52 protein-coding genes, 5 tRNA genes and 1 pseudogene (2 of these 58 running past the window's edge) are annotated in these 56,325 nt (G+C 69.8%); 13 read left to right on the top strand and 45 right to left on the bottom strand.

Translation table 11 applies throughout. The annotated features are described in order from the left end of the window. From rimM to proS, 5 genes are all read right to left on the bottom strand, one after another. On the bottom strand, window positions 1-60 hold the start of the coding sequence (rimM, locus tag ACZ3H8_RS30645; protein WP_467407425.1) for a ribosome maturation factor RimM. It extends 495 nt beyond the left edge of the window; the window shows 60 of its 555 coding nt (coding positions 1-60); the start codon lies at window positions 58-60; its stop codon lies beyond the left edge, outside the window. 79 nt (window positions 61-139) lie between these two features. Continuing rightward, window positions 140-379, bottom strand: a complete 240-nt coding sequence (locus ACZ3H8_RS30650; protein WP_046087411.1) for an RNA-binding protein — start codon at window positions 377-379, stop codon at window positions 140-142. Between the two features lie 2 nt (window positions 380-381). Then, a complete protein-coding gene (gene rpsP / locus ACZ3H8_RS30655; RefSeq protein WP_467407427.1) occupies window positions 382-822 on the bottom strand; it encodes a 30S ribosomal protein S16 in 441 nt (146 codons plus the stop codon). Between the two features lie 219 nt (window positions 823-1,041). Beyond that, entirely contained in the window at window positions 1,042-1,671 is a 630-nt protein-coding gene (locus ACZ3H8_RS30660; protein ID WP_398984733.1) for a hypothetical protein, read from the bottom strand. Between the two features lie 203 nt (window positions 1,672-1,874). After that, the gene (proS, locus tag ACZ3H8_RS30665; RefSeq protein ID WP_467407428.1) at window positions 1,875-3,287 is read right to left on the bottom strand and encodes a proline--tRNA ligase; all 1,413 of its coding nucleotides are present in this window, start codon (window positions 3,285-3,287) and stop codon (window positions 1,875-1,877) included. Window positions 3,288-3,496: 209 nt separating this feature from the next. Between proS and ACZ3H8_RS30670 the strand changes: the two genes are divergently transcribed. Continuing rightward, window positions 3,497-4,345, top strand: coding sequence for an SAM-dependent methyltransferase (locus ACZ3H8_RS30670; RefSeq protein ID WP_467407430.1), 849 nt, complete (start codon window positions 3,497-3,499; stop codon window positions 4,343-4,345). A 433-nt stretch (window positions 4,346-4,778) separates the two neighbouring features. On the opposite strand, the gene ftsH is transcribed toward ACZ3H8_RS30670, so the two are convergent. From ftsH to nsdA, 6 genes are all read right to left on the bottom strand, one after another. Beyond that, the gene (ftsH, locus tag ACZ3H8_RS30675) at window positions 4,779-6,677 is read right to left on the bottom strand and encodes an ATP-dependent zinc metalloprotease FtsH (protein WP_467407431.1); all 1,899 of its coding nucleotides are present in this window, start codon (window positions 6,675-6,677) and stop codon (window positions 4,779-4,781) included. Between the two features lie 188 nt (window positions 6,678-6,865). Continuing rightward, entirely contained in the window at window positions 6,866-8,416 is a 1,551-nt protein-coding gene (ffh, locus tag ACZ3H8_RS30680; protein WP_467407432.1) for a signal recognition particle protein, read from the bottom strand. A 97-nt stretch (window positions 8,417-8,513) separates the two neighbouring features. Further along, window positions 8,514-10,967: a [protein-PII] uridylyltransferase gene (locus ACZ3H8_RS30685; RefSeq protein ID WP_467407434.1), complete on the bottom strand. Its 2,454-nt coding sequence runs from the start codon at window positions 10,965-10,967 to the stop codon at window positions 8,514-8,516. A gap of 26 nt (window positions 10,968-10,993) precedes the next feature. Continuing rightward, on the bottom strand, window positions 10,994-11,332 hold the full coding sequence (locus ACZ3H8_RS30690; protein ID WP_398984721.1) for a P-II family nitrogen regulator: 339 nt from the start codon (window positions 11,330-11,332) through the stop codon (window positions 10,994-10,996). Next, window positions 11,329-12,687: an ammonium transporter gene (locus tag ACZ3H8_RS30695; protein ID WP_467407435.1), complete on the bottom strand. Its 1,359-nt coding sequence runs from the start codon at window positions 12,685-12,687 to the stop codon at window positions 11,329-11,331. Before ACZ3H8_RS30695 ends, ACZ3H8_RS30690 begins: the two co-directional genes overlap by 4 nt. Window positions 12,688-12,993: 306 nt before the next feature. Further along, window positions 12,994-14,469: a transcriptional repressor NsdA gene (nsdA, locus tag ACZ3H8_RS30700; RefSeq protein ID WP_467407437.1), complete on the bottom strand. Its 1,476-nt coding sequence runs from the start codon at window positions 14,467-14,469 to the stop codon at window positions 12,994-12,996. A 429-nt stretch (window positions 14,470-14,898) separates the two neighbouring features. Between nsdA and ACZ3H8_RS30705 the strand changes: the two genes are divergently transcribed. Further along, on the top strand, window positions 14,899-15,546 hold the full coding sequence (locus tag ACZ3H8_RS30705; protein ID WP_467407438.1) for a bifunctional DNA primase/polymerase: 648 nt from the start codon (window positions 14,899-14,901) through the stop codon (window positions 15,544-15,546). A 364-nt stretch (window positions 15,547-15,910) separates the two neighbouring features. Here ACZ3H8_RS30705 and ftsY read toward each other — a convergent pair whose 3' ends face one another. Then, window positions 15,911-17,134 (bottom strand): signal recognition particle-docking protein FtsY, encoded by a 1,224-nt coding sequence (gene ftsY / locus ACZ3H8_RS30710; RefSeq protein ID WP_467407439.1) that lies wholly within the window; start codon window positions 17,132-17,134, stop codon window positions 15,911-15,913. 157 nt (window positions 17,135-17,291) lie between these two features. Between ftsY and ACZ3H8_RS30715 the strand changes: the two genes are divergently transcribed. Together ACZ3H8_RS30715 and ACZ3H8_RS30720 are read left to right on the top strand one after the other, a co-directional pair. After that, window positions 17,292-18,749, top strand: coding sequence for a cytosine permease (locus tag ACZ3H8_RS30715; protein ID WP_467407441.1), 1,458 nt, complete (start codon window positions 17,292-17,294; stop codon window positions 18,747-18,749). Between the two features lie 59 nt (window positions 18,750-18,808). Beyond that, entirely contained in the window at window positions 18,809-19,780 is a 972-nt protein-coding gene (locus ACZ3H8_RS30720; protein WP_467407442.1) for an LLM class flavin-dependent oxidoreductase, read from the top strand. A gap of 92 nt (window positions 19,781-19,872) precedes the next feature. Here ACZ3H8_RS30720 and ACZ3H8_RS30725 read toward each other — a convergent pair whose 3' ends face one another. The 4 genes from ACZ3H8_RS30725 to ACZ3H8_RS30740 all read right to left on the bottom strand — a co-directional run bounded on the left by ACZ3H8_RS30725 (window position 19,873) and on the right by ACZ3H8_RS30740 (window position 26,113). Further along, window positions 19,873-21,294 (bottom strand): sugar porter family MFS transporter, encoded by a 1,422-nt coding sequence (locus tag ACZ3H8_RS30725; RefSeq protein ID WP_467407443.1) that lies wholly within the window; start codon window positions 21,292-21,294, stop codon window positions 19,873-19,875. Between the two features lie 213 nt (window positions 21,295-21,507). Further along, window positions 21,508-25,062, bottom strand: coding sequence for a chromosome segregation protein SMC (gene smc, locus ACZ3H8_RS30730; RefSeq protein WP_467407445.1), 3,555 nt, complete (start codon window positions 25,060-25,062; stop codon window positions 21,508-21,510). A 159-nt stretch (window positions 25,063-25,221) separates the two neighbouring features. After that, window positions 25,222-25,440, bottom strand: coding sequence for a hypothetical protein (locus tag ACZ3H8_RS30735; protein WP_215097132.1), 219 nt, complete (start codon window positions 25,438-25,440; stop codon window positions 25,222-25,224). A gap of 391 nt (window positions 25,441-25,831) precedes the next feature. Beyond that, window positions 25,832-26,113 (bottom strand): acylphosphatase, encoded by a 282-nt coding sequence (locus tag ACZ3H8_RS30740; RefSeq protein WP_467407446.1) that lies wholly within the window; start codon window positions 26,111-26,113, stop codon window positions 25,832-25,834. Window positions 26,114-26,264: 151 nt separating this feature from the next. Here ACZ3H8_RS30740 and ACZ3H8_RS30745 point away from each other — a divergent pair, with 151 nt between their 5' ends. Both ACZ3H8_RS30745 and ACZ3H8_RS30750 read left to right on the top strand, forming a co-directional pair. After that, entirely contained in the window at window positions 26,265-27,074 is an 810-nt protein-coding gene (locus ACZ3H8_RS30745) for a CAP domain-containing protein (RefSeq protein ID WP_467407448.1), read from the top strand. Window positions 27,075-27,129: 55 nt separating this feature from the next. Further along, window positions 27,130-27,516 carry a winged helix-turn-helix transcriptional regulator gene (locus ACZ3H8_RS30750; protein ID WP_467407449.1) on the top strand — a complete coding sequence of 129 codons (387 nt, stop codon included), beginning with the start codon at window positions 27,130-27,132 and terminating at the stop codon, window positions 27,514-27,516. Here ACZ3H8_RS30750 and mutM read toward each other — a convergent pair. The 9 genes from mutM to ACZ3H8_RS30795 all read right to left on the bottom strand — a co-directional run bounded on the left by mutM (window position 27,480) and on the right by ACZ3H8_RS30795 (window position 36,556). Next, window positions 27,480-28,349 (bottom strand): bifunctional DNA-formamidopyrimidine glycosylase/DNA-(apurinic or apyrimidinic site) lyase, encoded by an 870-nt coding sequence (gene mutM, locus ACZ3H8_RS30755; protein ID WP_467407450.1) that lies wholly within the window; start codon window positions 28,347-28,349, stop codon window positions 27,480-27,482. The genes ACZ3H8_RS30750 and mutM overlap by 37 nt on opposite strands. A gap of 124 nt (window positions 28,350-28,473) precedes the next feature. Further along, on the bottom strand, window positions 28,474-29,346 hold the full coding sequence (rnc, locus tag ACZ3H8_RS30760; protein ID WP_467407452.1) for a ribonuclease III: 873 nt from the start codon (window positions 29,344-29,346) through the stop codon (window positions 28,474-28,476). A gap of 19 nt (window positions 29,347-29,365) precedes the next feature. Then, window positions 29,366-29,539, bottom strand: coding sequence for a 50S ribosomal protein L32 (gene rpmF / locus ACZ3H8_RS30765; RefSeq protein WP_026165248.1), 174 nt, complete (start codon window positions 29,537-29,539; stop codon window positions 29,366-29,368). Window positions 29,540-29,541: 2 nt separating this feature from the next. Continuing rightward, the gene (locus tag ACZ3H8_RS30770) at window positions 29,542-30,147 is read right to left on the bottom strand and encodes a YceD family protein (protein ID WP_467407453.1); all 606 of its coding nucleotides are present in this window, start codon (window positions 30,145-30,147) and stop codon (window positions 29,542-29,544) included. Window positions 30,148-30,328: 181 nt separating this feature from the next. Continuing rightward, a complete protein-coding gene (locus ACZ3H8_RS30775; protein ID WP_467407455.1) occupies window positions 30,329-31,387 on the bottom strand; it encodes an ATP synthase F0 subunit B in 1,059 nt (352 codons plus the stop codon). A 98-nt stretch (window positions 31,388-31,485) separates the two neighbouring features. Next, a complete protein-coding gene (gene coaD / locus ACZ3H8_RS30780) occupies window positions 31,486-31,965 on the bottom strand; it encodes a pantetheine-phosphate adenylyltransferase (protein WP_307665797.1) in 480 nt (159 codons plus the stop codon). A gap of 26 nt (window positions 31,966-31,991) precedes the next feature. Then, entirely contained in the window at window positions 31,992-32,576 is a 585-nt protein-coding gene (gene rsmD, locus ACZ3H8_RS30785; RefSeq protein ID WP_467407456.1) for a 16S rRNA (guanine(966)-N(2))-methyltransferase RsmD, read from the bottom strand. 109 nt (window positions 32,577-32,685) lie between these two features. After that, window positions 32,686-34,869, bottom strand: a complete 2,184-nt coding sequence (gene recG / locus ACZ3H8_RS30790) for an ATP-dependent DNA helicase RecG (protein WP_467407458.1) — start codon at window positions 34,867-34,869, stop codon at window positions 32,686-32,688. 94 nt (window positions 34,870-34,963) lie between these two features. Continuing rightward, a complete protein-coding gene (locus ACZ3H8_RS30795; RefSeq protein ID WP_467407459.1) occupies window positions 34,964-36,556 on the bottom strand; it encodes a DAK2 domain-containing protein in 1,593 nt (530 codons plus the stop codon). Window positions 36,557-36,816: 260 nt separating this feature from the next. Here ACZ3H8_RS30795 and rpmB point away from each other — a divergent pair. Further along, window positions 36,817-36,927 (top strand): annotated as a pseudogene (gene rpmB / locus ACZ3H8_RS30800) (50S ribosomal protein L28); the annotation flags it as partial. A gap of 232 nt (window positions 36,928-37,159) precedes the next feature. On the opposite strand, the gene thiD reads toward rpmB, so the two are convergent. Together thiD and ACZ3H8_RS30810 are read right to left on the bottom strand one after the other, a co-directional pair. After that, window positions 37,160-37,960, bottom strand: a complete 801-nt coding sequence (gene thiD / locus ACZ3H8_RS30805) for a bifunctional hydroxymethylpyrimidine kinase/phosphomethylpyrimidine kinase (RefSeq protein WP_467407461.1) — start codon at window positions 37,958-37,960, stop codon at window positions 37,160-37,162. Window positions 37,961-37,970: 10 nt separating this feature from the next. Continuing rightward, window positions 37,971-38,942, bottom strand: a complete 972-nt coding sequence (locus tag ACZ3H8_RS30810; RefSeq protein ID WP_307660873.1) for a thiamine-phosphate kinase — start codon at window positions 38,940-38,942, stop codon at window positions 37,971-37,973. 227 nt (window positions 38,943-39,169) lie between these two features. Here ACZ3H8_RS30810 and ACZ3H8_RS30815 point away from each other — a divergent pair, with 227 nt between their 5' ends. Both ACZ3H8_RS30815 and ACZ3H8_RS30820 read left to right on the top strand, forming a co-directional pair. After that, window positions 39,170-39,403, top strand: coding sequence for an Lrp/AsnC family transcriptional regulator (locus tag ACZ3H8_RS30815; RefSeq protein WP_108152814.1), 234 nt, complete (start codon window positions 39,170-39,172; stop codon window positions 39,401-39,403). 65 nt (window positions 39,404-39,468) lie between these two features. Then, on the top strand, window positions 39,469-39,903 hold the full coding sequence (locus ACZ3H8_RS30820; RefSeq protein ID WP_467407644.1) for a DUF3515 domain-containing protein: 435 nt from the start codon (window positions 39,469-39,471) through the stop codon (window positions 39,901-39,903). Window positions 39,904-39,915: 12 nt separating this feature from the next. On the opposite strand, the gene ACZ3H8_RS30825 is transcribed toward ACZ3H8_RS30820, so the two are convergent. The 3 genes from ACZ3H8_RS30825 to ACZ3H8_RS30835 form a co-directional block, all read right to left on the bottom strand. Beyond that, window positions 39,916-41,073, bottom strand: a complete 1,158-nt coding sequence (locus tag ACZ3H8_RS30825; RefSeq protein ID WP_467407463.1) for a D-alanine--D-alanine ligase family protein — start codon at window positions 41,071-41,073, stop codon at window positions 39,916-39,918. 66 nt (window positions 41,074-41,139) lie between these two features. After that, window positions 41,140-42,153, bottom strand: coding sequence for an NAD(P)H-dependent glycerol-3-phosphate dehydrogenase (locus ACZ3H8_RS30830; RefSeq protein ID WP_467407464.1), 1,014 nt, complete (start codon window positions 42,151-42,153; stop codon window positions 41,140-41,142). After that, window positions 42,150-42,902, bottom strand: a complete 753-nt coding sequence (locus tag ACZ3H8_RS30835; protein WP_467407466.1) for a lysophospholipid acyltransferase family protein — start codon at window positions 42,900-42,902, stop codon at window positions 42,150-42,152. Before ACZ3H8_RS30835 ends, ACZ3H8_RS30830 begins: the two co-directional genes overlap by 4 nt. A 148-nt stretch (window positions 42,903-43,050) precedes the next feature. Here ACZ3H8_RS30835 and cofC point away from each other — a divergent pair, with 148 nt between their 5' ends. Then, window positions 43,051-43,734, top strand: coding sequence for a 2-phospho-L-lactate guanylyltransferase (gene cofC / locus ACZ3H8_RS30840; RefSeq protein ID WP_467407467.1), 684 nt, complete (start codon window positions 43,051-43,053; stop codon window positions 43,732-43,734). Between the two features lie 22 nt (window positions 43,735-43,756). Beyond that, a complete protein-coding gene (locus ACZ3H8_RS30845; RefSeq protein ID WP_307660878.1) occupies window positions 43,757-43,960 on the top strand; it encodes a hypothetical protein in 204 nt (67 codons plus the stop codon). Between the two features lie 95 nt (window positions 43,961-44,055). Here ACZ3H8_RS30845 and ACZ3H8_RS30850 read toward each other — a convergent pair whose 3' ends face one another. The 4 genes from ACZ3H8_RS30850 to leuC all read right to left on the bottom strand — a co-directional run bounded on the left by ACZ3H8_RS30850 (window position 44,056) and on the right by leuC (window position 47,196). After that, window positions 44,056-44,697 (bottom strand): HU family DNA-binding protein, encoded by a 642-nt coding sequence (locus ACZ3H8_RS30850; RefSeq protein WP_467407469.1) that lies wholly within the window; start codon window positions 44,695-44,697, stop codon window positions 44,056-44,058. A gap of 142 nt (window positions 44,698-44,839) precedes the next feature. Next, window positions 44,840-45,067, bottom strand: coding sequence for an SCO5555 family protein (locus tag ACZ3H8_RS30855; protein WP_307660880.1), 228 nt, complete (start codon window positions 45,065-45,067; stop codon window positions 44,840-44,842). A gap of 104 nt (window positions 45,068-45,171) precedes the next feature. Beyond that, the gene (gene leuD, locus ACZ3H8_RS30860; RefSeq protein WP_467407470.1) at window positions 45,172-45,765 is read right to left on the bottom strand and encodes a 3-isopropylmalate dehydratase small subunit; all 594 of its coding nucleotides are present in this window, start codon (window positions 45,763-45,765) and stop codon (window positions 45,172-45,174) included. A gap of 6 nt (window positions 45,766-45,771) precedes the next feature. Further along, window positions 45,772-47,196, bottom strand: coding sequence for a 3-isopropylmalate dehydratase large subunit (gene leuC, locus ACZ3H8_RS30865; protein WP_467407472.1), 1,425 nt, complete (start codon window positions 47,194-47,196; stop codon window positions 45,772-45,774). A 144-nt stretch (window positions 47,197-47,340) separates the two neighbouring features. Here leuC and ndgR point away from each other — a divergent pair, with 144 nt between their 5' ends. Next, on the top strand, window positions 47,341-48,057 hold the full coding sequence (gene ndgR / locus ACZ3H8_RS30870; protein ID WP_026278050.1) for an IclR family transcriptional regulator NdgR: 717 nt from the start codon (window positions 47,341-47,343) through the stop codon (window positions 48,055-48,057). Window positions 48,058-48,147: 90 nt separating this feature from the next. Here ndgR and ACZ3H8_RS30875 read toward each other — a convergent pair whose 3' ends face one another. From ACZ3H8_RS30875 to ACZ3H8_RS30925, 11 genes are all read right to left on the bottom strand, one after another. Beyond that, a complete protein-coding gene (locus ACZ3H8_RS30875; RefSeq protein ID WP_467407474.1) occupies window positions 48,148-49,116 on the bottom strand; it encodes an anti-sigma factor RsbA family regulatory protein in 969 nt (322 codons plus the stop codon). Then, window positions 49,106-49,459 carry an STAS domain-containing protein gene (locus ACZ3H8_RS30880; protein WP_467407475.1) on the bottom strand — a complete coding sequence of 118 codons (354 nt, stop codon included), beginning with the start codon at window positions 49,457-49,459 and terminating at the stop codon, window positions 49,106-49,108. The genes ACZ3H8_RS30875 and ACZ3H8_RS30880 overlap by 11 nt, the downstream gene beginning before the upstream one ends. 108 nt (window positions 49,460-49,567) lie before the next feature. After that, window positions 49,568-49,640: transfer RNA gene (locus ACZ3H8_RS30885), tRNA-Glu, on the bottom strand. Between the two features lie 21 nt (window positions 49,641-49,661). Next, window positions 49,662-49,733, bottom strand: a tRNA-Gln gene (locus ACZ3H8_RS30890). A gap of 16 nt (window positions 49,734-49,749) precedes the next feature. Further along, window positions 49,750-49,822, bottom strand: a tRNA-Glu gene (locus ACZ3H8_RS30895). Window positions 49,823-49,905: 83 nt separating this feature from the next. Continuing rightward, window positions 49,906-49,978: transfer RNA gene (locus ACZ3H8_RS30900), tRNA-Glu, on the bottom strand. A gap of 24 nt (window positions 49,979-50,002) precedes the next feature. Further along, window positions 50,003-50,074 (bottom strand) — tRNA-Gln (locus ACZ3H8_RS30905). Window positions 50,075-50,161: 87 nt separating this feature from the next. Then, window positions 50,162-50,881, bottom strand: a complete 720-nt coding sequence (locus tag ACZ3H8_RS30910) for an HAD family hydrolase (RefSeq protein ID WP_467407477.1) — start codon at window positions 50,879-50,881, stop codon at window positions 50,162-50,164. Window positions 50,882-50,890: 9 nt separating this feature from the next. After that, window positions 50,891-52,366, bottom strand: coding sequence for a glutamate--tRNA ligase (gltX, locus tag ACZ3H8_RS30915; RefSeq protein ID WP_467407478.1), 1,476 nt, complete (start codon window positions 52,364-52,366; stop codon window positions 50,891-50,893). After that, window positions 52,359-53,144: a fumarylacetoacetate hydrolase family protein gene (locus tag ACZ3H8_RS30920; protein ID WP_467407479.1), complete on the bottom strand. Its 786-nt coding sequence runs from the start codon at window positions 53,142-53,144 to the stop codon at window positions 52,359-52,361. Before ACZ3H8_RS30920 ends, gltX begins: the two co-directional genes overlap by 8 nt. Before the next feature lie 80 nt (window positions 53,145-53,224). Continuing rightward, a complete protein-coding gene (locus ACZ3H8_RS30925; RefSeq protein ID WP_467407481.1) occupies window positions 53,225-53,395 on the bottom strand; it encodes a hypothetical protein in 171 nt (56 codons plus the stop codon). A gap of 580 nt (window positions 53,396-53,975) precedes the next feature. Between ACZ3H8_RS30925 and ACZ3H8_RS30930 the strand changes: the two genes are divergently transcribed. After that, window positions 53,976-56,325: the 5' portion of a sensor histidine kinase gene (locus ACZ3H8_RS30930; RefSeq protein WP_467407482.1), read on the top strand. 1,199 nt of this gene lie beyond the right edge of the window; the window shows 2,350 of its 3,549 coding nt (coding positions 1-2,350); the start codon lies at window positions 53,976-53,978; its stop codon lies beyond the right edge, outside the window.

The raw sequence follows: 56,325 nt of genomic DNA on the forward strand, positions 1-56,325 counted from the left end.
GACGGTGACCTCGCCCTTGATGCCGTGGGCGCGGCCGATCCGCGCGACTACCAACTGCACTTAACACTCTCTCCTGTCGACGACTACGGGCCGGGGACGGCCATAAGGCCCTCCCCGGCCCGTGCCGGTGCTGCGTATGTCAGTGAACCTGGTCCACGTCGACGAGGTCGACGCGGATGCCACGGCCACCAATGGCGCCCACGACGGTGCGCAGGGCGCGCGCGGTGCGGCCATTGCGGCCGATCACCTTACCGAGATCGTCGGGGTGAACCCGGACCTCGAGCACGCGACCGCGGCGCAGATTGCGCGAAGCCACTTGCACTTCGTCCGGGTTGTCGACGATGCCCTTCACGAGGTGCTCGAGAGCCTCCTCGAGCATGCTCAGGCCTCGGTCGACTCGGTGGACGGGGCCTCAGCAGCCTCGTCCGCCTTCTTGTCGGCCTTCTTCGCCTTCGGGGTGATGGCCTCACCCTTCGGCTCGTCACCCTCGAAGCCCTTGGTGAAGGCCTCGAACGCGGCGCGCTTGTCCTTCGGCTCCGCGACGAGCAGCGGCGCCGGGGCCGGCAGGCCCTTGTGCGCCTGCCAGTCACCGGTGAGCTTCAGGATCGCGAGAACCGGCTCGGTCGGCTGGGCGCCGACGGACAGCCAGTACTGCGCACGCTCCGAGTTGACCTCGATGCGCGAGGGGTTCTGCACCGGGTGGTACAGGCCGATCTCCTCGATGGCCCGGCCGTCACGGCGGGTACGGGAGTCGGCGACGACGATGCGGTAGTGAGGCGAACGGATCTTGCCCAGACGCTTCAGCTTGATCTTGACTGCCACGGGAGTGGTGTCTCCTGGTCTTGACGTGGTTGGGCACAACGAGATGCCACGTGGGGTTGCGGTACTCGGGTGCCCGATGGACGCGTCAGCCGGAGGCGAGAGGGTTCCTGTGCGGCTGTCGAGTACAGCTAGCCATTGTGCCACAGACCTGCGGCGGGCTTGCACCCGGCCGGTGTCGCACCGCCCCCGTCGGCGGCCCGACCCGGCGGGCAAAGGCCATCAGCTCGCGGCGGCGACTACTTCCGGGATACGGAAAGGTTTGCCGCAGCCGCCGCAGACGATGGGAGCCTGGGCGAGAACGGACGGGACGACGCGGACATTGCGGCCGCAGTCGCACACGGCCTTGACCCGCACGCCACCGCCGGACGAGCCGTGGCGGGCGGCCGGCCCGCGGAAGGTGCGCTTGGTGTCGGAGGCCGTCGCGACGGTGTGCGCCTTGAGGGCGCGCTGCAGTCTCTCGATCGTGGGTCGGTACCGCCGCTTCGCCTCGGGGTTGAGCGCGACCAGCGAGAAGCCGCTGCTGGGGTGCGGCTCGTCGACATGGTCCAGCCCCATCTCCTCGGCGATCGCCAGGAATCGGCGGTTGTGATAGCGGCCGGCGCGGGAGGTGTCGCGGACACCTCGGGCGGCGGCGATGCCATGGACTGCCTCGTGGAGCAGTCGCTCGAAGGAGAGCTCGTGGCCGCAGGCGGACGAGGACTCTCCGATCAGGGACTCTGGCGCGGCAAGATCCGGCAGCTCGGGGTGGTGCCGCTGAATATCGGCCCACGCCTGTGCCAGCTCTGCGGCGAGAACAGGTGGTGTCGTGCTCACGTCGTGATAACGAGCCGGGGCGCTCGCGGGTTCCATTCCGGGGCATCCCAAATAATTTGCACGTACCCGTCAGTTGCCGTTGATGCGTCCGGACGAGGGCGGGTGCGCCGATCTGCGGAGAAGCTTCACAGCTCACATCAAGGTGGTACGTAGCGGCGCGTACGCCCCAGCGCGTAGACAAGGGCCGTGCGCCGGGGAGGCTGCCCGACTCCGGGCAGCGTGCGCCTCAGCGGGCCGCGTCAGTAGGCGCGGGCCACGATCGCGACAGTACCCGGCGCGTCATCGGCCTCAGGAACCGACCCGTCCTCGGCGACCAGACACCGTACGGACACGGCCTGCTCGGCGAGCTTGTCCTCGCCTTCCTGGCCCAGGGTCGACCAGAGGATACGGGCCCAGCCGCCGGCGACCGCGGCCTCTGCGGCCTCCTCGATCGTCGTCACGTCGGTCGTACGGGACTCGCGGCGGTCGCGCGACTCCTTCAGCAGCTGCGCCTGGCCCTCCTCGAGGACCTTGGGCAGCAGCTCGGCCAGCGCCTCGATCCGCACCGGTTCCTTGCCCCCGGGGATGCGGCGGGCCAGCATCGCGGTGCCCGCCTCCAGGTCGCGCGGGCCGACCTCGATGCGTACCGGAACGCCCTTGAGCTCCCAGTCGACCGCGCGGCGGCCGAAGGGGGTGTCGGTGCGGTCGTCGATCTGCACGCGCAGGCCCGCGGCCTTCAGCCGGTCGCCGATCTCGCGCACCTTGGCGACGGCCTCGTCGCCCTTGATGGCCATGACGACGACCTGGACGGCGGCGAGACGCGGCGGGACGCGCAGTCCGTTGTCGTCGCCGTGCGACATGATCAGTCCGCCGACCATCCGGGTGGACGAGCCCCAGGAGGTCTGCCAGGCAAGCTCCTGCTTGCCGTCCTTCGACAGATACGTGGTGTTGAAGGCCTTGGAGAAGTTGGTGCCGAGCTCATGGCTCGTACCCATCTGAAGGGCCTTGCCGTCGCCCATCATGGCTTCGAGCGTAAGGGTGTTGATGGCGCCGGCGAAGCGCTCCTTGGGCGTCTTGCGGCCGAGCACCACGTCGATGCCGAGGACGTTGATCATGAAGTCCGCGTAGACGTGCTTGTGGATGTAGGCGGCGTAGTCGCGGGCGTCCTCGTAGGTGGCGTGGGCGGTGTGGCCCTCCTGCCAGAGGAATTCGGTCGTACGCAGGAAGACCCGCGGGCGCATCTCCCAACGGACCACATTGGCCCACTGGTTGATCAGGAGCGGCAGATCGCGGTAGCTCTGCACCCACTTCGAGAAGTAGTCGTTGATGATCGTCTCGGACGTGGGGCGTACGACGACGGGCTCCTCGAGCTCCTTTCCGCCACCGTGCGTGACGACCGCGAGTTCGGGTGCGAAGCCCTCGACGTGCTCAGCTTCCCGAGTCAGGTAAGACTGTGGGATGAAGAGCGGGAAGTAGGCGTTCTGGGCACCCGCGTCCTTGATGCGGGCGTCCATCTCCTGCTGCATCCGCTCCCACAGGCCGTAGCCGTACGGCCGGATGACCATGGTGCCGCGCACCGGGCCGTTGTCCGCCAATTCGGCCTTGTTGATCAGGTCCTGGTACCAGCGCGGGAAGTCTTCCGCCTGGGGCGTGAGAACGGGTGCCTTTGCCATGGCGCGCATCGTACGGCGACACCGGGGCCAAGCGTGAATCGGCCGACGTCTGCGGGCGCACGCCGGGGGCACGCAAGCATTGCCACTCAACCCCTGGACTTGCGGGCGCATGCGGAGTTCTCTGGCATACGGGGGGAGCGCAGGCGTACGCACACGGGGGGCTGTCCTTCAGGGCTCTGCTGACCTCTTGGCGGATTGGGGCGCTTTCGATGACACCAACGCTCGTCCAGCACCGACCCCACGCGTCGTCTGCGTCTCCGTCACCGGCGGAGGCGTGTGCGCGGGCCCGGGACTGGGCCGAGATCCAGGAACGGATGCTGGTGCCGCTGTACGAGGCGGTGTACGAGCGGTTGGAGGTCGGCTCCGGGACGCGGCTGCTCGGCCTCGACTGCGGGTCCGGTCTCGCACTGCTGATCGCGACGTCGCGCGGTGCGCGGGTGACCGGAGTCGATACGGACCGCGAACGGCTCGCGCTTGCGCGGGAACGGATGGCTCCGGATGCGGGGGCGGCTGCGCGGGACGTCGAGCTGGCGGAAGGCAATGCGGCGGCCGCGGCGGATTCGGAGCGGGGTCCGTACAACCTGATCACCGCGTTTCAGCCGATCGGCTGTGCGGCGGGTGACTCGGAGGGCCTTGGACCGGCTGTCGCGGCGGCCGTCGAACTGGCGGAGCACGGCAGCGCGGTGGTGCTGACGGGCTGGGGCCCGCCGGAGCGGTGCGCGACGTCGGGTGTGCTGCGGGTGGCGGGCCGGCTGACCGACCGGCTGCGGAAGGGCGGCTGGCGCCCGGCGCTCCGGGACGACTTGGAGGACGTCGCGGCCCAGGCGGGCCTGAAGCCGGACGGCTCGGGCCGGGTGGCGTGCCCCTTCGGCTACGCGGACATGGAGAGCGCGGTGCGGGGGCTGCTGTCGACGGGGCTGTACGCGGCGGCGGTGCGGGCGACGGACCAGTCGCAGGTGGAGAAGGAGATCAGGGAGGCGCTGCATGCGCATCGGCGGCGGGACGGCACGGTGTGGATGCCGAATGTGTTCCGGTACCTGATCGCGCGGACGCGGTGAGGCTGGGCGGGGGTGCGGGTTCCGCTGCGCGGGGCCTTTCCCCTCCCCGTCCCTTCCCACAACCGGGGCAAGCCCCGGACCCCCGAACCGGGCCCGGCCGACGGCAGCTTCGCGCCGCACCCTGCGGGAGCAACTGCCCGCGCCGGAGGCGCGCATGATGCCTGGCGCGGGCACCTTCACGCCGCCCGGCTCGCCGGGGCGCTGCACCGGCGTTCCTCAACGGCAGGTGCGCGCCGCCGTGCCGGCGTTTCTGAACGGCAGCTTCGCGCCGCCGTACGGGCGTTCCTGAACGGCAGCTTCGCGCCGCCACCCTGCGGGCGCTCGCCCCCGGCCCGGCGGCAGCTTCGCGGCGTCGGGCTGCTGGGGCTCGGGTGGCCCCGGGATCGCCGGGGGCAGCCAACGGACCTCGTGTGGCGCGCCGCACGCCGACGCGCTACTCCGCCTTGTCCGGGCGTGAGATGCCCGCCGCGCGGTACGCCGCGGACTCCTCCAGGGTTTCGTTCTCCAGCAGCGCCCGCGCCAGCGCGTCCAAACGGTCGCGGTTGTCTCGCAGTTGGCGGCAGGCGCTCTCATAGCACTCGTCGACGATCCGGCGCATCTCGTGCTCCACCGTGTCCAGCGTCGCCGGGGCGGCGCAGAGCCCGTACGCCTGCTGGGCGTCGTTCGGGATCGCGGTCAGTCTGCCGACCCGTTCGCTCATGCCCCAGCGGCCGACCATGCCCCTGGCCAGGTGCGTGACCTGTTCCAGGTCGCTCTCCGAGCCCGTCGTGATCACGTCGAAGACCAGGTGCTCGGCCGCCATCCCGCCCAGCGCGCCGACGATGCGGCCGCGGAGATACGCCTCGGTGTACGCGTACCTGTCCGCGTCGGGGGTGGAGAGGGTGACGCCCAGCGCCCGGCCGCGCGGCACGATGGTGACCTTGCGGACCGGGTCCGCGCCGGGCTGGAGCATGCCGAGCAGCGCGTGACCGCTCTCGTGGTAGGCGGTGCGTCTGCGATCCTCCTCCGGCATGACCAGCGGGCGTTCCGCGACGAGCTGGACCTTCTCCAGGGCGGCGAAGAGGTCGGACTGGGTGACTGCCGACTGCTGGCGCTTGACCGCGAGGAGCGCGGCCTCGTTGACCAGGTTGGCGAGATCCGCGCCCGTCATCCCCGGCGTCGCACTGGCGATCTGGGCCAGGTCGACGTCCTCGGCCAGTGGGACCCGCCGGGTGTGGATCTTGAGGATGGCCTCCCGGCCGGCGCGGTCGGGCGGAGAGACCTGGACGACCCGGTCGAAGCGGCCGGGCCTGGTCAGCACGGGGTCGAGGATGTCGGCGCGGTTGGTGGCGGCGAGTACGACCACTCCCTCCGAGCCGCTGAAGCCGTCCATCTCGGTGAGGATCTGGTTGAGCGTCTGCTCACGCTCGTCGTGCCCGCCCACGCCCGCGCCGCCGCCCCGCACCCGCCCGATCGTGTCGATCTCGTCGATGAAGATGATGGCGGGGGCGACCTTGCGCGCCTCGGCGAAGAGTTCACGGACCCGGCCGGCGCCCACTCCGACGATCATCTCGATGAACTCCGAGGCGGACGCGGAGAAGAACGGCACCCCGGCCTCGCCCGCCACTGCCCGCGCCAGCAGGGTCTTCCCGGTGCCGGGCGGTCCCGAGAGCAGTACGCCGCCGGGCATCCTTGCGCCCATCTTCCGGTACGCCGGCGGGTTCTTGAGGAACTCGACGATGTCATTGAGTTCGGCCTTGGCCTCGTCGCTGCCGGCCACGTCATCGAAGGTGGTGCGCTCGCCCGGCTCGGCCTCCACCGGCTTCGGCCTACGCCCGAGCACGCCGCCGCCCAGCGGCGCGCCCGTCCGCCGGGCGATGTACAACCACAGCAGTACGAGGAACAGCATCGGCGCGAGCGAGATCAGCAGATTGGCCAGAATGCCGCGTCCCGTGGTGACGACCGGCTCGGCCGTCACGGTGACGTTCTGCTTGCTCAGTTCGTCCCAGAGATTGTCGTCGGCGAAGGCCGGCCGATAGGTCGTGAACTTGGTGTAGTCGCCCTTGCCGTCAGGAAGGGGTGCCTCCCGCTTGAGCTCGCCCTGGATCGTGTCGCCCCTGGCGTAGATCTTCGAGACGTTGCCGTTTCTGACCTGCTTGCTGAACTCCGTGTACGAGATGGCGGGCCCGCCCCCGCCGCCGAAGAAGGACAGCAGCAGATTGGCGGCCAGAAAGACGACGAGCGCGGTGAGAATCAGGCCGGCCCAGCCTCCGGGCATCTTCCTCGGCGGAGGCGCGCCCTCGGAGCGCCACGGCTGGTCGGTCCGCTCGCGTGGAGGTACGGGGTTGGCCACGCCTGCTCTCCTCTGCCGTGACTCGGCGCCTGTGCCCATGACCGCACAGATCCCCAGGCGTCGCCAGCCGAAGCCGCCGGCCCTGCGAGGGCGCCGTCACCCGGCGGGACCGAGCACGCAAAGGGCCCGCGGCCGGACCGGCCGCGGGCCCTTCGGGGCTGATGTCAGCGCGTCAGCGTGTCAGCGCGTCAGCCCATGAACTTCTTGAAGTCCTCGGGCAGTTCGAAGTCCTTGCCCGGCTCACCGGTCGGCAGACCGAACGCGTTGCCCTGCGCCGTCTGCTCGCGGCGCGCCGCAGCCGCCTGCTCCTCAGCCTTGCGCTTCATCGGGTTGCCGCTCTTGCGCTTGCCCTTGGCCTGCTTGACCTGCTTCTTCTGGCGGCCGGGGCCGCCACCCATGCCGGGCATCCCGGGCATACCCGGCATCCCGCCGCCCTGCGCCATCCTCGACATCATCTTGCGGGCCTCGAAGAACCGCTCCACCAGGCCCTTCACCGCGCTGACCTCGACACCGGAGCCCTTGGCGATCCGGGCACGGCGCGAGCCGTTGATGATCGTCGGCTCCTGACGCTCGCCGGGCGTCATCGACTTGATGATCGCAGCGGTACGGTCCACGTCCCGCTCGTCGATGTTGTTGATCTGGTCCTTGATCTGCCCCATGCCGGGCAGCATCCCGAGCAGCTTGGAGATGGAGCCCATCTTCCTGACCTGCTCCATCTGGGCCAGGAAGTCGTCGAGCGTGAAGTCCTTGCCCTTGCTGCTCGCCAGCTTGGAGGCCATTTTGGCGGCCTCTTCCTGGCTGAAGGTCTGCTCGGCCTTCTCGATCAGCGACAGCATGTCGCCCATGCCGAGGATGCGGGACGCCATGCGGTCCGGGTGGAACGCGTCGAAGTCGTCCAGCTTCTCGCCGTTGGAGGCGAACATGATCTGGCGGCCGGTGACGTGCGCGATGGAGAGCGCCGCGCCACCGCGGGCGTCACCGTCGAGCTTGGAGAGCACCACGCCGTCGAAGCCGACGCCGTCGCGGAACGCCTCCGCGGTGTTGACCGCGTCCTGACCGATCATCGCGTCGACGATGAAGAGGACTTCGTCGGGGCTGACGGCGTCGCGGATGTCCGCGGCCTGCTGCATCAGCTCCTGGTCGATGCCGAGGCGGCCGGCGGTGTCGACGATGACCACGTCGTACTGCTTGGACTTGGCGTGCTCGATGGAGCCCTTGGCGACCTTGACCGGGTCGCCGACGCCGTTGCCCGGCTCCGGCGCGTAGACCGCGACGCCCGCGCGCTCGGCGACGACGGAGAGCTGGGTGACCGCGTTGGGGCGCTGGAGGTCACAGGCGACGAGCAGCGGCGAGTGCCCCTGGCCCTTGAGCCACAGGCCCAGCTTTCCGGCCAGCGTCGTCTTACCGGCACCCTGCAGACCCGCGAGCATGATCACGGTCGGCGGCTGCTTGGCGAACCGGAGGCGGCGGGTCTCGCCACCGAGGATGCCGATGAGCTCCTCGTTGACGATCTTGATGACCTGCTGGGCCGGGTTCAGCGCCTGGGAGACCTCGGCGCCACTCGCGCGCTCCTTGACCTGCTTGATGAAGGCCCGGACGACGGGCAGCGCGACATCCGCCTCGAGCAGCGCGATACGGATCTCGCGCGCCGTGGCGTCGATGTCCGCCTCGGACAGGCGGCCCTTGCCCCGGAGGTTCTTGAATGTCGCGGCAAGGCGGTCGGAGAGGGTGTCGAACACGGTGGTCGCGGATCCTCAGGTGTCGGGAGCAGGCGGACAGTGTCCCCCAGGGTATCCGGCCGCGCGCGGTGTGGTCTGCCCCGTGGGGGGTCTCACGTCAGGCGCGCAGCACCGCCTCCAGCGCACGGGCCGTCTCGGCGGCCTCCTCGGCCGGCAGCGGCGCCCCTTCCGGGCCCGTCACATAGAAGGCGTCGACGGCGTTCGCGCCGAGCGTGGAGACGTGGGCGCTGCGCACCCGTAGCGCCGCTTCGTCCAGCGCGCGGCCGATGCGGTGCAGCAGCCCGGGGGCGTCGTGGGCGCGTACCTCGATCACGGTGGCGAGCCGGGAGCCCGCGGGCGCGACGGTCACGCGCGGGGGCGGGGCCTGGACCCCACGGCGCCGCGGATAGGCGGCCTCCCGCTCGGCGAGCCTCGCCGGGATGTCGAGCGAGCCGTCCAGGGCCCGTACGAGATCGGCGCGGAGCCTGGCGGCCTGCGGCAGTGAGCCGTACTCCGCCGCCACCCGCCAGCTCAGCAGCAGTACGCCACCGGACCCTCCGAGTTCGCTGGGCACGTCGATGGAGCGCAGGTCGGCGGCCCGGACGGTCAGCCGGTGCAGGGCCAGCACGCCGGCCGCTGCGGGCAGCACCCCCGGCTGGTCGGGCAGCGCGATCAGCAGCTCGACGCCGACGGGTTCGGGTTCGTCGCCGGCCGGCGGCTCGGTCTGGGCGTGCAGCGCGAGCACCGGTTCGCCGGTGCGCAGCGCCTCGATGGCGAGGCGTTCCTGTTCGGCGCTGGGCGCGGCGGGCTCCGGCTCGGCCGGGGCATTGCCCGCGAGGACCGCGGCGACCCGTTGCACCAGGTCACCGACGAGCGAACCGCGCCAGGAGGACCAGGCGGCGGGCCCGGTGGCGAGCGCGTCGGCCTCGGTCAGGGCGTGCAGCAGCTCGAGCGTGCCGGCCGATCCGACGACCTCGGCGACGGAGGCAACCGTGGCCGGGTCGTCCAGATCGCGCCGGGTGGCTGTCTCGATGAGCAGCAGGTGGTGGCGTACGAGCGTGGCGATGACGGCCACGTCGGCGCGGTCGAATCCGATCCGGGCGGCGACGTCCTTGGCGATGGTCTCGCCCGCCACCGAGTGGTCCCCGGGCCAGCCCTTGCCGATGTCGTGCAGCAGGGCCGCGATCAGCAGCAGATCGGGGCGGCCCACCCGGCGGGTCAGCGCGGATGCCTTGACCGCCGCCTCGACGAGATGCCGGTCGACGGTCCAGGTGTGTACGGGGTTGCGCTGTGGCCGGCACCGTACGCGCTCCCAGTCGGGCAGCAGCTGGGTGATCAGGCCCTCGGCTTCGAGCGCCTCCCAGACCGCGATCGTCGACTCCCCCGCGCCGAGCAGGGTGAGGAGCTCCTCGCGTGCTTCGGCGGGCCACGGCACCGGCAGCGGGCAGGCAGTGGCCGCGAGCCGCCGTACCGCGTGCAGGGAGATCGGCAGCCCGGACTGGGCGGCGGCCGCGGCGGCCCGCAGCGGGAGCACCGGGTCACGTTCGGGCCGCGCGGCGCGGGCGAGCACCACCTCGCCGTCCTGCTCGACGACGCCCTCGGCGAGCGGGCTGCGCTCGGGCTGGGTGCCGCGGCCGCCGCCCAGCATCGCCCGCAGCCGGGGCCGTACGGCGCGTGACCTGAGTACGCGGTTCACCTCGCGCCAAGTGACGTCCGTGGCGTACGAGACGGTGCGCGCCGCTTCGTACACCTGCCGCAGCAGCGCGTCGGCGTCCAACAGGCCGAGTTCGGCGGCGACTTGGTCCTGCTCCTGCAGGGCGAGCCGGTCGGTGGCCCGCCCTGTGGTCAGATGCAGCGCGTCCCGGGCGTCCATCAGCGCCCGGCGGGCTTCGTTGAGCCCTTCGCGAGGCGCGTCGGCGAGCCAGGAGGCGGCGACGGCGCGCAGTGCGGTGGCGTCCCGCAGCCCGCCGCGCGCCTCTTTCAGGTCCGGCTCCAGGAGGAACTGCAACTCGCCCTGGCGCTCGGCCCGTTCGCGGCAGAGCTCGTCCAGCTCGGGCAGCCGCTTGGGGGCCTGGTTGCGCCAGTCGGCCAGCACAGCGGTGCGCAGCCCGGTCAGCAGACCCAGATCGCCCGCGACATGGCGCGCGTCCAGCAGCCCGAGCTGCACCTTGAGGTCTTCGCCCGCGGTCTTGCGGGCCTCGCCGGGAGTGCGTACGGAGTGGTCGAGTGCGAGCCCCAGATCCCACACCGGATACCACATCCGGTCCGCGAGGGCGGCGATGTCACCCGCGTCCGCCCGCCCGTCGTGCAGCAGGAGCAGATCGAGGTCGCTGCGCGGGGAGAGTTCGCCGCGCCCGTAGCCGCCGACGGCGACGAGCGCCGCGCCCCGCACCCCGGCCTCCAGACAGGCCGTGGTGAACAGCGCGTTCAGCCAGTCGTCGGTCAGTCTGGCCAGGGCAGCACGGCGCGGCGGCCCGGACTGCGCCTTCTCGTTGAGAAGGCGCAGCCGGGCCGCCGCATAGCCGCTGGGTCCCGAGTCTTCCGCTTCGGTGGTCACATCCAGGCTCGTCACCCAGCAGCTCCTGTTCTGCTCTGCGTTTACAGCGCGTCCGGGCCGCGTTCGCCGGTCCGCACCCGTACCGCTGCCTCGACGGGGACGCTCCACACCTTGCCGTCACCGATCTTGCCTGTGCGGGCCGCCTTGACGACCACGTCGATGAGCTGTTCGGCGTCGTCGTCCTCGACCAGTACCTCTATGCGGATCTTCGGCACCAGGTCGACGGTGTACTCCGCACCGCGGTAGACCTCGGTGTGACCGCGCTGGCGGCCGTATCCACTGGCCTCCGTGACCGTGAGCCCCTGGACTCCGAAGGCCTGCAGGGCCTCCTTGATCTCGTCGAGCCGGTGCGGCTTCACGACGGCGGTGATGAGCTTCATGCGTCCACCTTCTTGGTCGGAGCCGCGGCTGCCACGGAGTCGCCCGGGGCGGGCACGGCCTTACGGGAACCGGCGCCGCCGCCGGCACCGCTGAAGTCGTACGCCGTCTCGGCGTGCTCGTCCTGGTCGATGCCGGAGACCTCGACGTCCTCCTCGACCCGCATGCCGATCGTCTTGTCGAGGACGAAGGCGAGCAGCGCCGATGCCACCAGAGAGTAGGCCAGTACAGCGCCGACACCGATGGCCTGCTTGCCGAGCTGGTCGAGGCCGCCGCCGTAGAAGAGGCCCTTGACGTCGTTCTGGACGCCGCCGGTGGCGAAGAGGCCGACCAGCAGCGAGCCGACGACACCGCCGACGAGGTGGACGCCGACGACGTCGAGCGAGTCGTCGTAACCGAACTTGAACTTCAGGCCGACGGCCATGGCGCAGAGCACACCGGCGATGGCGCCGACGGCGATCGCGCCGAGCGGGCTCACGGCGCCGCCGGACGGGGTGATGGCGACCAGACCCGCGACCGCGCCGGACGCGGCGCCGAGGGTGGTGAACGCGCCGTGGCGGATCTTCTCGTACGCCAGCCAGGCGAGCATCGCGGCCGCGGTGGCGACCTGGGTGTTGACGAACATCACCGCGCCGACACCGTCGTCGTTGCCCAGCCACGAGCCGGCGTTGAAGCCGAACCAGCCGAACCACAGCAGACCGGCGCCGAGCATGACCAGCGGCAGGCTGTGCGGCCGCATCGGGTCCTTCTTGAAGCCGACGCGCTTGCCGATGACGAGGATCACGCCGAGGGCCGCGGCACCTGCGTTGATGTGGACGGCGGTGCCGCCCGCGAAGTCGATGACGCCGAGCTCGAAGAGCCAGCCGCCCGCGCCCCACACCCAGTGCGCGACCGGGAAGTAGACGACGGTGACCCACAGCGCGACGAACAGCGCCCAGGCGGTGAACTTCACGCGGTCGGCGAGCGCACCGCTGATCAGCGCGGGTGTGATGATCGCGAACATCAGCTGGAAGACGGCGAAGACGTACACCGGGATGGTGTAGCCGTCCCACAGCTGGGTGAGGCCGAGGCCGCTGAGCCCGACGTAGTCGGCGCTCCAGCCGATGATGGAGCCCTTGTCGGTGCCGAAGGCGAGGCTGAAGCCGTACAGCACCCACAGGATGGTGACGATCCCGAGGCTGATGAAACTCATCATCAGCATGTTGAGGGTGCTCTTGACCCGGACCATGCCTCCATAGAAGAAGGCAAGGCCCGGCGTCATGATCATCACCAGGGCGGAACAGATGAGCATGAAGCCGGTATTGGCTGCAGACAGTGTCGGGGCGTCTGCGGCAAGCGTCGAGATGCCTTGAGGCATCGGCGTCTCCTCGTCGTCGGTGCGGCCGCGTGCGGGCGAAGCCTGTGCGGAAGGGCGGGCCGGTTATGCGCCCTAAAGTTGGCGCAAGGCGGTTTCCGTCAATGCCGCACCATGTTTCGCCGCAGTGACGAAGAGGTCCGGCGTGTTACGCGGCTATGAACAGGTGGGTCCGGCGGGAGGGCCGGGAGTATCCTCTGCGCACATCACCAGCCGACCGCGACGCCTACCCGCCTGACCTGGCACGGGGGAGCCGAGTCGGGTTGTTCGGGGTGAGCGCCGCGGCCGGGGCCTGGTGACGCCGCCCGCTCAGACCGCTTCCGCGGTCTCGGGCAGCTGGGAGGTCAGCTGGTCGGTGAAGTGGGCGACCTCGGGCACGTCGCCGAAGTCCCGGGCCGCCGTGTCGACGGTCTTGCGCAACCGGGTGTTGACCCGCTCGGAGCGCACCCGCTTGGCGATCTTGAGCGCCTGGCCGGCCAGCTCCGTGGACTGCTCGGGCTCTTTCTTGAGCAGATGAACCGTGGCCATGCCGACCAGATTGAGTGCGTACGACCGCTGGTGCTCGTCGTCCTGGCCGAAAAGCTCGACGGCGCGCCGCATGACCGGCTCGGCGAGCGAGGCGTAGGTGGGGCTGCGGCCCGCCACATATGCCAGATCGCGGTACGAGTGGGCGTTCTCCCCATTGAGCTCGGCCTCGGAGAAGAAGCGGATCCAGTCGGGCTCGGGCTCGCCGTCGAGACCGGCGTCGGCGAAGGTGTCCTCGGCCATCCGGACGGCTCGCTTGCACTTGCTGGGCTGGCCCATGTTGGCGTAAGCGCGGGCCTCCATCGCATACAGCATCGCCTGGGTGCGCGGGGTCGCGCAGTCGCGGCTGCCGTACTGCGCGAGATGGACGAGCTCCAGGGCGTCGTCGGGCCGCCCGAGGTGGATCATCTGGCGGCTCATGGAGGACAGGATGTACGAGCCGAGGGGCTTGTCGCCCGCCTCCTTGGCGGCGTGCAGGGCGAGTACGAAGTACTTCTGAGCGGTGGGCTGCAGTCCGACGTCGTAACTCATCCAGCCGGCCAGCTCGGCGAGCTCGGCTGCGCACCTGAACAGCCGCTGTGAGGTGGCCTGGGGCTGCGGCTCCTGCAGCAGATCGGTTACTTCGTGCAGTTGGCCGACGACGGCCTTGCGTCGCAGCCCGCCGCCGCACTGCGCGTCCCACTGGCGGAACATCGCGGTGGTGGACTCCAGCAGCTCCAGCTCGGGCTTGGAGAGCCGCGATGCCCTGCGCAACGCTGCGAGAGGTACCTGCTGCCCCGGCTCACCGGGCGGGGAGGGCACCAGCCAGCGCTGCATCGGCTCGACGAGTGCGGGTCCCGCGGCAAGGGCGAGCGAGGTCCCGAGGAAACCGCGCCGGGCCAGCATCAGGTCGCTGCGCGAGAACTCGCTGAGCAGGGCGACGGTCTGGGTGCCCGCCCAGGGGAGATCCACCCCGGACACTGCGGGTGACTGATGCGCCGAGCGCAGTCCGAGGTCCTCGATGGCGACGACGGTGCCGAAGCGCTCGGAGAACAGCTCGGAGAGGATGCGCGGAATCGGCTCGCGCGGCTGCTCGCCGTCGAGCCATCGGCGTACGCGTGAGGTGTCGGTGCTGATGTGGTGTGCGCCCATCTGGCGCGCCCGGCGGTTCACTTGACGCGCGAGTTCGCCCTTCGACCAACCGCTGCGCACGAACCACGAGTTCAACTGCTCGTTCGGGCGCTTGCCGGCCTCCGTACCGCTTGCGCCGCTGCCGTCCACTGGAACGCTCCCATCCGCTGAAGCTTCTGTTGCCCCGAACCCCTACCAGAATGCCGTGAGTTGAGACCGTCCGTGCGGAGGTTGCGCCCTACCGAACAGGAAACCGAGTTGCCCCCGGCATACCCGCGGGTGCGCAAAGCTCCAGGGTTCGTGTACTGAAAGTAATCCCACGATCACCCCTCTCGCGAGCGCAATTGCAGAAACGCCACCATTCGCCACCCCTTCGAATGAACTCCCTTGCCGCCGGGCGCGATTCACTTGACATACGACGATCAGAATGTGGCGGAGCGGTGCACGCACAGGCGCGCAGCCTGGTCCGCACCACCCCTTGCGCCACTGTGCGCCACCAGACCTTTACCGGTTGCGACTCAGTGTCACGAGGAGACTTCGGGTCGTAACCACCGGCGATTCAGACCCGTTGGAGGGGGCATGGGCTTCACGATCGGCGGCATCCGGGAGATGCGGTCCGGCTCACGGCGCCGCGGCCGCACCACAGAGTGCACAGTTGTGGCCGAGTACACAGGGCTGTGGGGCTGGGACGTGGCGCCGGGGGCGCGAGCGGCGTCCGGCGAATGTTCCTGCGGGGCGGCGGACTGCGCGTCCCCGGGGGCCCATCCACTGGGCTTCGCTCCCGAGGTGCCCGCGGGCGCGACGCTGGACGAGGTCACCAAGGCGTTGTCGGAGCTGCCGGGCGCGTCGCTGCTGCTGCCGGTCGGCCGCACCTTCGACATCCTCGACATTGCCGCCCCGGCCGGCCGCCGTGCGCTGGTGCGCCTGGAGCGGATGGGGCTGCCGATCGGCCCGGTGACGGCCACGCCGGACGGCCGCTGCCAGTTCTTCGTCGCCCCCGGCGCCGCCGACGAACTCCCGGACCTGCTCTACCGGATGGGCTGGGACGACGCGGACCTGGACCTGCACTGCCTGGGCCCGGGCGCCCACATCACGGCCCCGCCCTCCGACCACGCGGGCCTGGGCCCGGTCAGCTGGCTGCGCCCACCGTCTCTGGACACGGCGACGGCGCCGCCGGAGGCGCGACTGCTGTTGGGCACGCTGGCGTACGTCTGCCACCGTTCGTGACCCTGGGTCGGGCCGATACGGGAGTGCCCGGCCTCGTCTGCACGACGTGGCCGGGCATTTTCTTGGGTACGCCCCATGACGCGCCGCGAGCGGGTGCGCCTGCGGCGGGCTTGTTCCCCACCCCGCCCCTTCCCGAACTGGGGGCAAGCCCCCAGCCCCCGTACACCCTTCGGGCGTTGTCCTCAATCTCCCCCAGACTTCGTCCGGGGGGATCCCCAACGGGCTGCATTTGCAGCCCCTCCGGCGGAAACTTGAAGCCCGCCCGGGCAAATCCAGCCCCGCCGGCGATTGAGGCGCGGGGTCCGGGGCGGAGCCCCAGTTACGGTTAGGGGCGGGTCGGGGAACAGGCCCGCCCCAGCGGCAGCTAGTCGCCGATCAGCGCGTCCACGAACGCCTCCGGCTCGAACGGCGCCAAGTCGTCCGGTCCCTCGCCCAGGCCCACCAGCTTCACCGGTACGCCCAGCTCCCGCTGGACCGCGATCACGATGCCGCCCTTGGCCGTGCCGTCCAGCTTCGTCAGCACGATGCCGGTGATGTCCACGACCTCCGCGAACACCCGTGCCTGCACCAGACCGTTCTGCCCCGTCGTGGCGTCCAGGACCAGCAGGATCTCGTCCAGTGGTCCGTGCTTCTCGACGACGCGCTTGACCTTGCCGAGCTCGTCCATCAGGCCCGTCTTGGTGTGCAGCCGGCCCGCCGTGTCGATCAGTACGACGTCGGCGCCCTCGGCGATGCCCTCCTTGACCGCGTCGAACGCGATCGACGCCGGGTCGCCGCCCTCCGGGCCGCGCACCGTGCGCGCGCCGACCCGCTCGCCCCAGGTCTGGAGCTGGTCCGCGGCCGCCGCGCGGAACGTGTCCGCCGCGCCGAGCACCACGGAGCGGCCGTCCGCGACGAGCACCCGCGCCAGCTTGCCGGTCGTCGTGGTCTTTCCGGTGCCGTTGACGCCGACGACCATGACGACGCCAGGGGTGTCCAGACCGCTCTCGGTCTTCACCACGCGGTCGAAGTCGGTGCCGAGCAGATGCAGCAGTTCCTCGCGCAGCAGGCCGCGCAGTTCGTCGGGCGTACGCGTACCGAGCACCCTTACGCGCTCGCGCAGCCGCTCGACCAGCTCCTGGGTCGGCGCGACGCCGACGTCCGCGGTGAGCAGGGTGTCCTCGATCTCCTCCCAGGTCTCCTCGTCGAGGTTGTCTCGGGACAGGAGCGTGAGCAGCCCCTTGCCGAGCGTGTTCTGGGACCGGGCGAGGCGGGCGCGGAGCCGGACCAGACGGCCGGCGGTCGGCTCGGGGATCTCGATCTCGGGGAGCGGCGGCGCCGCGACGACCGGATCCTCGACGGCGGCCGGGGTCTCGACGGCCGCGGCGGCGTCGGGGAGGTCGACCTCCTCGATCGTGCGGCGTGGCTCTTCGACCGTCGGCGCCGCGTCCTCACCGACCTGAGGCTCGGCGGGCGGGGCAGTGATGGTCGGCGTGCTCGACGGCGCCGAGGGCGGCAGCTGCTTCTTCTTGCGGCTGCTGACCACGAGCCCGCTGATCGCGCCGACCGCGACCAGGGCGATGACTACAGCAAGGATGAGGATTTCCATAACCCACCCAGTATCGGCCACGACCGCTCACCCTCAGCAGCCCCGGAGGATCCCACAAGGCATCCGACTCCATTTGGACCTTTTGGGGGGTACGGGCGATGCTGGTTGTTCAGGCCTTCTGCCGGCCAGCACGCCCACCTCTGTACGGAGCACTTCCATGCCCCACGCCTCCGAATCCGAAGGCGCGATAGAGACTCGTGGCCTCGAACCCGTCCCCGACGGCGAGCGCACCGGCCACGTACGTGAACTCTTCCCCACCTGGGTCGCAGCCAACATCAGCGTGTTGTTGCTCACCATGGGCGCGGGCCTGATCGTTTTCAATGGTCTGAACTTCTGGCAGGTGCTGGTCGTCGGGGTCGCGGCACCCCTCGTCTCGTACGGAATCGTGGGCCTGATCTCCATCGCCGGCAAGCGCGGCGGCTCCCCCGGCATGGCCCTGTCCCGCGCGGTCTTCGGCCAGCGCGGAAATCTCTTCCCCGGCTCGCTCATCTGGGTCGCACGCTGGGGCTGGGAGACGATCAACGCGGTTACCGGCGCGTACGCCGTGCTGACCGTGCTGGATCTGCTCTTCGGCGTGAAGAGCAACACCGCACTGATCGTGGTCACGCTGCTGGTCTTCGTCGCCTGCACGTTCCTGGTCTCCGGACTCGGCATCAACGCGCTGCGCGTGTGCAGCAAGTGGTCGACATATCTCTTCGGCGCGTTCAGCGTGCTGGTGCTGGTCCATCTGGTCGCGAACACCGACTGGTCCGCGGTCTTCGGCAAGCCGGCCGGGTCGACGGCGATGATGGTCGCGGGTATCGGCACTATCGCGGCGGGCGGCATCAGCTGGGTCCCCTCGGGCCCGGACTTCACCCGCTACCTCCCGCGCGCCGCCTCCGGCAGGGCGATGGTCGGCTCGACGGTCGGCGGAGCCGGGATCGTCGTACTGCCGATGGTGCTGATGGGCGCGGTGATGGCGGTCTCGACACCGGATCTGGCGAGCGCCACCGACCCGGTCGCGTTCATCGGCCAGATTCTGCCGATGTGGATCGCCGTTCCGTATCTCCTCATCGCGCTGGTGGGCATGCTGCTGATCAACTCGATGTCGATGTACTCGGCGGGCTTCACCGCGCAGACCCTGGGCATCAAGGTCCCGCGTGCCTGGGCGGTCAGCGTGAACGCCGTCATCAGCCTGGTCTTCGGCTTCCTGCTGATGGTGGTGGCGACCAGCTTCATCGGCTCGTTCATCTCCTTCCTGACGCTGCTCGCGGTGGCTTTCTCGGCGTGGATCGGCGTCTTCGGTGTGGACATGCTGCGCCGGCGTACGTACGACGGTGAGGCGCTGATGGACACCACGCGCACCAGCGCCTACTGGTACCGCGGCGGCTTCGCCTGGCAGGCGATGACGGCGTGGGCGCTCGCGCTGCTGGTCGGTCTGCTCTTCACCAAGGTCGACTGGTTCGCCGGTCCGCTCGCCCCGACCTGGATCGGGAAGCACGGCCTGGGCTGGGCGGCCACGATCGTCGTCTCGGCGGCGCTGTACGCGGTGCTGCCGCGCACCCGGTCCGCGGCGCCCGAGCCGATCCCGGCCACCCCCGTCGCAGAACCCGAGTCCGCGACCCTGTCAATCTGACGCTGCGTCAGCTACCGTCCCCCTTCGCCACGTTCATACCGGCGGAGGGGGACGTTCCCGTGGCCTTCACAGTGGCCCGTTTCAATCTCGTCGATCCCGGCGCGACGCCCGAGACCCTCGCGGTTCGCTACCGCGCCGCCCTGGAGATGGCCGCGTACGCCGACGACCGCGGCCTCGACACGATCCAGACCGAGGAGCACCACGGCGCCGAGAACAGCTGGCTGCCGTCCCCCTTCGTCTTCGCCGGCGCGGTCCTCGGCTCCACGCGCCGGATCGCGGTCACCGTCTCCGCGATCATCGGTCCGCTCTACGATCCGCTGCGGCTGGCCGAGGACATCGCCGTACTCGACCTGATCGGCAAGGGCCGTCTGGTCACGGTCGCGGGCATCGGCTACCGGCCAGAGGAGTACGAGCAGTTGGGGGTGGAGTGGACCCGGCGCGGCAAGCTCCAGGACGAGCTGCTCGAGACACTGCTGACGGCGTGGACCGGTGAGCCGTTCACATACCGCGGCCGGACTGTCCGGGTGACCCCGCGTCCGTACACCCAGCCGCATCCGATGCTGCTGGTGGGCGGCTCCTCGCGAGCGGCGGCCCGGCGCGCGGCCCGGCTCGGGCTGCCGTTCTTCCCGAGCGCTCATCTGCCGGAACTGGAGGCGTACTACCACGAGCAGCGTGAGCGGTACGGGACCGAGGGCTGGACGATGATGCCGGCGGAGAAGACGCCGCTCCTGCATCTCGCGGAGGACCCGGACCGCGCGTGGGCCGAGTATGGCGGACACTTCCTGCACGAGGCGCGGATGTACGCCTCCTGGCAGTCGAAGGACATCCGCTCCGCGGTGCGCTCGAAGGCGACGACGGTCGAGGAGCTGCGCGACGAGGGCGTGTACCGGATCGTCACGCCGAACGAGTGCGTGGCGCTCGGCGGGGACAGTCTGGTGCTGCATCCGCTGTGCGGCGGCATGCCGGTGGACGAGGGCTGGCGCAGCCTTCAGCTCTTCGCCGAGAGCGTGCTCCCCCGGCTCGCCGGCTGAGCCTGCCCGGGCACACGTACTGCCCCGGCTCAAGCGCCTCTGGGAGACGCTGAGCCGGGGCAGTTCCGTGGCGAGGAGAGGGGCAGCGGGGATTAGCCCATCTCCTCCAACGCCTTGCCCTTGGTCTCCTTGACGAACAGAAGTACGAAGGGGATCGAGAGCGCGGCGAAGGCTGTGTAGATGACGTACGTGCCGGAGAGGTTCCAGTCCGCCAGGCTCGGGAAGCTCGCGGTGATGGCCCAGTTGGCGATCCACTGCGCGGACGCGGCGACGCCGAGCGCCGCTGCACGGATCCGGTTCGGGAACATCTCGCCCAGGAAGACCCAGACCACGACGCCCCACGAGAGGGCGAAGAAGAGCACGAAGACATGCGCGGCGATCAGGGCGACGGCGCCCTGGGTGCTGGGCAGCTTGCCGTCGACGAGGTCCGCGGAGAAGGCCCAGGCCTCGAAGGCGAGAGCGATCGCCATACCGGTCGAGCCGACGAGGGCGAGCGGACGTCGGCCGACCCGGTCGACCAGGACCATCGCGATCACGGTGCCGATGATGTTGATGATCGACGTGGTGAACGAGTAGAAGAACGAGCTGGCCGGGTCGATGCCGACCGACTGCCACAGCGCCGCGGAGTAGTAGAAGACGACGTTGATGCCGACGAACTGCTGGAAGAGGGAGAGTCCGATGCCGACCCAGACGATGGGCAGGAAGCTGAAGCGGCTGCCCAGCAGGTCCTTGAAGCTCGACTTGTGCTCGCGGCGCATCGCGAGGTCGATCTCGGCGACACGGGCGTCCAGGTCGATTTTGTGGCCCTCGACCTCGCCGAGGACCTCCTTCGCCTTGTCGACCTTTCCGACGGAGATCAGGTAGCGGGGCGACTCGGGGATCGCGAAGGAGAGCAGGCCGTACAGCATCGCGGGGACGACCATGACGCCGAGCATCCACTGCCAGGCCTCGATCCCGCCGATCTCGCCGCGCTGCTCACCGTCGGCGAGCTGCAGGATGCCGTAGTTGACCAGCTGGGAGACGGCGATGCCGATGACGATCGCGGCCTGCTGGAAGGAGGCGAGCCGGCCTCGGTAGGCGGCCGGGGACACCTCGGCGATGTAGGCCGGGCCGATGACCGAGGCCATGCCGATGGCGAAGCCGCCGATGACGCGCCAGAAGGCGAGGTCGTAGAGGGCGAAGGGGAGAGCGGAGCCCACCGCGCTGACGGTGAAGAGCACGGCGGCGATCTGCATACAGCGGATGCGGCCGATGCGGTCGGCGATCCGGCCGGCGGTGGCGGCGCCGATGGCGCAGCCGATCAGGGCGATGGCGATGACCTGGGCGAGCGTTCCCGAGCCGATGTCGTAGCGGTCCCGGATGGCCTCGACGGCACCGTTGATCACGGAGCTGTCGTACCCGAAGAGGAAGCCGCCCATCGCGGCGGAGGCCGTGATGAAGATGACGTGGGCGAGATGCTCAGGGTGGGCTTCACGGGCTCCCGATGCCGGTGGCGGCTGCGAGGTGCTGGTCACGTGTACTCCTGGGGCCGTCCGGCAGCGTCGCCGGGCGTGGGCGGGGCGAGCCCTTCAAGTGGCGCACAACTTCACGACGCCCACCACCTGAAGGTAAAAGCAACGCTGCAGAGACTATTCGTTCAAGTTTCGAAGTCAAGACCCGGCCTCAAAGAGACATGAACCAAAGCCAGCTCGACTTGAGTTCAACACTTGAAGATTGGTCAGCGGTTGTCAGCGAAGGCGCTGGCTGATGACCTTGGAGACGCCGTCGCCCTGCATGGAGACTCCGTACAGCGCGTCAGCGACCTCCATCGTCCGCTTCTGGTGCGTGATCACGATCAGCTGCGAGGACTCCTGGAGCTCCTGCATGATCCGGATCAGCCGCTGGAGGTTGGTGTCGTCGAGCGCAGCCTCGACCTCGTCCATCACATAGAACGGGCTCGGCCGAGCCTTGAAGATCGACACCAGCAGCGCGACGGCGGTCAGCGACCGCTCGCCGCCGGACAGGAGCGAGAGCCGCTTGACCTTCTTGCCCGGCGGCCGGGCCTCGACGTCCACGCCCGTGGTGAGCATGTTGTCGGGGTCGGTCAGAATCAGCCGGCCCTCTCCGCCCGGGAAGAGCCGCGAGAAGACACCCTCGAACTGGCGGGCCGTGTCCCGGTACGCATCAGTGAAGACCTGCTCGACGCGCTCGTCGACTTCCTTGATCACCTGGAGTAGGTCGGCCCTGGTCTTCTTCAGGTCTTCAAGCTGCTCCGAGAGGAACTTGTGGCGTTCCTCCAGCGCGGAGAACTCCTCCAGGGCAAGCGGATTCACCTTCCCGAGCTGCTGATACGCCCGTTCGGCAGACTTGAGCCGCTTCTCCTGCTCACCGCGTACGAAAGGTCTCGGCTGGTTGCGCGGGTGCTCAGGGTCATCGGGCAGGTCCTCTCCCTCGGCGGGCGGTGACGGCGGCACCAGCTGGTCGGGGCCGTACTCCGCGATCAGCCCGGCCGGTTCCACGCCGAGCTCTTCCAGAGCCTTGGTCTCCAACTGCTCGATCCGCAGCCGCTTCTCCGCCCCGAGTACCTCGCCGCGGTGAACTGAATCCGTGAGTTTGTCGAGCTCGCTCTTGAGGTCGCGCCCCTGGTTGCGGGCTGCGCTCAACTCCTGTTCGCGCTCGGCCTTGGCCGCCTCGGCCGCGACCCGCTCCGCCTCCGCCCGCACCAGCGAGACCTCGACATGTGCCAGCAGCTGGCGGGCGCCGCTCGCCACGGCGGACGCGACCTCGGCCTCGTGGCGCAGCCGGGCGCGCCGCTGTTCGGCGCGCGCCCGTGCCTCACGCTCGGCGTGCGCTCCCCGGTCGAGTGCGTCCGCGCGCCCCGCGAGCCCCTTGACGCGCTCCTCGTGCGTACGGACCTGGAGGCGGGCCTCCATCTCGGTCTGGCGTGCGTTGGCGCCGTCGGCGGCGAGCCGGTCCCGTACATGCGTGTCGGGCTCCTCCTCGATGGGAGCCTCCTCGGCGACGAGCAGCCGCTCGGCCAGTTCCTCGGCCTCCTCCCGCGCCCGCTCCAGCGCCTCCTGCGCCCTGGCGACGGCCGCGGTCGTCCGCTCGGCCTCGCCCGCGGCGCCGCGGGCCTGCCCGGCGAGCCGTCCCAGCTGCCCCGACACGGCCGACTTCTCACGGTCGGCGGCCCGGCGGCGCTCCCCCAACTCCTCCACCAGCGCGGCACATTCGCGGCGACGCCCGGTGGCCAGCTGCTGGGCGGCGGCCAGCTCCTCGCACTGGACGGCCAGCTCCTCCAGCTCGGCGGCCGCCTCGTCGACGGATGCCTGCACCTCCAGCAGGCTCGGCGCTCCGGCGGATCCGCCCTGCGCGAAGTGCGCCCCGAGGACGTCGCCTTCGGCGGTCACGGCGGTGAGTTCGGGCCGCGAGTAGACCAGATCCTCGGCGTCCTCCAGCGTCCCGACGACGACCATGCCCCGCAGCAGCCGGCGCACGGCGGGCATCAGCTCATCGGGCCCGCGCACCAGATCGGCGGCGTACGCGGGCCCGTCCGCGTGCCGCTCCGGCGGTACGGATTCGGGGGCGCCGCCCAGCAGTATTGCCGCGCGCCCCGCGTCCGTCTTGCGGAGCAGTCGCAGCGCCTCGGCGGCGGTCGCCGGGGTCGACACGGCGACGGCGTCCGCGGCCGCGCCAAGCGCCGCGGCGACCGGCACCTCGTAGCCGGGAGCGACGGTGAGGAGCTCGGACGCCGGGCCGAGCAGACCGCTCAGCCGGTCCTTCGCGGCGAGCAGCGCGCCCGTGCCGTCCTTGCGGCGCAGGCCCAGGGCGAGCGCCTCGCGGCGGGCGGCCATGGCTGCGCGCTTGCGTTCGGCGGCGGTGAGGGCCTCGCGGGCCGCGCTCAGTGCCGCCTCCGCCTCCGCCAGTTCGCGCTTGGCCGCATCGTGCTGCTCGCCGAGCGCGGAGTCGTCGGCGTCGAGCCCGTCGACCTCGGCCTTCAGCTGCTCGTACTCCTCCTGGGCGGCCACGGCCCGCTCCTGGGCCTCGTCGCGTGCGGCGGCCAGCCGGTCGATCTCGGCCTGCGCCGATCCGGCCCGCGAACGGGCGGCGTTGACCTGACCGTTGAGGCGGGCCAGTCCCTCGCGCCGGTCGGCGATCGCCCGCGCGACATCCTTGAGCCGCCGCTCCTCGACGGCCAGCTCCCGCTCCAGCTCGGCGCGGTGCGCGACGGTGTCCTCCAGCGCGCGCTCGGCCGCCTCCAGAGCGGCCTCGAGCTCCGCCTCCTGCTCGCGGATCCTGGCGGCCTCGCGCTCCATGTCCTCGGGGTCGCGGCCGCGCCGCTCGTCAGCGGGCGCCGCGGTCGCGCTCTTCACCCGCGCGTCGGCCAGCGAGATCGTGCCCCGCACCCGCTCGGCCAGCTGGGACAGCTCGTACCAGCTCTGCTGCGCCCGCTGCAGCCGCGGCGCGAGGCGCCGTACGTCGTCCTCCAGCTCCGCCTCGCGGCTCAGCGCCGCCTTGAGCTCCGCCTCGGCGGCGTCTTTGCGTTCCTTGAGCGCGGCCTCGTCGGCGATCTCGCTGCGCAGTGCCTTCCGCAGCCGTACGAGATCGTCGGCCAGCAGCCGCAGCCGGGCGTCGCGCAGATCGGCCTGGATGACGGCGGCCCGCCGCGCCACCGCGGCCTGCCGCCCCAGCGGCTTGAGCTGCCGGCGCAGCTCGTCGGTCAGGTCCTGTACGCGGGCGAGGTTGGCCTGCATCGCGTCCAGCTTCCGCAGCGCCTTCTCCTTGCGCTTGCGGTGCTTGAGGACGCCGGCGGCCTCCTCGATGAAGGCCCTGCGGCCCATCGGATCGGCATGCAGTACGGAGTCGAGCTGGCCCTGCCCGACGATGACGTGCATCTCGCGGCCGATGCCGGAGTCGGACAGCAGTTCCTGGATGTCGAGGAGCCGGCAGGTGTCGCCGTTGAGCTGGTACTCGCTGCCGCCGTTGCGGAACATGATCCGCGTGATGGTGACCTCGGCGTAGTCGATCGGGAGCGCGCCGTCGGAGTTGTCGATGGTGAGAGAGACCTCGGCGCGGCCGAGCGGGGGCCGCCCGGTCGTCCCGGCGAAGATGACGTCCTCCATCTTGCCGCCGCGCAGCGACTTGGCTCCCTGCTCACCCATGACCCAGGAGAGCGCGTCCACCACATTGGACTTGCCGGAGCCGTTGGGCCCGACGACACAGGTGATGCCCGGCTCGAACCGCAGTGTGGTGGCGGAGGCGAAGGATTTGAACCCGCGCAGGGTCATGGCCTTGAGGTGCACGCCGCCGGACTCTACCTTTCACTCGCGGTTTCACCCATGAAGGTGCAGGGCACATCAGACGTTAAGAGAAGCACCGTAGGGGGCGGGGGGCAAAGAAAGAAGGGACGCCGAAGCGTCCCTTGCATATCTTGCGCGATGTATCTCCAGAGATCGCCGTGCTCAGGTGAGCGCAGGCTCCGCCTGGGGTACGTCGATGTCGATGCCGTCAAGCAGCGACTCTCCAGGGTGCTGAGCGACGGCAGCGTTGAGCGCGTCGTTCTCGGACTGGATCCGTACAAGCTCGGATTCCAGGTCCTGGACGCGCTGCTGAAGCCGTCGCATCTCGGCGAGGAGTCGCGGGTCGGAACCGCCGACGTAACCGAGAAGCGCCTTTGCCATGATGGATGGTCCTCCACACTGAGTGACCGACCGAAGCGGTGTGGGTCGTGAGGGAATCGCACCCGCGGTGTTCGACAGTGCTTGTTACTGCTGATATTGCTGCGGTTCTTACTGCCAAACAGCTAAGGTGCGCGGGGACTTCCAGAGTCTCACCAAAAAGTTTGACGGTCAACACGATCACGCCCCGCATCAGCGGGCAAACCCGGGGGCATCCGGCCACGAAACGTGCGGCGGAGCCTCATCTGCGGGGCCCTTGGGGCGTAGAGATCATTCTTACTGGCGCAGCCTCGCACGACAAGCCCTTCTTGGCAACCACCAGGTCATTCCGCCAAAGGCAGGTGCCTGAGGCATGCGTTTTGGGCCGCCGTGGCGACGAAATCCGTGGTGATCTTCAGCGGATCGCGAAGTCCTCGTAACCGCCTCGCGGAGTGCCCCAGATCTCAGTGACACCGTCGACCCGCCCGGGTGTGTCGCCGGAGCGCAGCCACTCCAGCAAACGGTGGCAATTCTCACGTGACCCCTCTGCCACAACCTGCACTCTGCCGTCGTCGAGATTGACGGCGAATCCCGTAAGGCCGCCGATCTGCAGAGCATTTGCCCTGGTGAACCAGCGGAAGCCCACTCCCTGTACTCGGCCGCGTACCCAGGCGGTGAGCCGTGCAACATCATCCATGGGTGCAAGCTAACCGGCCAATTCCTCTCTGAGCACTTCACCCCCACCCGTCATGGCGTACAGTCCGGTCGAAATGAGACTCACCCGTATGGGTGAGTCTGCTTTGATATTCGACCGTCAAGCATCGTCGAGCATGAGGAAGGCACTGCAGATGGGACGCCATAGCCGGAAGAGGCGGGCAGCTGTGCCCGTGCGCACCGGGCTGCTCGGTGCTTCCGCAGCCATGGCGGTAGGCGCCGTGGCCGTCGCGTCCGGCTTGCTGCCGGGCGGCGACAAGTTCAACGTCAGCGGCGGCAGCGAGTCGAGCGGGCAGGTACGCACCGAGGGCTCGGCGAAGCTGCAGACGCAGGGCGACGCGAGCGCCGAGCCGACGAACGGGGCCTCGGCCTCCGCCAGCCCGAGTGTCACCCGCCCGCAGGCGCCGTCGAAGACCCCCTCCCCCACGCCGACCAAGCCGTCGGCGACGCCTTCGAAGCAGACGAAGGCCCCGGAGAAGCGGAAGGAGAGCACCGCGCCGCCGTCCCGTACCGAGACGCGCGCCTCCGACCGTGCTTCCGAGCGGGCCAAGCCCGTGGCCACGGGCGCTGCGGCCATCGAGGCCGAGGTGCTCAGCCTGGTCAACAAGGAGCGCGCGAAGGTGGGGTGCAGCCCGGTGCGGTCCGATGCCGCACTGGCGGATCTCGCCGGGGACTTCAGCGCCGACATGGCCGCGCGTGGCTTCTTCGACCACACGGACCCCGGCGGAGCGACCCCCTGGGACCGCGCCGCGAAGGCGGGCGTGCCGGGACTCGGCGGCGAGAACATCGCCCGCGGGCAGGCCGACGCGGCCGCTGTGATGAACTCCTGGATGAACAGCGACGGTCACCGCGCGAACATACTCAACTGCGAGTACAAGACGCTGGGCGTCGGTGTGTACCTGGGTGACGGCGGCCCCTGGTGGACCCAGGACTTCGGCTTCTGAGACCCTGCGTCCCACTTTCTCTTGGTCAGCGCTGCGCCGGAGTAAGGTGGCCGTCATGGACGACGGCCACCTCTTCGACGTGTTCGCGAAGCAGTGCCCCTCGCGCGGCACGCTCGAGCATGTGACGGGCCGCTGGGGCAGCTTGACCATCGGGGCCCTGTACGAAGGGACCCTGCGATTCAACGAACTGCGGCGGCGCGTCGACGGCGTGAGCGAGAAGATGCTCTCCCAGACACTGCAGGCCCTGGAGCGCGACGGCCTGGTGCACAGGGACGCACAGCCCACGAATCCGCCGCGGGTGGACTATGAGCTGACCCCGCTGGGACACGCCGTGGCCGAGCGGCTGCTCGGGCTGATCCACCTGGTGGAGGGCCGGATGCCCGAGGTGCTGGCGGCGCGCGAGCATTACGACAGCGTGCTCGTCAGCCGTGGCGGCCGCTGACAGCGCGGGCAGAAGTAGCTGGACCGGTTCATCCAGGGGCGCCGGCGCATGGGTGTGCCGCAGCGACGGCAGGGCTCGTCCTCTCGCCCGTAAGCGTCCAACGACCGGTCGAAATAGCCTGATTCGCCGTTCACGTTCACATAGAGACTGTCAAAGCTCGTGCCGCCGACGGCCAGGGCCGCGTTCATCACGTCCCGTACATGACGGAGCAGTTCGGTCGAGCGGGGGCGTGTGAGGGTCGCGGTGGGGCGCTCGTAGTGGAGCTTCGCGCGCCACAGCGCCTCGTCCGCGTAGATGTTCCCGACCCCGCTGATCAGCGACTGGTCCAGCAGCGCGCGCTTGACGGTCGTACGCCGCAGGCGCAGCGCGGTATGGAAGGCCGCGTCGTCGAAGGCCGGGTCGAGCGGATCGCGCGCGATGTGCGCGATGACGTCGGGCAGCCCCTCGGGGGTGTTGTCGTGCAGCGAAAGACCGCCGAAGGTGCGCTGGTCGACGAAGCGCAGCTCGGTGCCGAGAGCGTCGTCGAAGCGGATCCGGATCCGCAGATGCTTCTCGTCGGCGGCGTCCTCGGGCTGGACGAGCAGCTGCCCGCTCATGCCCAGATGACCGAGGATCGAGGCGTCCGTGTCCGCGAGCGGCAGCCAGAGGTACTTGCCGCGGCGGCGGGCGATGCCGACGCTGTGTCCCTTGAGACGCGCCGCGAAGTCCTCGGCCCCGGCCGGATGGCGGCGGACCGCACGCGGGTGCAGGACCTGCACCTCGGCGATCGTACGGCCGCTGACCCAGCGCTGGAGTCCGCGACGTACGACTTCGACCTCGGGCAGCTCGGGCACGGGGCTCCTTCGGGCAACTCTCACGGTGGTGCCCGCAGCGTACCGCTGTGCCTGACGGCGAAACCGGTGAGGCCCCTGCGCTCCAGGGGAGCGAGGGGCCTCACGGGAAAGCGGAAACGTCGACTCAGGCCGTGGCCCGGTCCGCGGGTTCCGAGGTCGAAAGGGTGTCGGCGGCCCCTCCGTCGGATTCCTCGGATTCGTCGGACGCCTCGGGCGTCGCGTCGGCCGCCGCTTCGGCTTCGGCCTTCGCCGCGGCCAGGCGCTCGTCCGCGGCGGCACGGATCTCCCGCCAGGCGGACTCCGCCGCCTGCTGCTCCGCTTCCTTCTTGCTGCGGCCGGTGCCGGTGCCGTACGAGACACCACCGACGCGGGCGGCAGCAGTGAAGGTCTTCTCGTGGTCCGGGCCGGTCTCGGTGACGAGATACTCCGGGACTCCGAGCCCCTCGGCTGCGGTGAGCTCCTGGAGACTGGTCTTCCAGTCCAGGCCCGCGCCAAGGTTCGAGGACTTCTCGATCAGCGGGTCGAAGAGCCGGTGCACCAGCTCCGAGGCCGCCTCGAGGCCCTGGTCGAGATAGACCGCACCGATCACCGCTTCCAGGGTGTCGGCGAGGATGGACGCCTTGTCCCGGCCACCCGTGCCCTCTTCGCCCCGGCCGAGCCGGATGAAGGAGCCGAGTTCGAGGCCGCGACCGACCTCCGCCAGCGCACGCGAATTGACCACCGCGGCCCGCAACTTGGCCAGTTGGCCTTCGGGCAGGTCGGGGTGGGTGCGGTACAGCGTGTCGGTGACCACCAGACCGAGCACCGAATCCCCGAGGAATTCGAGCCGCTCATTGGTGGGCAGACCGCCGTTCTCGTACGCGTACGAACGGTGGGTCAGCGCACGCACCAGAAGGGCGGACTCGAGGTGATACCCGAGCCGCCCTTCCAGAAGCGTGTGGGACGAGGCTGCGTTGACGTTGTCCGCCTGCTTCTTGGCATTGGACAGCTCAGACATCGGGCCTCTCACCAGCCGCTCAGACCTCGAGGACCTGGCGCTTGTTGTAGGTGCCGCAGCTCGGGCACGCGATGTGCTGCTGCTTCGGCTCCTGGCAACGCTCACACGAAACCAGGGTGGGGACCGCAGCCTTCCACTGCGACCGGCGGTGGCGCGTGTTGCTGCGCGACATCTTCCGCTTCGGAACAGCCACGGCTACTTCTCCTGCTTCTCGTCGACGCCCGCTTCGGCGCCGCCCATGTTGTCCTTCTCGCCGTCCTGAATGGTCTCGGCGAGTCCCTGCAAAGCCGCCCAACGAATGTCGACGGCATCGTGATGGTGGTCCGGGTTCTCGTCCAGCCTGACCCCGCACTGGGGGCACAGGCCGGCGCAGGTCTCCCGGCACACCGGCTGCATCGGCAGTGCGAGCACCACCGCATCACGCAGCACGGGCTCGAGGTCGAACAGGCCGTCCTCGAGAAAAAGCGTGTCCTCGTCCTCGGCGTCGTCGACCGGCTCCGCAGTGCGACTGCGGCCCCGGTCATCGGCGTCGGGGTACGTGAACATCTCCTGGAAATCCGCCGCAACCTCCTGGCGCAACGGCTCCAGACACCTTACGCACTCCCCCTCGGCCGATGCACGGGCGGTGCCTGTAACAAGCACACCTTCCATGACCGACTCCAGGCGGAGGTCGATCTCCACGGGCGAGCCCAGAGGCACGCCGATGACCCCTTCGATACCGAAGTCCTTGGGGGCCGGGACCGAGCGGGTCAGCCGCTGGAGAGCACCGGGACGCCGCCCCAGCTCGTGTGTGTCGAACACGAGGGGGTTGCGGTGGTCAAGGCGCGTGCTCAGGGCTTTTCCTGCTTTCGGATCGTGAAGAGGGGCCGTCCCGATTCGGATACGAAGCGGGCAGCCGGGATCGCGAAACTACGCGCGACCGAAGAGCCAGGATACTGGACGGGCCGCTGTAGACCCAATCCGGTGCTTCCGGGCGGCTTCTTCAGCGCCCCTGCTCATAACGGCGCAGCTGCTCGAGGTCGATCATGCTGGTGTCGAACAGGCTGGTCTCGTCGAGGGCCGCGCCCTGCTGCTGGACCTGCTGCTGGTGCTGGTCCTGCTGCTGTACCGGCTGCTGATAGGCGTACGGGTCCTGCTGGACGTACTGCTGGTCGTAGCCCTGCTGCTGGTACGCGGCGTACGGATCGGGCTGGTAGCCGGCGTACGCCTCCTGCGGCTGGTAGGCGTACGGATCCTGCTGCGGGACCTGGGCCGGGATCTGCTGCTGCGGCTCGGCCTGCGGCTGGTACTGGTGCTGCGGCTGGGCCTGCGGATCGGCCAGCTCCGCCAGACCGGCCAGATAGTCGGCGTCGCTCGCGTGCTGCTGCGGGCCCGCCGCATCCTGGGCGGCCATGTGCTCGCCGAGAGCGTCGCTGGTGGTCCGGCCGTGCAGCTTCTGGCGGCCCCGGCCGACCGCGTCACGGGTCTTGGAGAGCACCGCCTCGAAGGCGCCGAGCTTGGCGTCGACGTACTCGTCCGCGCGCTGGATAAGGGTCTGCGGGTCCGCGCTGTACTCCGGGGCGTCCTCGTCGGCGTACCCCTGCTCGTCCAGACCGGGGCCGCGGCCGAGCAGCTTCTCGCGGCCGCGGTCGACGGAGCCGATGGTCTTGGTGAGGACGACCTCGAAGTTGGCGAGCTTGGAGTCGACGTAGTCGTCGGCCTCGGCGCGGATCTCCTCGGCTTCCCTGCGGGCCTCGACGAGGATGCGGTCCGCCTCGTCCTGGGACTGGCGGGCGACCTGCGTGTCCGAGATCAGCGAGCCGCGCTCGGCGTGGGCGCTCTCGATGATGCGCTCGGCCTCCTGGCGGGCCTGCTCGACCAGCTGCTCACGGCCGCCGATCAGCTCCTGGGCCTGGGCCAGGGATCCCGGCAGGGCCTGCCTGACCTCTTCGAGCATGGCGAGCAGCTCGGCGCGGTTGACCACGCAGGAGGCCGACATGGGCATGGACCGGGCGTTCCCGACCGCCTCGACGATCTCGTCGAGCTTCTTTTGGACGTCCACCGTGTGTTCGCCACTCTCTACAGCTGATGGGAGACGGACGGGACGACTGTACGGGCAGTCGGCGCCCGTCCGACACCGGGTGACGGACTGTCAGCCCGTCACTTCTCGGCGAGGCGCCGGGTCAGTGCCTCATGGACCACGGGCGGCAGCAGGTGGGAGACGTCGCCGCCCCAGGCGGCGACCTCCTTGACCAGACTGGAGGAGAGGAAGCTGTAGGTGGGGTTGGTCGGGACGAAGAGGGTCTCGACGCCCGAGAGGCCGTTGTTCATCTGGGCCATCTGCAGCTCGTAGTCGAAGTCGCTGACCGCCCGCAGGCCCTTGACGATGGCCGGGATGTCGCGCTGCTTGCAGAAGTCGACGAGGAGGCCGTGATGGGACTCCACCTCGACGTTCCCGTACTCACTGGTGACCTGGCGGATCATGTCCATCCGCTCTTCGACGGTGAACAGTCCCTGCTTGGACTGGTTGATCATCACCGCGACATGTACGACGTCGTACAGCTTGGAGGCGCGGGCAATGATGTCGAGGTGTCCATTGGTGATGGGGTCGAATGACCCCGGACAGACTGCGCGGCGCAACTTACGTCCCTCGCTCTCCGGTCCGGTCATCGTGCGTCTTCACACGTAGAGGCGGCGCGACCGTACCAAAGCGTGCCCTCGCCGTAACGACGGGCCCGCAATGGCTCGAAGCCCTGCGGCCATATGAATTCGCCGCCTCTGGTGCTGCGCTCCACGGTGGCGAGAGCATCGTCCGCGAGCCAGCCCTGGGCGCGGAGTGTGAGCAGAATCTCGCGAAGATCGTCGTCGGTGACGGCGTACGGAGGGTCGAGGAAGACGACGTCGTACGGGGCGTCGGGAGCCGGACCTGTCACGATCTGTTCCGTTTTGCCGCTACGCACCTCGGCGCCGGGCAGGCCGAGCGCCCGGACGTTCTCCCGGACGATACGGGCGGCTCGGCTGTCGGCCTCGACGAGCAGGGCGTGCGACGCGCCGCGGGAGAGCGCCTCCAGGCCGACGGCGCCGGAGCCCGCGTACAGATCGGCGACTCGGATGCCGCTGAGCGTGCCGAGGAGCGACTCCCAGCTGGAGAAGAGCCCCTCGCGAGCGCGGTCGGATGTGGGGCGGGTGCCGGTGCCGGGCGGGACGGCGATACGGCGTCCGCCGGCCGCGCCGGCGATCACGCGGGTCATGGCTGTCGGTCCTCGTCGGGTTGTGGGGGGTGCGGATACGGCGGGTGCACACCCGAGGATATTGCTTCGGAGGCGGCCGGTGCGGGGCGGACCGCTCTCCTCCGGGCCGTCAGCCCTTGTCGAGGTACTGCTCCCGCTCCGTGTCGAGCAGCGCATCCAGCGCCGTACGCAGTTCGGGCAGCCGCTCGAGGTCCGGGTCCTCGGCGACGATCGCCACCGCCTCCTCGCGGGCGGCCGCGATGACCTCCTCGTCGTCGATGACGGTGAGCATCCGCAGCGAGGAGCGCACGCCGGACTGGGCCTGGCCGAGCACATCGCCCTCGCGGCGCTGTTCGAGGTCGATACGGGAGAGCTCGAAGCCGTCGAGAGTGGCGGCGACCGCGCCGAGCCGGGCCCTGGCGGGGCTCGCCTCGGGCATCTCGGTGACCAGCAGACACAGCCCGGGGGCCGAGCCACGGCCGACCCGGCCGCGCAGCTGGTGCAGCTGCGATACGCCGAACCGGTCCGCGTCCATGATCACCATGGCGGTGGCGTTGGGGACGTTGACACCGACCTCGATGACGGTGGTGGCGACCAGGACGTCCACATCGCCAGCGGCGAACCGGCGCATGACGTCGTCCTTGTCGTCGGGCTGCATCCGCCCGTGGAGCACCTCGACGCACAGGCCGCTCAGCGGCCCCTTGGCGAGCTGCTCGGCAATCTCGATCACGGCCAGCGGCGGGCGCTTCTCGGCCTCGTCCTCGGCGGACTTCTTCTTCGGATCGTCCTCGCCGTCGCCGATACGGGGACAGACGACGTACGCCTGGTGTCCCTTCTCCACTTCCTCGCCCACGCGCTCCCAGGCGCGCGCCAGGAAGTGCGGCTTGTCCTGGGCGGGGACCACATGGCTGGCGATCGGCAAACGCCCGGCCGGCAGCTGGTCCAGGACCGAGGTCTCCAGATCGCCGAAGACCGTCATCGCGACCGTACGGGGAATGGGGGTGGCGGTCATGACGAGCAGGTGCGGCGGCTGCTTGCCCTTGGAGCGCAGGGCATCACGCTGCTCCACGCCGAAGCGGTGCTGCTCGTCGACGACGACCAGACCCAGATCGTGGAACTGCACCTTGTCCTCGATCAGCGCGTGCGTGCCGATCACGATCCCGGCCTCGCCGGTCACCAGGTCGAGCAGCGCCTGCCGCCGGGCGGCCGCGCCCATCGAGCCGGTCAGCAGGACCACCTTGGTGGCGTGCTCGGCGCCGCCGAGCATCCCTCCCTCCGCCAACTCGCCCATCATCTCGGTGATCGAGCGGTGGTGCTGCTGGGCGAGGACTTCGGTGGGCGCGAGCATCGCGGCCTGGCCACCCGAATCAACGACGGTGAGCATCGCCCGCAGCGCGACCATCGTCTTGCCCGATCCGACCTCACCCTGGAGGAGGCGGTGCATCGGGTGCTCGGTCGCCAGATCGTCGAAGATCTCCTTGGAGACCTTCTGCTGGCCCTCGGTGAGGGTGAAGGGCAGCTTGGCGTCGAAGGCGTCGAGCAGTCCGTCCGGTCTGGGCCTGCGTGCCACGGCGGGGAGTTGGGTGTCGTCGTACCGCCGACGGGCGAGGGCGACCTGGAGGACGAACGCCTCGTCCCACTTCAGGCGCTGGCGCGCGTCCTCGATGTCCGCCTTGGTGTCCGGCCGGTGGACCTTGAGCAGTGCCTCGGGCAGCGATGCGAACCCACGTCCCTCGCGCAGCGCGGGCGGCAGTGGATCGACGGCTTCCACGGCCCTGGGCAGCACCGCGTCCACCGCTTTGGTGATCTTCCAGGACTCCAGGCCCTTGCAGGCCGGGTAGATGGGGATCAGCTTGCCCGCGAAGGCGTCCACGGCGTCGTCGCCGCTGTCCGCGCCCAGCGGTACATACGTGGGGTGCGCGAGCTGCAGCTTGTGGTTGAAGACGGACACCTTGCCGGCGAACATCCCGCGGCTGCCCGGCGGCAGGTCCTTGTGCGGCTTGTGGATTCCCCGGCCGAAGAAGACCAGCTGGAGCCGGCCGCTGCCGTCGGTGAGGGTGATCTCCAGGCGCTGGCCCCGGCCGTGGTTGAACTTCAGCACCCGGGAGTCTGCGACTTGAGCGACCACGGTGACGTCCTCGTCCAGCGGCAGATCGGCCAGCCTGGTCAGCTGGCCGCGCTCCTCGTACCGGCGGGGGTAGTGGTGCAGGAGATCGCCGACCGTATGCAGGTCGAGATGCTCGGCCATCACCTTCGCGGTGGCGGCGCCGAGCGTGTTCTTCAGAGGTTCGTCGAGCGCGGGCACGCGATCCATTGCACACCACACCACTGACAGACGTCGCGCACCTGTGGATATCCGCTGGTCACCACTGTGCCGCGAGCCGCCCTTCGCCGCCCCTGCGCCGCCCCTACTCCACGCCGACGAGCAGCGGCGTCGACCCCCGCCCGCCCCGGTACACCAGTGTGTCCACCGCCAGGTAGCCGTCGCGTACGTACCTCTCCAGGCGCGCCGCCACCGCGTCGCCGTCCGGGACGTCCTCGCCCAGGACCAGCGTCACCAGCTCGCCCCCTGCCGCCAGCATCCTGTCCAGCACCGCCTCCGCAGTGGCCGCCAGGTCCGCACCGATCACCGCCACGTCGCCGTCGATCAGGCCCAGGACGTCTCCGGCCTGGCACACGCCCGCCGACGTCCACGACTGCCGCTCCGCGACGGCGAGTTCGGCATAGCGTGTTGCGCCCGCCGCCGCCGTCATGGCGACCACGTCCTCGTCGAATCGGCGGTCCGGCTCGTGCACGGCGAGGGCCGCGATGCCCTGGACCGCCGCGCGGGTCGGGATGAGGGCGACCCGTACGCCCTCCGTGCGGGCCTGTTCGGCGGCCGCCGCGGCGGTGTGGCGGAGCTCCGCGGAGTTCGGGAGGAGGACCACCTCGCGCGCGTGGGCGCGGCGGATCGCGTCGACCAGTTCGCCGCTGGCCAGCGGCTCCCCAGGGCGGGCGAGCACCGTTGTGGCGCCCGCCTCTGCGCACAGAACCGACAGGCCCTCCCCGGGGACGACCACGACGACCGCCCGCTGCGCCTGTTCCCTCTCCCGGGGCGCCGCCGCGGTGTCGAAGTGCGTGATGCGGATCCGGTACGGCCGCCCCGCCTCGACGCCCGCCTCCACCGCCGCCCCCGCGTCGTCGACGTGTACGTGGACGTTCCACAGGCCGTCCCCGCCGACGACGACGAGCGATTCGCCGAGCCCGTCGAGCCGGGTCCGCAGCCGGGCCACCGCCGCGTCGTCCGCCTCCAGGAGGTAGATCACCTCGAAGGCCGGGCCCCCGTCGGCGCACGGCTCCAAGTCCGGGTCACCGATCTCATGGCGTACATGAGCCAGCACAGGCGCGACAGGGGCCTCCCCCGTCACCGCCTCGACCAGCGCCCCGAGCACCATGAGCAGCCCGCGCCCGCCCGCGTCCACGACCCCCGCGCGCTCCAGCACGGCGAGCTGCCCGGGGGTGGCGTCCAGCGCCTGTCGCGCCCCCTCGTACGCCGCCCGCACCGCATCCTGCGGGAACGCGTCCGCGGCCTGCGCCGCCGCTCCTGCCACGCTCAGGATCGTGCCCTCGACGGGATGGGCCACGGCCTCGCGCGCCAGAGTGGCGGCCCGGTGCAGCGCTCCGGCCAGCTGATCTCCGTCTCCCAGCCGCTCCGCCATGCCCCGCAGCAGCTGCGCCAGGATCGTCCCGGAGTTCCCACGGGCGCCGATCAGCGCCCCGTGGGCCATCGCCCGCACCACGTCGGCCGGCGCGGGCGCCGATGCCCCGGTCTCGTGCGCGGCGAAGACCGCCTCCACGGCCTGGGACGCGGACTCCACGGTCAGATACAGATTTGTGCCGGTGTCCCCGTCCGCGACCGGATAGACATTGATCGCGTCGATCTCCTCGCGCTCACGGCCCAGGGCCTCCAGCGCCAGTGAGCACCAGGTGCGTACCGCTGCGGCGTCGAGGGTCTGCGGCACCTGGTGATCCTCCTTGAGCGGCCCGGAAAGGGCCGTGGGCAGCGGGGTTGCACCGCAGGGTAGACCCCGGGCGGGAGCGGGGTCCGGGGCGGGGGCGGGAGAAGCCATGGTAGTTTCGTATCTCGGACGCAGTCGTTGTATGCTGCTCCGGTTGCCCGATGAAAGTCGGGCCATTCCCCCGGCAAAGCCACCAATCAGATCACTGATTTCCGGCGCGCCGGAATTCACTGTAAGTGCATCTGAAGTCTTTGGAGTGACCCGTGGCTGCCAACTGCGACGTCTGCGGCAAGGGGCCGGGCTTCGGCAACAGCATCTCGCACTCGCACCGCCGTACGTCCCGTCGCTGGAACCCGAACATCCAGCGTGTGCGTGCCGTGGTCGGTGGGACGCCGAAGCGGCTCAACGCCTGCACCTCGTGCATCAAGGCCGGCAAGGTCTCGCGCTAACGCCGACAGTTCGTCGTAGCGCAGCCCCTCCGGTTGCCTTGAAAGCCGGTCCACCTCGGTGGACCGGCTTTTTGGCGTGCCCGTATCCGTGCACCTGTCCGTATCCGTGCTCGTGCTCGTGCTCGTACTCGTACTCGTACTCGTACTCGTACGACGGTCACCGGAAGCGCCAGGCGTGATCGACAGGGCCGATCCCGCCTCCCAGCGGGAACCCGGCCGCGATCGCCCCGGTGACGTACTCCTTCGCGGCCCGCACGGCCTCCGGGACGCCCATCCCCTTCGCCAGCCCCGACGCGACCGCGGACGCCAGGGTGCAGCCCGTCCCATGGGTGTGCCGGTTGTCGTGCCGGGGCGCGCGCAGCCAGTACTCCTCCGTGCCGTCCGTCAGCAGGTCCACCGCATCGCCCGCGAGATGCCCGCCCTTGATCAGCGCCCACTGCGGCCCGAAGCCGAGCACGGCGTCCGCGGCCCGCCGCATCCCCGTCTCGTCCTCGACCACCACACCCGTCAGCTGACCGACCTCGTCCAGATTCGGCGTGGCGACGGTGGCGACCGGCAGCAGCTTCTTGCGTACGGAGTCGAGCGCGGAGGCGGCCAGCAGCGGGTCGCCGTGCTTGGAGACCCCCACCGGGTCGACGACCACCGGTGCGTCCACATCGGCCAGCAGTTCGGCGACCGTCTCGACGAGCGGCGCGGACGCCAGCATGCCGGTCTTCACGGCCTGCACCCCGATGTCGTCGACGACGCTGCGGTACTGCGCCCGTACCGCATCGACCGGCAGCTCCCACGCGCCCCGCACACCCAGGGAGTTCTGCGCCGTGACCGCGGTGAGCACACTCATGCCGTGCACGCCGAGCGCCAGCATCGTCTTGAGGTCGGCCTGAATGCCCGCGCCGCCGCCGGAGTCCGACCCGGCGACGGTGAGCACGCGAGGAGGCACGTGGGGAGGTATGTCCATGCCCCCGAATCTACTTGCCGTCCTCGATGTCTCCGAAGTGGTCCCAGCCGCCCTTGCTGGTCCAGGGCGCACCGTCGACCGTCACCTGCGGCAGCGCCGACGGGTTGAGCACCTCGCCGATCACCTTCCAGCGGGCCGGCAGTTTCACGTCCGGCGGGAAGGTCGCGACGATCGCGTGGTCCTCTCCCCCGGTCAGCACCCACTGCAGCGGGTCGACGCCGACGGCCTGGCCGATGTCGTTCATCTGCGAGGGGATGTCGATGGAGCCCGAGCGCAGGTCGATCCGGACCTTGCTGGCCTCCGCGATGTGCCCGAGGTCGGCGACGAGTCCGTCACTGATGTCGCACATGGCGGTGGCTCCGAGGCCGGCCGCCGCGGGTCCCGCGTGGTACGGCGGCTCGGGCCGCCGGTGCGCCTCGACGAAGGCACGCGGCGAGCGGAAGCCGCGCGAGAGCACCGCGTGCCCGGCGGCCGACCAGCCCAACCAGCCGGTGTACGCGACGACATCGCCGGGCTTGGCGCCGGCCCGGGTGACCGGTTCGTGGTTTCGCAGATCGCCGAGCGCGGTGATCGCGAGGGTGATGACATCGCCACGTACGACATCGCCGCCGACCACCGCCGCTCCGGCGACCTGGCACTCGTCGCGGATGCCGTCCATCAGCTCGGTGGCCCAGGTGACCGGGAGTTCGGCAGGTACGACCAGGCCGAGCAGCAGCGCGGTCGGGACCGCCCCCATCGCCGCGATATCGGCCAGGTTCTGGGCGGCGGCCTTGCGGCCGACGTCGTACGCGGTCGACCAGTCGCGGCGGAAGTGCCGTCCCTCCAGCAGGACGTCCGTGCTCGCCACCACCCTGCGGTCGGGTGCGGCCACGACCGCGGCGTCGTCACCGGGTCCGAGCCGGACCGCGGGGGTGGAGGTGAGCCGTGAGGTGAGCTCCCTGATGAGCCCGAACTCCCCCAACTCGCCCACAGTGCCCTTCACCGAGTCTCACCTCTCCGTCGTCCTGCCGGAGTGCCCGGCAGTGCTGCTTGCTTGCGGTCGCGAGCCGTCTGCGCCGTAGGTACCGTCAAGAGATACGTCAACTTCTTCTTCCCGTACGCCACGCTGCGGGCGTCACCCCGCGCGGGGGTCTCCCCGCGGCCCGCGGCGACGCGATACCGTGGCGTCCCTTCCCCCCACATGATCCTCGTGGCCGCCCTGGAGGTTCCGTGGTACAGGCGTACATCCTCATTCAGACCGAGGTGGGCAAGGCGTCGACCGTCGCCGAGACCATCGGCAAGATTCCGGGAGTGATCCAGGCCGAGGACGTGACCGGTCCGTATGACGTGATTGTGCGTGCCCAGGCCGAGACGGTCGACGATCTCGGTCGCATGGTGGTCGCCAAGGTCCAGCAAGTGGACGGCATCACCCGCACCCTGACCTGCCCGGTCGTGCACCTGTAGCCCCCGTCTACGCTTGGCCGGTGACAATTTCCCGCTGGCCCCTCTGTCTGTCCGCTGCCGCGCTGATGCTGCTGGCTGCCGCGGGCTGCTCCTCCACGGACGCAGCGGCGTCGATCACGGTTCCCAGCCCCCCGGCGGAGGAAGCCGCCCTGTGCGGCGCGCTGCACAAGGAGCTTCCGAAGTCCGTGGCCGAGCAGGACCGTAACGACCCTGAGCCGGCTTCGGAACTGACCGCCGGCTGGGGCGATGCCGCGATCGTACTGCGCTGCGGCGTCCCCCGGCCGGAGAAGATGAGCGCCCCCCAGTCACAGGGCGTGCAGGCGAACGGCGTCAACTGGCTGCTGGAGGAGGAGCCCGAGGGCCCCCGCTTCACCACTACGTACCGCAAGACCTATGTCGAGGTCACGATGGAGAAGCGGTACGCCCACGACATCACGCCGCTCGCCGAACTGGCCGACGCCGTCAAGAAGACGGTGCCGGCCACGCTCGACGTTCCCTAGGCCCTTTGATCCCTAGCGCAGCCCGGTCGGACGGCGCAGCGCCGCCTGGATCAGCCTGTCGACCAGCTCGGAGTAGCCGACGCCGCTCTCCTGCCACATCCGCGGGTACATCGAGATCGGCGTGAAGCCGGGCATGGTGTTGATCTCGTTGATGACGAACTCGCCGTTCTCCTGCAGGAAGAAGTCCGCGCGGACCAGTCCCTCGCAGGACGCGGCGTCGAAGGCCTCGACCGCGAGGCGGCGCACCTCGGCGGTCTGCTCGTCGGTCAGCGGCGCGGGCACGAGACCGGCCGCGGAGTCGATGTACTTGGCCTCGAAGTCGTAGAACTCATGGGCCGTGACCGACGGGATCTCGGCCGGGACGCTGGCGCGCGGGCCGTCCTCGAACTCCAGGACGCCGCACTCGATCTCGCGGCCGCGCAGCAGCGACTCCACGAGGATCTTGGGGTCGTGGCGCTGTGCCTCCATGATCGCGTCGTCCAGGCCGGAGAGGTCGTCGACCTTGGTGATGCCCATGGAGGACCCGGCGCGGGCCGGCTTCACGAAGAGCGGCCAGCCGTGCTCGCCCGCGAAGTCGATGATCTTCTTGCGGGCGGCGGCCGGGTCGAGCTCCCACTCGCGGGGGCGGATCACCTCGTACGGACCGACGGGCAGCCCGAAGGAGATGAAGACGCGCTTCATGTACTCCTTGTCCTGGCCGACGGCCGAGGCGAGGACGCCCGAGCCGACGTAAGGGACACCGGAGAGCTCGAGGAGGCCCTGGAGGGTGCCGTCCTCGCCGTACGGGCCGTGCAGCACCGGGAAGACGACGTCGACCTCGCCGAGCGCCTTGGGCACGGCACCGGGTTCGCTGTAGACGACCTCGCGGTTGGCGGGGTCGACGGAGAGCACGACACCGCCCTCGGTCGAGTCGGCGAGCTGATCCACGCTCGGCGTCCGCCGGTCGGCGATCGCCATCCGGTCCGGTTCGTCCGCGGTCAGCGCCCAGCGGCCGTCCGTAGTGATGCCGATCGGCAGTACGTCGTACTTCGTACGGTCGATGGCGCGCAGGACGGCGCCGGCGGTGACCACGGAGATCCCGTGTTCGGAGCTGCGACCGCCGAAGACGACGGCTACGCGCGGCTTGCGGAGCTGCTGCTCAGGGCTCTGGGGGAGGTTCTCGCTGCTCATATCGCGATGAGACTACCCGCTACCGGGGACGTGGGGGATGCCCCCACAAGGGCACAGCGTGCCAAGTCAGCGGCGCTCGGGCTTGGCGGCGCGTGACATCAGCTCCTTGAGCGCGACGACCGGCGGCTTGCCCTCGTGGACGATGCCGACGACCGTTTCGGTGATCGGCATGTCGACGCCGTGCCGGCGTGCCAGATCGAGCACCGATTCACAGGACTTGACGCCTTCCGCGGTCTGCTTGGTGACCGCGATGGTCTCCTGGAGCGTCATGCCGCGGCCGAGGTTGGTGCCGAAGGTGTGGTTGCGGGAGAGCGGCGAGCAGCAGGTCGCGACCAGGTCGCCGAGTCCGGCGAGGCCGGAGAAGGTCAGCGGGTCCGCGCCCATCGCGAGGCCGAGGCGGGTGGTCTCGGCCAGCCCCCGGGTGATCAGCGAGCCCTTGGCGTTGTCGCCGAGTCCCATGCCGTCCGCGATGCCGACGGCGAGGCCGATGACGTTCTTGACGGCGCCGCCGAGTTCGCAGCCCACCACGTCCGTGTTGGTGTACGGGCGGAAGTACGGGGTGTGGCAGGCGGACTGGAGCCGCTGGGCGACGGCCTCGTCGCGGCAGGCGACGACGGCCGCGGCAGGCCGGCGCTGGGCGATCTCCTTGGCGAGGTTGGGGCCCGTGATCACCGCGACGCGCTCGGCGGGGACCTCGGCGACCTCTGCGATGACCTCGCTCATGCGCTTGGCGGTGCCGAGTTCGACGCCCTTCATCAGGGAGACGAGAACGGTCTCGGCGGGCAGCTTGGGCGCCCATTCGGCGAGGTTGCCGCGGAGCGTCTGGGAGGGGACGGCGAGGACGGTGAAGTCCGCGCCGCGCAGCGCCTCGGCCGGGTCGGTGGTGGCCCGGAGCGAGGAGGGGAGCTCAATCCCCGGCAGATAGTCGGGGTTGGTACGGGTGGTGTTGATGGCGTCGACGAGTTCGGCCCGACGGCCCCAGAGGGTCACATCGCAGCCCGCGTCCGCGAGCACCATGCCGAAGGCCGTACCCCACGAGCCTGTTCCGAATACCGCTGCCTTGGTGGCTGCGCGCGTCACTTGGTGCCCTCCTCGGCGGCCTTGCGGCGCTGCTGTGCGACTACTTGGCGCAGATCGTACGGCTCCGTGGGGGCGTGCTCGCCGCGCAGTTCCTCCAGCAGACCGGTGACCGCGGCCATGATGGCCTCCGTCGCCGCCCTCAGCACCTCGGGCGTCGGCTCCTCGCCGTAGAAACGGTCGAGGTCGACCGGCGGACCTGCCTTCACCTGAAGCGTCTTGCGCGGGAAAAAGCGGACCTTCTTCTCCTTCGCGTACGGCGGCATCGCCAAGTTGGCGCCCCACTGCGCGATCGGAATGACGGGCGCCTTGGTCAGCAGAGCCGCGCGTGCGACTCCGGTCTTCGCGGTCATCGGCCACGTGCCGGGATCGCGGGTGAGAGTGCCCTCGGGGTAGAAGGCGACGCATTCACCGCGCTCCACCGCCTCCACAGCGGCGCGGAAGGCGCCGACGGCGTTGGAGGACTCGCGGTAGACGGGAATCTGGCCGGTGCCTCGCAGCAGGGTCCCGACAACGGGCGCCTCGAAGAGCGCGGCCTTGGCGAGGAATCGGGGCACACGTCCGGTGTTGTACTGGAAGTGGCCGTACGAGAACATGTCGAGATACGAGTTGTGATTGACGGCGGTGATGAATCCGCCGTCCGCCGGAATGTTTTCCATCCCCCGCCAGTCCCGCTTGAACAGAACCAACAGCGGCGGTTTCGCGATGACCGCCGCCAGGCGGTACCAGAAGCCGATTCTACGGCGGGACACTCGGACACCCTCCTCTATTGCCGGGCCACCGCCCGGCTGCTGGGGGTCAAGTGTCGCCCCAGGCCCCTGGTCTGTCGAGGACACGGTACGCCCCGGTCCAGGGCCCGGTCCTCAGGACCTTCGCGGGCTCGCGCCACAATGAAGCCCGATGCGCATGGACGGAGAGCTCGCCACGAACACCGACTCGAAGGTCTGCTGGTCCCTGGTCGTCCCGCTGAAGCCCCTTGTACTGGCCAAGAGCAGGCTCGCCAAGGCCGCGGACGACATTCTGCGGCCGCATCTCGCGCTCGCCTTCGCCCAGGACACCGTGGCCGCGGCGCTGGCCTGCGAAGCCGTGCGGGATGTGGCAGTCGTCACGGACGACCCGGCGGCCACGGCCGAGCTGGCCGCACTGGGGGCGCGGATCGTGCCGGACTCCCCGGCGGCGGGCCTCAACGCGGCGCTGGCACACGGGGTGGACACGGTGCGGGCCCTGCGGCCCGCGGCGGCGGTAGCCGCACTCAACGCTGATCTGCCCTCATTGCGTCCCGCGGAATTGTCACGGGTCCTTGGGCGCGCTTCGGTATTTCCCCGGGCATTTCTGGCAGACGCGGCCAGAATCGGTACGACATTGCTCTCGGCGGCGCCCGGCATGGAATTGTGCCCCGCTTTCGGCGGCCGTTCCCGGCGTCGGCATTCGGCATCGGGAGCCACGGAAATCCTGCTCGAAGGCGTCGATTCGGTACGGCAGGACGTGGACACGGGGGACGATCTGGCGGCCGCGCTCGCCCTGGGAGTGGGCCCGCGGACCGCGGAGCGCTGGGCGGCCGGCGCCCACGCTCTGGACGGCTGACGCGACGGCTAGGCTGGCCCGCATGCAGGCGACCTCGTACACCTACGACTCCGAGACCCGCAGCGGGAGCGTGCTGCTCGACGACGGCACCCCTGTTGAGTTCGATGCCGCGGCCTTCGACGCGGGCGGTCTGCGGCTGCTCCGGCCGGGCCAGCGCGTGCGCATCGAGACCGAGGGCGAGGGCGCGTCCCTGCGGATCACCCTGGTGACGCTGCAGACCCTCTGACCGCTGCCCCCTCTGCCCCTCTTCAACGCCGCGGGCCGGGCTCCCCGAAGGGAAGCCCGGCCCGGCGCGTGAGTGGCTCTGTGACCCTTTGCCGCTTACTTCTTCCTGGCGGTGGTCTTCTTGGCGGTCGTCTTGCGCGCCGTCGTCTTCCTGGCCGGCGCCTTCTTGGCCGTGGCCTTCTTGGCCGGCGCGGTCTTCTTGGCGGTCGCCTTCTTGGCGGCGGTCTTCTTGGCCGCGGCCTTCTTGGCGGTCGCCTTCTTCGCCACCGTCTTCTTGACGGCGGCCTTCTTCGCCGCGACCTTCTTCGCCACCGTCTTCTTGACGGCGGCCTTCTTCACAGCCGCCTTCCTGGCGGTGACCTTCTTGGCCGCGGCCTTGGCGGCCATACGGCTGGGAACCCCGCCCGAAAGGCTGCCCTTGGGAGCCTTCTTGACGGCGACCTCGCCACCCCTCGGGAGCTTCTTCGAGCCGCTCACCAGGTCCTTGAAGCCCTGGCCCGCACGGAATCGCGGCACCGAGGTCTTCTTGACCCGTACGCGCTCACCCGTCTGCGGGTTGCGGGCGTAACGAGCAGGACGGTCCACCTTCTCGAACGAGCCGAAGCCGGTGACCGAAACCCGGTCTCCGCCGACAACTGCGCGGACGATCGCGTCAAGTACCGCGTCGACAGCCTCGGCGGCCTGCTGACGGCCGCCGACCTTGTCGGCAATCGCTTCTACGAGCTGCGCCTTGTTCACGTCTTCCCCTTCGGAGACATTGCCGGAACGAATGCGTCCAGGCTTTTTCGCACGTTAGGCAGATATATACCGCAAATCAAACACGAAACGGGCTAATCACCCTAGTGCCGCAACGAAGTCGACCGTCGCGGAACTTTGGGTGTCAGTCGCCTTCAGGGAATCGGCCCTCGTCGAGGTCCTTCATGAAGCGGTCCAGACGCCTTGCCGCATCCGGGAGATCGTGCTTCGCCGCGGCCGTGACGACCAGCAGCTTCCGGGACAGCGCCATCCTTACGCCCTCCGGGACTTGCAGTTCACGCACCCTTGTGTGCGCTTGCTTCAATCGGGCCGCGACTGCCTCGTAGAGCTCGAGTTGGCTGTCGCGTTCCATGCACCGATTGTGCCATCTGGGGCGAGTTGTCGCCCGACGGGGTCTCAACAAGCGACTGCGCCCCCCACCGGACGGTGGGGGGCGCAGTACGGGAAAAGCGCTGCTCAGGCCTCAATTGTACGAGGCTTGAAGGCCGGTCGGGATGCCTCGTAAGCCGCGATGTCCGCTTCGTTCTGAAGGGTGAGGCTGATGTCGTCCAGACCGTTCAGCAGCCTCCATCGGGCGTTCTCGTCAAGCTCGAAGTCGGCCGTGATTCCGGTGGCCAGAACCTGTCGCTTCTCCAAGTCCACGGTGATTTCGGCGGTCGGGTCGGCTTCGGTGACCTCCCAGAGCGCATCCACGATCTTCTGGTCCAGAACCACCGTCAGCAGGCCGTTCTTGAGCGAGTTGCCTCGGAAGATGTCGGCGAACCGGGAGGAGATGACGGCCTTGAAGCCGTAGTTCTGCAGGGCCCACACGGCGTGCTCGCGAGAGGAACCGGTGCCGAACTCCGGGCCGGCCACCAGGACCGTGGCACCCTGCCGCTCGGGCTGGTTGAGGATGAACGACGAATCCTTGCGCCAGGCCTCGAAGAGCCCGTCCTCGAAGCCGTCGCGGGTGACCTTCTTCAGCCAGTGGGCCGGGATGATCTGGTCGGTGTCGACGTTGCTGCGGCGCAGCGGAACAGCCCGGCCGGTGTGCGTGGTGAAAGCTTCCATGGTTGCTCAGACTCCGGCGGTCGCGGGGGCTTCGGACAGGTCGGCGGGCGAGGCCAGATGGCCCAGTACCGCGGTGGCCGCGGCGACCTGGGGCGAGACCAGATGGGTGCGTCCGCCCTTGCCCTGCCTGCCCTCGAAGTTGCGGTTGGAGGTGGACGCGGAGCGCTCGCCGGGAGCCAGTTGGTCGGGGTTCATGCCCAGACACATCGAGCAGCCCGCGTGCCGCCATTCGGCGCCGGCAGCGGTGAAGACCTTGTCCAGGCCTTCCGCGACGGCCTGCAGCGCGACCCGTACAGAGCCGGGGACCACCAGCATCCGTACGCCGTCGGCGACTTTGCGGCCTTCCACAATGGCGGCCGCGTTGCGCAGGTCCTCGATACGGCCGTTGGTGCAGGAGCCTACGAAGACGGTGTCCACCTTGATGTCGCGCAGCGGCTGGCCGGCGCTCAACCCCATGTATTCCAGGGCCTTTTCTGCGGCGTGCCGCTCCGAAGCGTCCTCGTACGAAGCCGGGTCGGGGACGTTCGCCGACAGGGGCGCGCCCTGGCCGGGGTTGGTGCCCCAGGTGACGAACGGCGCCAGTTCGGCGGCGTCGATGAACACCTCGGCGTCGAAGACGGCGTCGTCGTCGGTGCGCAGGGTCTTCCAGTACTCGACGGCGGCGTCCCACTCGGCGTCCTTGGGGGCGTGGTCGCGGCCCCGCAGATAGTCGAAAGTGGTCTCGTCGGGGGCGATCATGCCGGCCCGGGCGCCCGCCTCGATCGACATGTTGCAGATGGTCATCCGGGCCTCCATCGAGAGCTTCTCGATGGCGGAGCCGCGGTATTCCAGGATGTAGCCCTGGCCGCCGCCGGTGCCGATCTTCGCGATGATGGCCAGGATCAGGTCCTTGGCGGTGACAATGTCGGGCAGTTCGCCCTCGACCGTGATGGCCATGGTCTTGGGGCGGGCCAGCGGCAGCGTCTGGGTGGCCAGCACATGCTCCACCTGGGAGGTGCCGATGCCGAACGCAAGCGCGCCGAAAGCGCCGTGGGTGGAGGTGTGCGAATCGCCGCAGACCACGGTGGTGCCGGGCTGGGTCAGACCCAGCTGCGGGCCCACGACGTGGACGACGCCCTGCTCGACGTCGCCCAGCGGATGCAGACGTACGCCGAAGTCGGCGCAGTTCTTGCGCAGCGTCTCCAACTGGACGCGGGAAACCGGGTCGGCGATGGGCTTGTCGATGTCGAGGGTCGGGGTGTTGTGATCCTCGGTCGCGATGGTGAGGTCGAGCCTGCGCACCTGGCGGCCGTTGAGGCGCAGCCCGTCGAAGGCCTGGGGGCTGGTCACCTCGTGCAGCAGGTGCAGATCGATGAAGAGGAGGTCGGGCTCGCCCTCGGCGCGCCGGACGACATGGTCGTCCCAGACCTTCTCCGCGAGTGTCCTACCCATCGATTTCCCTCCGGCCGACCGTTCCGCCGACACAACTAGAGATCTTGTCGCGAGCCCGTTGGTCCGCGGGTCGCAACTCCAGGGTGGCGGGTTCTCGGAAAAATTGAACTTGCGTTTCACAGTGTGAGACGTGAATATCGTTGCATGGACAACTCTAGCGGCGTCGGCGTTCTCGACAAGGCAGCTCTGGTATTGAGCGCACTGGAGTCCGGTCCGGCCACCCTCGCCGGGCTGGTCGCGGCGACAGGGCTTGCACGACCCACGGCACATCGCCTTGCCGTGGCACTGGAACACCACCGGATGGTGGCGAGGGACATGCAGGGCCGGTTCATCCTGGGCCCGCGGCTGGCCGAGCTCGCCGCCGCGGCGGGCGAGGACCGGCTGCTGGCCACGGCCGGGCCCGTGCTCACGCATCTGCGCGATGTCACCGGCGAGAGCGCGCAGCTCTACCGCCGGCAGGGAGACATGCGCATCTGCGTGGCCGCGGCCGAGCGGCTGTCCGGACTGCGGGACACCGTGCCGGTCGGCTCCACGCTCACCATGAAGGCCGGCTCGTCGGCCCAGATCCTGATGGCCTGGGAGGAGCCGGAGCGGCTGCACCGCGGACTGCAGGGCGCCCGTTTCACGGCGACGGCCCTGTCCGGCGTACGGCGCCGGGGCTGGGCCCAGTCGATCGGCGAGCGCGAGCCGGGCGTGGCGTCCGTCTCCGCGCCCGTGCGCGGCCCCTCGAACCGCGTGGTCGCCGCCGTCTCGGTATCCGGGCCCATCGAGCGTCTGACCCGCCACCCGGGCCGGATGCACGCTCAGGCGGTCATCGACGCCGCGGCCCGCCTGAGCGAGGCGCTGCGCCGCTCCGGCTGATCGACGCTGTTTCACATACCGGCCGGCCGCTTCCACGCCGCAGCGGCCGGCCGGGACGCGCCTTCCGGGAAGATGGGGCCTCGGCGGCTTTCAGGGCCACTGGAAGGTGCGTGGCCCCGCGGAGCGCAGCCGCAGGCGCAGCCCGCCGCCGTCCTCGCCGCACAGCTCCACCGCCTCGCAAAGGCTCCGCAGCAGCCAGAGCCCGTCGTGCTGCCCCGCCTCCGGCCCCGGCGGTACGAAGCCCGCGTAGGGCCCTGGCAGGGCCGCCTCGCGGTCCAGGGCCAGCAGGTCCCACACCACGGCGCCCGGCTCCTCCCAGACCCGTAGCTCCGCATCGCTCGCACCGCGCGCCAACAGCCAGGTCAGCGCCTCGTTGGCCAGCGTCTCGGCCAGCGCCACCCGCTGCCCGGCCAGGCCCGCCGCTTCGGCCCGCAGCCGCGCGAAGCGCCGTACCGCCGCGAGAGAGGCCGGCGGTTCGAGGAGCGCGGCGCTCGCGGGCGGCGGCGGGAGGGGGCCCTGCCCGGCCGGCGCGTAGACCTCGGGGTCCGTGTACGTCCCGCAGGGCAGCACAAGGTCCCCCACGACATGGCGCGGATGGGTTGCCCAGGCGGCCTCCACGACGTGGTCGGGCACGGTTCTGGTGTCGTACGTGCAGATCAGCCGGGCGTCGGTGTGCGCGAGCAGCACATTGAGCCCGGACTCCATCCGCTTCCACTCGGCGATCTGGCGTGGACACTTCCCCGCCCACTCCGGCTCGGCGATCATCCGCACCGGGCGGCCCGGCTCCCCGTAGTGGTTCGAATACCTCAGGAACGCGGCGACCCGGCCCACCGGCCGGCGGCCGAAGCAGGCGGTGTCGGCGGTGTCGAGAGCCAGGGCCCACTCCCCCAGTGCGTCCCGCAGGAGTTGGATGTTGGCGGGCGTGGTCACGGCGAGCACCGGCTCCCCCGCGGCCAGCCCCTCCTCGGCGAACGGCACGGCCATCGCCAGGAATTCCTCGTCGTCGCCGTACAGGCAGGCGTGGTGGACAAATCCGTTGTGGGACGGGTCAGTTGACACGGTGGTCTCCAAGCCACAGACCGGGTGTCTCGTCCCAGCCGACCAGCGCGATCACATTCCGCAGATGCGGGGCGAGGCCGGTCAACTCCACGTGGTGGCCCGCGTTTCGCGTCCGGGCGAAGCCGATCAGCATGCGCAGTCCGCCGAGATCGAGGAACTCCAGCCTGGAGAGCTCGAGTTGGAGATCGCCTTCGACGGACGCGATGACGTCGAGCGCGCCGCGCAGATGACGGTGCGTGTGGACGTCCACTACGCCCTCGATCCTCAGCCCGGGCGGCCGGCGGATACGGGTGATGCGTAACTCGGCTGTGCGTACGAGTGGTTCCGCGTCGGCAGCCTCCATGCGCGGAGTATCCGCCGCTGCGAGCGCTGGAGGAAGGAGGGGGACGGAGGAGGATGCGAGGCAGACGCGAAGAGGCCCTCCGCATGTGCGGAGAGCCTCTTCGATGCGTACCCCCGACCGGATTCGAACCGGCGCTACCGCCTTGAGAGGGCGGCGTGCTAGGCCGCTACACAACGGGGGCCTTGCGGATAAGCTCCGCGAGCTGGCCTACCAGGACTCGAACCTAGAATGACGGTACCAGAAACCGTAGTGTTGCCAATTACACCATAGGCCATGGTGGTTTAGACCAGTACCCCCGACCGGATTCGAACCGGCGCTACCGCCTTGAGAGGGCGGCGTGCTAGGCCGCTACACAACGGGGGCCCTAGCGATCCCACCCGGCAGAGCCGGGTGATGTCACCGCACGATCATCGGGTGCGACCCTGATGATCAACGGGATGGATCTGTACCCCCGACCGGATTCGAACCGGCGCTACTGCCTTGAGAGGGCAGCGTGCTAGGCCGCTACACAACGGGGGCTTTGCAGAAGATCATTTCTGCGAGCTGGGCTACCAGGACTCGAACCTAGACTAACTGAACCAGAATCAGTCGTGCTGCCAATTACACCATAGCCCACCAAAACTCAACCCCCGGGAGGGGGTTTGTTTGGTTTGCGCTCCCCTGCCGGACCTCTCGGCCCTCTCGGGCGGCGCAGGAAGAACATTACCCGAAGGTGTCCGGCGCTCCAAAACGGGATTCGCCGCGCAGCAGGCCAGGGAGCTGGTCGAGTCCGGTGATCCGGGTGAGCTCGGGTCGGCCTCCAAGACCGGTGCGGTCCAGCCAGATCCCGGCCAGTCCGGCGGCGACGGCGCCCTGCGCGTCGATGTCGGGATGGTCCCCTACATAGGCGACCTCGTGCGGCGCGAGCGCGAGCTCGTCGCAGGCGGCGTGGAAGGCGCCGGGTTCGGGCTTGGACACGCCCAGTTCGACGGCGCACAAGACGGCCTCGAACCGGTCCCGTACGCCGAGAACGCGCAGCTTGCGGTCCTGGTTGTGGATGCTGGAGTTGGACAGGACGGCATGGCGGTAGTCGTCCGCGAGCAGGTCCAGGACGGGCACGGTGTCCCGGAAGAGCGACCAGGCGGCCTCGTAGTGGGCGACGTGCCGGTCGAACCAGGCATCGGCGTCGGCGTCGCTGAGCGGCGTACCGAGAAAGCTGCGGACGCGGTCCCGGCGCTGCCCCTGGAAGTCGGTCTCACCGCAGGCGAAGCGGGCCCAGTGGAATTCGGTCATCTCCCGCCATGAGTCGAGGGCCTGCCCCACGGATTCGTATCCGTCGGGCATGCCCTCGATCTGCAGATGCTCTCGCATGCCGACGCGGTCGGCGCTGGTGTAGTCGAAGATCGTGTCGTCGATGTCCCAGAGCACGGCTCGGATGGTCATGATCCGAGCTTAGGCGGCCAGCTTCGCCAGCGCCGCGTCAATCCGGGACAGCGTCTTCTCCCGGCCCAGGATCTCCAGCGACTCGAAGAGCGGCAGGCCCACCGTGCGGCCGGTGACCGCGACGCGGACCGGGGCCTGGGCCTTGCCGAGCTTCAGGCCGTGCTCCTCGCCCGCCGCGAGGACCGCGTTCTTGAGCGACTCCGGGCTCGACCAGTCCGCGTCGGCCAGCTTCTCGCGGGCCGTACGGAGCAGGGCGTCCGAGCCCTCCTTCATCGCCTTCGCCCAGGACGCCTCGTCCTCGACCGGAGCCTCCAGGAAGAGGAAGTCGACGTTGGCGGTGATGTCCGAGAGGACGGTCAGCCGGGTCTGGGCGTGCGGGGCGATCGCCTGCCAGGCCGCCTCGTCGAACTTCTCCGGGGCCCAGTTGGCGTGCGGGGCCTGCAGCCAGGGGCGGCACGCCTCGATGAAGTCCTTCACATCCAGCCGACGGATGTGGTCGGCGTTGATCGCCTCCGCCTTCTTCAGGTCGAAGCGGGCCGGGTTGGCGTTGACGTCCGCGATATCGAACCTCTCGATCAGCTCGGCGACCGAGAAGACGTCCTGGTCGGCGGAGAAGGACCAGCCGAGCAGCGAGAGGTAGTTGAGCAGGCCCTCGGGGAGGAAGCCGCGCTCGCGGTAGACGTTGAGGGACGCCTGCGGGTCGCGCTTGGACAGCTTCTTGTTGCCCTCGCCCATGACGTACGGCAGATGCCCGAAGGCAGGCGTCTCCTTGGCGATGCCCAGCTCGATCAGCGCCTTGTAGAGCGCGATCTGCCGCGGGGTGGAGGACAGCAGGTCCTCGCCGCGCAGGACGTGCGTGATCTCCATCAGCGCGTCGTCGACCGGGTTGACCAGCGTGTAGAGCGGGGCGCCGTTGGCGCGGACGATGCCGTAGTCCGGGACGTTGTCCGGGGTGAAGGTGAGCTCGCCGCGGACCAGGTCCGTGAAGGTGATCGGCTCGTCGGGCATCTTGAAGCGGACGATGGCAGGACGGCCTTCGGCCTTGTACCGCGCGATGCGCTCGGCGGAGAGGTTGCGGCAGGTGCCGTCGTAGCCGGACGGCTTGCCGGCCAGGCGGGCGGCGTCCCGGCGGGCCTCCAGCTCGACGGCGGTGCAGAAGCACTCGTACGCGTAGCCGCCGGCCATCAGCTTCTCGGCGACGTCCTTGTAGATGTCCATCCGCTGCGACTGGCGGTAGGGGGCGTGCGGGCCGCCGACCTCGGGGCCCTCGTCCCAGTCCAGGCCGAGCCAGCGCATCGAGTCGAGCAGCTGGTTGTACGACTCCTCGGAGTCGCGGGCCGCGTCGGTGTCCTCGATGCGGAAGACCATGGTGCCGCCGTTGTGCCGGGCGAAGGCCCAGTTGAACAGGGCGGTGCGGACCAGACCCACATGCGGGTTGCCGGTCGGCGAGGGACAGAAACGTACGCGGACGTTCGCGTTAGTCACGCTTGATCACCTTGTTGGTGAGAGTGCCGATGCCTTGAATGGTGACGGCGACCTCGTCGCCGACGTTGAGAGGGCCGACCCCGGCGGGGGTGCCGGTGAGGATCACGTCGCCCGGGAGCAGCGTCATGGCCTCGGTGATGTTGACGATCAGGTCCTCGATGGAGTGGATCATCTGGCTCGTACGGCCGAGCTGGCGCTGTTCGCCGTTGACCGTGCACTGGATGGCCAGGTCGCTCGGGTCGAGGTCGGTCTCCACCCAGGGGCCGAGCGGGCAGGAGCTGTCGAAGCCCTTTGCCCTGGCCCATTGCTTCTCGCGCTTTTGCACGTCGCGCGCGGTGACGTCATTGGCGCAGGTGTAGCCGAGGATGACGTCCTTGACGCGCTCGCGCGGGACCTCGCGGCACATCCGGCCGATGACCACGGCCAGTTCGGCCTCGTGGTGCAGTTCGTTCGAGAAGGAGGGGTACGCGATCGGGTCGCCGGGGCCGACCACCGAGGTGGACGGCTTGAAGAACGCGAACGGCGCGTCGGGGACCTCGTGGCCGAGCTCCGCCGCGTGCTCCGCGTAGTTGCGGCCGAAGGCCACGACCTTGTTGGGAAGCACGGGCGGCAGCAGCCGGACCTTGCTCAGCGGGACCTTCGTGCCGGAGAGCTCGAAGTCCGCGAACGGGATGCCCTTGATGATGTCGAGGACGAGACCGGCTGAGTCACCGGTGCCTTCGCCCTCGACCGCGCCGAAGGCGACATTGCCGTCGATGGAGAACCTGGCGATGCGCACGGGATGCGGGTGCCCCTCTACTTACGCTGACTGGAGTGTGACGCTCCAGGCTAACGCGGGTGCGGGCACGGCCCGGCGCATTACTGGGCGGGGGCGTCCACGAGGATGGTGCGGCGGGGGTTGGCCGTCTGGGTGGGAAGATCGACCGTGTGCTCCAGCTGTTCCGGCGTCTGTAGCTCCTCGGCGTCCTTGAGGTGCGCGAGGGTGGTGCGCCGGGGGTTGGCTATGTTGCGGAACATCATCGTCTTCATCTGTTGTTTCAGACCCTGTCGGAGTACGGGCACCCAGGTGAGCGCCGGTTGACGGATTTCCCATCCCTGTAAAGCGTCAGGCTAAACATTCAATTCCCCGGGAAAGCCAGCGGGAGACGGCGATCTCCATGTGAGTTTCCTCACGGGTTGGCGGTCAATTCGGTCATTGCAGACAGGCAACTACCCGCAGAGAAACAGACATTACATCCCTGAAGGCAACATTCCGCTCCTGATCATGGCGACTGGGACACCCCCCACCCCTAAGTAACTCGTAAGCAAAAGTCCGTTTCCTCCGCGAACTCTTTCTACGCCTTGTGACGCAATGCTCACACCGTGTCATCCAGGTCACAGCCCGGTACACGGCCCTTGTTGGAGATCCGGCACTGTGCTGGAATTCCACGCACCGCCGCGGTTTCAGGCCGGCGCGCAAGGCGGCGCAACGCAGCGCCGAGTGCGGCGGGGAAGGGGGAGCAGCGCCGGTCACTCACGACCACCACTGGGGCGCGTTCTTCGCCCCACGACGCCGACACCGTCCCGCCGCGCAAGCGGAGGGACGCCTGGTCCAGAGGTTGCGACGCTAGTGCAGGGACGTTTCAAGAGGGATGGCAGCGCTGCGGCGGAACAGGAGCCGCGCGGCGGGACCGACCGCGGATCCTCGCCCCGGCACACCCAGAACCAGGGACCGGCAGCGCCCGGCGACAGCGGCGAACGTGCCGCGCGCCCCGGCGCGGCGGCACCCGGCGGCGACGGGCCCAAGGCCCCGCTGAAGCCGAAGGGGCCCACGGAAACCGGTTCGCGAATAGCACTGCGCAACTGGCGCATCAGCACGCGTCTGGTCTCCCTGCTGACCCTGCCGGTCGTCGCCGCGACCACGCTGGGCGGACTCCGTATCAACGAGTCCATGGACGACATGCGGCAGCTGGATCACATGCAGCTGCTCACCAAGATGACCAAGCAGGCGACCGAGCTGGCGCAGGCGCTCCAGTCGGAGCGGGACCTTTCTGCGGGTCCGCTGTCCAACAACACCCCGGTCGCCGACTTCAAGATCTCCGGACCGCGGGCCGCGACCGACCGGGCCAGGAAGTCGTTCCTCGAAGCCACCCGTGACATCCCCAACACGGACGAGGACGACGCGCTGGAGAGCATCCGCGCCAACGCGAACCAGATCGCCGTCCAGGTCAACCAGCTCAACGGTATCCGTGAGACCGCCTACGCCCCGAACATCCCGCACTCCCTGACGGTGGAGGGCTACAGCCGGCTGATCGAATCGCTGCTGAGCCTCTCCCAGGACATGGCGCAGGCGACCAGCAACCCGGAGATGATCAAGCGGACGCGCGCCCTGGCGGCCTTCTCCGCCGCCAAGGAGTACGCCTCCATCCAGCGCGCGATCATCGCCGCCGCGCTGCCAAAGGGCGGCGCCGACCCGAACGGTCCTGGCCTCGAGGAGAGCGACCGGCTCTACGGCAAGGCCGCCCGCGACAACGGCGAGACCCAGCTCAAGGCCTTCAAGTCGGTCTACGAGTCCTCCGGCGGCAACGCCGACGAGCTGACCGAGCCGATGGAGAACGGCAACCCGACGATCACCGCGTCCGAGCTGTACGCCAAGCGCGCGCTGGACAACAGGAACGGTCTGGCCGGCCTGGAGAAGCGCTCGCACCTGGACTGGACCGACGACTACTCGGTCCGCATCAACGCCATGAAGACCATCGAGGCCACGCTGCTCGGCCAGATGGAGGGCAAGGCCCGTGAGCTGCGCGAGCAGTCCCAGCGCGACGCGATCATCAACGGTGCGCTGATCCTCGTCGTCCTCGGCGTCTCGCTCGTCGGCGCCTTCGTCGTGGCCCGCTCCATGATCCGCTCGCTGCGCCGGCTGCAGGACACCGCGACCAAGGTCGCCCAGGACCGGCTGCCCGAGCTGGTCAAGCAGTTGTCCGAGGCCGACCCGCAGGACGTCGACACCTCCGTCGAGTCCGTCGGTGTGCACTCCAGGGACGAGATCGGCCAGGTGGCCGCGGCCTTCGACGACGTGCACCGGGAGGCGGTCCGACTGGCCGCCGAGCAGGCGCTGCTGCGAGGCAACGTCAACGCGATGTTCACCAACCTCTCGCGCCGCAGCCAGGGCCTTATCCAGCGTCAGCTCTCGCTCATCTCCGAGCTGGAGTCCCGCGAGGCCGACCCGGACCAGCTGTCCTCCCTCTTCAAGCTGGACCACCTCGCGACCCGTATGCGCCGGAACGGCGAAAACCTCCTCGTCCTCGCGGGCGAGGAGCCGGGCCGCCGGTGGACCCGGCCGGTCCCGCTTGTCGACGTGCTCCGTGCCGCCGCCTCCGAGGTGGAGCAGTACGAGCGCATCGAACTGGCCGCGGTCCCCGCGACCGAGGTCGCTGGCCGCGTCGTCAACGACCTTGTGCACCTCCTGGCCGAGCTGCTCGAGAACGCGACCTCGTTCTCCTCGCCGCAGACCAAGGTCCGCGTCACCGGTCACGCGCTGCCCGACGGCCGCGTCCTGGTCGAGATCCACGACACCGGCATCGGACTCTCCCCCGAGGACCTCGCCGCGATCAACGAGCGGCTGGCGTCGCCGCCCACTGTGGACGTCTCGGTCTCGCGCCGCATGGGTCTGTTCGTGGTCGGCCGGCTGTCCCTGCGGCACGGCATCCGCATCCAGCTGCGCCCCTCCGACTCCGGTGGCACGACCGCGCTGGTCATGCTCCCCGTCGATGTCGCCCACGGCGGCAAGAAGGCCCCGGGCATGCCCGGGGCGGGCGGCCAGGGCGCCGTTCCCCCGGCGCAGGGCGGTCCCGCGAGCCTCGGCGGCCGGCCGGGCGGTGCTCCCGGTGGCGCCGGCGGCGGCAGCCGTCCCGGTCTCGGCGGTGCTCCCGCGGGCGGGCGGCTCGGTGCCGGTGCTCCGCGTGCCGCGCTGCCGCCCC

This window comes from Streptomyces sp. NPDC002868, from assembly GCF_055563295.1.

Bases quoted from the DNA above. Each gene is read 5' to 3' on its own strand.
- ACZ3H8_RS30650 (WP_046087411.1), bottom strand. From the start codon at position 379: ATGCTCGAGGAGGCTCTCGAGCACCTCGTGAAGGGCATCGTCGACAAC.
- ACZ3H8_RS30660 (WP_398984733.1), bottom strand. From the start codon at position 1,671: ATGGAACCCGCGAGCGCCCCGGCTCGTTATCACGACGTGAGCACGACA.
- proS (WP_467407428.1), bottom strand. From the start codon at position 3,287: ATGGCAAAGGCACCCGTTCTCACGCCCCAGGCGGAAGACTTCCCGCGC.
- ACZ3H8_RS30670 (WP_467407430.1), top strand. From the start codon at position 3,497: ATGACACCAACGCTCGTCCAGCACCGACCCCACGCGTCGTCTGCGTCT.
- ACZ3H8_RS30690 (WP_398984721.1), bottom strand. From the start codon at position 11,332: ATGAAGCTCATCACCGCCGTCGTGAAGCCGCACCGGCTCGACGAGATC.
- ACZ3H8_RS30695 (WP_467407435.1), bottom strand. From the start codon at position 12,687: ATGCCTCAAGGCATCTCGACGCTTGCCGCAGACGCCCCGACACTGTCT.
- ACZ3H8_RS30705 (WP_467407438.1), top strand. From the start codon at position 14,899: ATGGGCTTCACGATCGGCGGCATCCGGGAGATGCGGTCCGGCTCACGG.
- ftsY (WP_467407439.1), bottom strand. From the start codon at position 17,134: ATGGAAATCCTCATCCTTGCTGTAGTCATCGCCCTGGTCGCGGTCGGC.
- ACZ3H8_RS30715 (WP_467407441.1), top strand. From the start codon at position 17,292: ATGCCCCACGCCTCCGAATCCGAAGGCGCGATAGAGACTCGTGGCCTC.
- ACZ3H8_RS30735 (WP_215097132.1), bottom strand. From the start codon at position 25,440: ATGGCAAAGGCGCTTCTCGGTTACGTCGGCGGTTCCGACCCGCGACTC.
- ACZ3H8_RS30740 (WP_467407446.1), bottom strand. From the start codon at position 26,113: ATGGATGATGTTGCACGGCTCACCGCCTGGGTACGCGGCCGAGTACAG.
- ACZ3H8_RS30745 (WP_467407448.1), top strand. From the start codon at position 26,265: ATGGGACGCCATAGCCGGAAGAGGCGGGCAGCTGTGCCCGTGCGCACC.
- ACZ3H8_RS30750 (WP_467407449.1), top strand. From the start codon at position 27,130: ATGGACGACGGCCACCTCTTCGACGTGTTCGCGAAGCAGTGCCCCTCG.
- rnc (WP_467407452.1), bottom strand. From the start codon at position 29,346: ATGTCTGAGCTGTCCAATGCCAAGAAGCAGGCGGACAACGTCAACGCA.
- rsmD (WP_467407456.1), bottom strand. From the start codon at position 32,576: ATGACCCGCGTGATCGCCGGCGCGGCCGGCGGACGCCGTATCGCCGTC.
- recG (WP_467407458.1), bottom strand. From the start codon at position 34,869: ATGGATCGCGTGCCCGCGCTCGACGAACCTCTGAAGAACACGCTCGGC.
- thiD (WP_467407461.1), bottom strand. From the start codon at position 37,960: ATGGACATACCTCCCCACGTGCCTCCTCGCGTGCTCACCGTCGCCGGG.
- ACZ3H8_RS30820 (WP_467407644.1), top strand. From the start codon at position 39,469: ATGCTGCTGGCTGCCGCGGGCTGCTCCTCCACGGACGCAGCGGCGTCG.
- ACZ3H8_RS30825 (WP_467407463.1), bottom strand. From the start codon at position 41,073: ATGAGCAGCGAGAACCTCCCCCAGAGCCCTGAGCAGCAGCTCCGCAAG.
- cofC (WP_467407467.1), top strand. From the start codon at position 43,051: ATGCGCATGGACGGAGAGCTCGCCACGAACACCGACTCGAAGGTCTGC.
- ACZ3H8_RS30845 (WP_307660878.1), top strand. From the start codon at position 43,757: ATGCAGGCGACCTCGTACACCTACGACTCCGAGACCCGCAGCGGGAGC.
- ACZ3H8_RS30855 (WP_307660880.1), bottom strand. From the start codon at position 45,067: ATGGAACGCGACAGCCAACTCGAGCTCTACGAGGCAGTCGCGGCCCGA.
- leuD (WP_467407470.1), bottom strand. From the start codon at position 45,765: ATGGAAGCTTTCACCACGCACACCGGCCGGGCTGTTCCGCTGCGCCGC.
- leuC (WP_467407472.1), bottom strand. From the start codon at position 47,196: ATGGGTAGGACACTCGCGGAGAAGGTCTGGGACGACCATGTCGTCCGG.
- ndgR (WP_026278050.1), top strand. From the start codon at position 47,341: ATGGACAACTCTAGCGGCGTCGGCGTTCTCGACAAGGCAGCTCTGGTA.
- ACZ3H8_RS30880 (WP_467407475.1), bottom strand. From the start codon at position 49,459: ATGGAGGCTGCCGACGCGGAACCACTCGTACGCACAGCCGAGTTACGC.
- ACZ3H8_RS30910 (WP_467407477.1), bottom strand. From the start codon at position 50,881: ATGACCATCCGAGCCGTGCTCTGGGACATCGACGACACGATCTTCGAC.
- ACZ3H8_RS30925 (WP_467407481.1), bottom strand. From the start codon at position 53,395: ATGAAGACGATGATGTTCCGCAACATAGCCAACCCCCGGCGCACCACC.